The organism is Rothia sp. HMSC066H02, from assembly GCF_001814995.1.
GTDB lineage: Bacteria > Actinomycetota > Actinomycetes > Actinomycetales > Micrococcaceae > Rothia > Rothia mucilaginosa.
In genome coordinates, this window is the sequence record NZ_KV818684.1 from 313,965 (window position 1) to 366,173 (window position 52,209).

General features: G+C 60.5%; 54 protein-coding genes and 1 pseudogene. 48 read left to right on the top strand and 7 right to left on the bottom strand.

What is annotated here, in order from left to right; translation table 11 throughout:
• Positions 1-67 precede the first annotated feature (67 nt).
• Both HMPREF2999_RS09610 and HMPREF2999_RS09680 read right to left on the bottom strand, forming a co-directional pair.
• Positions 68-562 carry a DUF559 domain-containing protein gene (locus tag HMPREF2999_RS09610; protein WP_246823095.1) on the bottom strand — a complete coding sequence of 165 codons (495 nt, stop codon included), beginning with the start codon at positions 560-562 and terminating at the stop codon, positions 68-70.
• 324 nt (positions 563-886) lie between these two features.
• A pseudogene (locus HMPREF2999_RS09680) lies at positions 887-1,024 on the bottom strand (transcriptional regulator); the annotation flags it as partial.
• A 418-nt stretch (positions 1,025-1,442) separates the two neighbouring features.
• Here HMPREF2999_RS09680 and aspS point away from each other — a divergent pair.
• From aspS to rpsT, 36 genes are all read left to right on the top strand, one after another.
• Positions 1,443-3,215, top strand: a complete 1,773-nt coding sequence (gene aspS / locus HMPREF2999_RS06625; protein WP_070676516.1) for an aspartate--tRNA ligase — start codon at positions 1,443-1,445, stop codon at positions 3,213-3,215.
• 192 nt (positions 3,216-3,407) lie between these two features.
• On the top strand, positions 3,408-3,935 hold the full coding sequence (locus tag HMPREF2999_RS06630; RefSeq protein ID WP_070676514.1) for a P-loop NTPase family protein: 528 nt from the start codon (positions 3,408-3,410) through the stop codon (positions 3,933-3,935).
• Positions 3,936-4,088: 153 nt separating this feature from the next.
• The gene (dtd, locus tag HMPREF2999_RS06635) at positions 4,089-4,523 is read left to right on the top strand and encodes a D-aminoacyl-tRNA deacylase (protein WP_070629812.1); all 435 of its coding nucleotides are present in this window, start codon (positions 4,089-4,091) and stop codon (positions 4,521-4,523) included.
• A gap of 184 nt (positions 4,524-4,707) precedes the next feature.
• Positions 4,708-6,237 (top strand): replication-associated recombination protein A, encoded by a 1,530-nt coding sequence (locus HMPREF2999_RS06640; protein ID WP_070676512.1) that lies wholly within the window; start codon positions 4,708-4,710, stop codon positions 6,235-6,237.
• A 707-nt stretch (positions 6,238-6,944) separates the two neighbouring features.
• On the top strand, positions 6,945-7,577 hold the full coding sequence (gene rpsD, locus HMPREF2999_RS06645; protein ID WP_005508739.1) for a 30S ribosomal protein S4: 633 nt from the start codon (positions 6,945-6,947) through the stop codon (positions 7,575-7,577).
• Between the two features lie 305 nt (positions 7,578-7,882).
• Positions 7,883-8,329 (top strand): DUF948 domain-containing protein, encoded by a 447-nt coding sequence (locus HMPREF2999_RS06650; protein ID WP_049350083.1) that lies wholly within the window; start codon positions 7,883-7,885, stop codon positions 8,327-8,329.
• Positions 8,329-8,823, top strand: coding sequence for a hypothetical protein (locus tag HMPREF2999_RS06655; protein WP_005508736.1), 495 nt, complete (start codon positions 8,329-8,331; stop codon positions 8,821-8,823). The genes HMPREF2999_RS06650 and HMPREF2999_RS06655 overlap by 1 nt, the downstream gene beginning before the upstream one ends.
• 132 nt (positions 8,824-8,955) lie before the next feature.
• Positions 8,956-11,643: an alanine--tRNA ligase gene (alaS, locus tag HMPREF2999_RS06660; protein ID WP_070676510.1), complete on the top strand. Its 2,688-nt coding sequence runs from the start codon at positions 8,956-8,958 to the stop codon at positions 11,641-11,643.
• Positions 11,644-11,645: 2 nt separating this feature from the next.
• A complete protein-coding gene (ruvX, locus tag HMPREF2999_RS06665; protein WP_005505922.1) occupies positions 11,646-12,209 on the top strand; it encodes a Holliday junction resolvase RuvX in 564 nt (187 codons plus the stop codon).
• Positions 12,206-13,399 carry an endolytic transglycosylase MltG gene (gene mltG / locus HMPREF2999_RS06670; RefSeq protein ID WP_070676508.1) on the top strand — a complete coding sequence of 398 codons (1,194 nt, stop codon included), beginning with the start codon at positions 12,206-12,208 and terminating at the stop codon, positions 13,397-13,399. The genes ruvX and mltG overlap by 4 nt, the downstream gene beginning before the upstream one ends.
• 255 nt (positions 13,400-13,654) lie before the next feature.
• The gene (locus HMPREF2999_RS06675) at positions 13,655-14,590 is read left to right on the top strand and encodes a shikimate dehydrogenase (protein WP_070676506.1); all 936 of its coding nucleotides are present in this window, start codon (positions 13,655-13,657) and stop codon (positions 14,588-14,590) included.
• Positions 14,591-14,709: 119 nt separating this feature from the next.
• The gene (aroC, locus tag HMPREF2999_RS06680) at positions 14,710-15,927 is read left to right on the top strand and encodes a chorismate synthase (RefSeq protein WP_005508730.1); all 1,218 of its coding nucleotides are present in this window, start codon (positions 14,710-14,712) and stop codon (positions 15,925-15,927) included.
• On the top strand, positions 15,927-17,312 hold the full coding sequence (locus tag HMPREF2999_RS09615; RefSeq protein WP_246823096.1) for a shikimate kinase: 1,386 nt from the start codon (positions 15,927-15,929) through the stop codon (positions 17,310-17,312). The genes aroC and HMPREF2999_RS09615 overlap by 1 nt, the downstream gene beginning before the upstream one ends.
• Before the next feature lie 25 nt (positions 17,313-17,337).
• Complete coding sequence (aroB, locus tag HMPREF2999_RS06690) at positions 17,338-18,468, top strand: 3-dehydroquinate synthase (protein ID WP_070676504.1); 1,131 nt, start codon at positions 17,338-17,340, stop codon at positions 18,466-18,468.
• A 213-nt stretch (positions 18,469-18,681) separates the two neighbouring features.
• Positions 18,682-19,245 (top strand): elongation factor P, encoded by a 564-nt coding sequence (gene efp, locus HMPREF2999_RS06695; protein WP_005505932.1) that lies wholly within the window; start codon positions 18,682-18,684, stop codon positions 19,243-19,245.
• Entirely contained in the window at positions 19,245-19,655 is a 411-nt protein-coding gene (gene nusB, locus HMPREF2999_RS06700) for a transcription antitermination factor NusB (protein ID WP_005505934.1), read from the top strand. Before efp ends, nusB begins: the two co-directional genes overlap by 1 nt.
• 516 nt (positions 19,656-20,171) lie before the next feature.
• The gene (locus HMPREF2999_RS06705; protein ID WP_246823097.1) at positions 20,172-20,867 is read left to right on the top strand and encodes a methyl coenzyme M reductase subunit gamma; all 696 of its coding nucleotides are present in this window, start codon (positions 20,172-20,174) and stop codon (positions 20,865-20,867) included.
• A gap of 239 nt (positions 20,868-21,106) precedes the next feature.
• On the top strand, positions 21,107-21,775 hold the full coding sequence (gene pyrR, locus HMPREF2999_RS06710) for a bifunctional pyr operon transcriptional regulator/uracil phosphoribosyltransferase PyrR (RefSeq protein WP_070616378.1): 669 nt from the start codon (positions 21,107-21,109) through the stop codon (positions 21,773-21,775).
• Positions 21,772-22,773 (top strand): aspartate carbamoyltransferase catalytic subunit, encoded by a 1,002-nt coding sequence (locus tag HMPREF2999_RS06715; protein ID WP_070676501.1) that lies wholly within the window; start codon positions 21,772-21,774, stop codon positions 22,771-22,773. The genes pyrR and HMPREF2999_RS06715 overlap by 4 nt, the downstream gene beginning before the upstream one ends.
• A gap of 30 nt (positions 22,774-22,803) precedes the next feature.
• A complete protein-coding gene (locus HMPREF2999_RS06720) occupies positions 22,804-24,105 on the top strand; it encodes a dihydroorotase (RefSeq protein WP_070676499.1) in 1,302 nt (433 codons plus the stop codon).
• Between the two features lie 144 nt (positions 24,106-24,249).
• A complete protein-coding gene (locus HMPREF2999_RS06725) occupies positions 24,250-24,789 on the top strand; it encodes a PH-like domain-containing protein (protein ID WP_005508722.1) in 540 nt (179 codons plus the stop codon).
• A 151-nt stretch (positions 24,790-24,940) separates the two neighbouring features.
• The gene (gene carA, locus HMPREF2999_RS06730) at positions 24,941-26,128 is read left to right on the top strand and encodes a glutamine-hydrolyzing carbamoyl-phosphate synthase small subunit (protein WP_070676498.1); all 1,188 of its coding nucleotides are present in this window, start codon (positions 24,941-24,943) and stop codon (positions 26,126-26,128) included.
• Positions 26,129-29,449, top strand: a complete 3,321-nt coding sequence (gene carB, locus HMPREF2999_RS06735) for a carbamoyl-phosphate synthase large subunit (protein WP_070676496.1) — start codon at positions 26,129-26,131, stop codon at positions 29,447-29,449.
• Positions 29,449-30,345 carry an orotidine-5'-phosphate decarboxylase gene (gene pyrF, locus HMPREF2999_RS06740; protein WP_070676494.1) on the top strand — a complete coding sequence of 299 codons (897 nt, stop codon included), beginning with the start codon at positions 29,449-29,451 and terminating at the stop codon, positions 30,343-30,345. The genes carB and pyrF overlap by 1 nt, the downstream gene beginning before the upstream one ends.
• A 409-nt stretch (positions 30,346-30,754) precedes the next feature.
• Positions 30,755-31,135, top strand: a complete 381-nt coding sequence (gene mihF / locus HMPREF2999_RS06745) for an integration host factor, actinobacterial type (protein WP_070666537.1) — start codon at positions 30,755-30,757, stop codon at positions 31,133-31,135.
• A 41-nt stretch (positions 31,136-31,176) separates the two neighbouring features.
• A complete protein-coding gene (gene gmk, locus HMPREF2999_RS06750) occupies positions 31,177-31,734 on the top strand; it encodes a guanylate kinase (RefSeq protein ID WP_005505951.1) in 558 nt (185 codons plus the stop codon).
• Positions 31,735-32,045: 311 nt separating this feature from the next.
• Positions 32,046-32,504 carry a DNA-directed RNA polymerase subunit omega gene (rpoZ, locus tag HMPREF2999_RS06755; protein WP_049327216.1) on the top strand — a complete coding sequence of 153 codons (459 nt, stop codon included), beginning with the start codon at positions 32,046-32,048 and terminating at the stop codon, positions 32,502-32,504.
• A 31-nt stretch (positions 32,505-32,535) separates the two neighbouring features.
• Positions 32,536-33,990 (top strand): bifunctional phosphopantothenoylcysteine decarboxylase/phosphopantothenate synthase, encoded by a 1,455-nt coding sequence (locus tag HMPREF2999_RS06760; RefSeq protein WP_070676492.1) that lies wholly within the window; start codon positions 32,536-32,538, stop codon positions 33,988-33,990.
• A gap of 370 nt (positions 33,991-34,360) precedes the next feature.
• Positions 34,361-35,275: an RNase adapter RapZ gene (gene rapZ, locus HMPREF2999_RS06765; RefSeq protein ID WP_005505957.1), complete on the top strand. Its 915-nt coding sequence runs from the start codon at positions 34,361-34,363 to the stop codon at positions 35,273-35,275.
• A 108-nt stretch (positions 35,276-35,383) separates the two neighbouring features.
• A complete protein-coding gene (gene yvcK, locus HMPREF2999_RS06770; RefSeq protein ID WP_012903503.1) occupies positions 35,384-36,436 on the top strand; it encodes a gluconeogenesis factor YvcK family protein in 1,053 nt (350 codons plus the stop codon).
• Between the two features lie 82 nt (positions 36,437-36,518).
• Positions 36,519-37,484, top strand: a complete 966-nt coding sequence (whiA, locus tag HMPREF2999_RS06775; protein ID WP_005505961.1) for a DNA-binding protein WhiA — start codon at positions 36,519-36,521, stop codon at positions 37,482-37,484.
• 221 nt (positions 37,485-37,705) lie between these two features.
• Positions 37,706-38,881, top strand: coding sequence for a ComEA family DNA-binding protein (locus HMPREF2999_RS06780; RefSeq protein WP_070676490.1), 1,176 nt, complete (start codon positions 37,706-37,708; stop codon positions 38,879-38,881).
• Complete coding sequence (locus HMPREF2999_RS06785; RefSeq protein WP_070676488.1) at positions 38,881-40,908, top strand: ComEC/Rec2 family competence protein; 2,028 nt, start codon at positions 38,881-38,883, stop codon at positions 40,906-40,908. The genes HMPREF2999_RS06780 and HMPREF2999_RS06785 overlap by 1 nt, the downstream gene beginning before the upstream one ends.
• A gap of 195 nt (positions 40,909-41,103) precedes the next feature.
• Entirely contained in the window at positions 41,104-42,138 is a 1,035-nt protein-coding gene (gene holA / locus HMPREF2999_RS06790) for a DNA polymerase III subunit delta (protein ID WP_070676486.1), read from the top strand.
• 15 nt (positions 42,139-42,153) lie between these two features.
• The gene (locus HMPREF2999_RS06795) at positions 42,154-42,825 is read left to right on the top strand and encodes a type II toxin-antitoxin system PemK/MazF family toxin (RefSeq protein WP_070676484.1); all 672 of its coding nucleotides are present in this window, start codon (positions 42,154-42,156) and stop codon (positions 42,823-42,825) included.
• A 261-nt stretch (positions 42,826-43,086) separates the two neighbouring features.
• The gene (gene rpsT / locus HMPREF2999_RS06800) at positions 43,087-43,350 is read left to right on the top strand and encodes a 30S ribosomal protein S20 (RefSeq protein ID WP_005505969.1); all 264 of its coding nucleotides are present in this window, start codon (positions 43,087-43,089) and stop codon (positions 43,348-43,350) included.
• A 165-nt stretch (positions 43,351-43,515) separates the two neighbouring features.
• On the opposite strand, the gene HMPREF2999_RS06805 is transcribed toward rpsT, so the two are convergent.
• The 3 genes from HMPREF2999_RS06805 to HMPREF2999_RS06815 form a co-directional block, all read right to left on the bottom strand.
• A complete protein-coding gene (locus HMPREF2999_RS06805; protein ID WP_070697745.1) occupies positions 43,516-44,571 on the bottom strand; it encodes a tyrosine-type recombinase/integrase in 1,056 nt (351 codons plus the stop codon).
• A 402-nt stretch (positions 44,572-44,973) separates the two neighbouring features.
• Positions 44,974-45,393 carry an ImmA/IrrE family metallo-endopeptidase gene (locus HMPREF2999_RS06810; RefSeq protein WP_070697748.1) on the bottom strand — a complete coding sequence of 140 codons (420 nt, stop codon included), beginning with the start codon at positions 45,391-45,393 and terminating at the stop codon, positions 44,974-44,976.
• Between the two features lie 25 nt (positions 45,394-45,418).
• Positions 45,419-45,817, bottom strand: coding sequence for a helix-turn-helix domain-containing protein (locus HMPREF2999_RS06815; protein ID WP_070697750.1), 399 nt, complete (start codon positions 45,815-45,817; stop codon positions 45,419-45,421).
• Positions 45,818-45,919: 102 nt separating this feature from the next.
• Between HMPREF2999_RS06815 and HMPREF2999_RS06820 the strand changes: the two genes are divergently transcribed.
• Together HMPREF2999_RS06820 and HMPREF2999_RS09685 are read left to right on the top strand one after the other, a co-directional pair.
• Positions 45,920-46,150, top strand: a complete 231-nt coding sequence (locus HMPREF2999_RS06820; protein WP_070697752.1) for a helix-turn-helix transcriptional regulator — start codon at positions 45,920-45,922, stop codon at positions 46,148-46,150.
• 57 nt (positions 46,151-46,207) lie between these two features.
• Positions 46,208-46,414 (top strand): helix-turn-helix transcriptional regulator, encoded by a 207-nt coding sequence (locus HMPREF2999_RS09685; protein ID WP_083316934.1) that lies wholly within the window; start codon positions 46,208-46,210, stop codon positions 46,412-46,414.
• Between the two features lie 218 nt (positions 46,415-46,632).
• Here HMPREF2999_RS09685 and HMPREF2999_RS06825 read toward each other — a convergent pair whose 3' ends face one another.
• Positions 46,633-47,322: a hypothetical protein gene (locus HMPREF2999_RS06825; RefSeq protein ID WP_070697754.1), complete on the bottom strand. Its 690-nt coding sequence runs from the start codon at positions 47,320-47,322 to the stop codon at positions 46,633-46,635.
• 120 nt (positions 47,323-47,442) lie between these two features.
• Here HMPREF2999_RS06825 and HMPREF2999_RS06830 point away from each other — a divergent pair, with 120 nt between their 5' ends.
• Both HMPREF2999_RS06830 and HMPREF2999_RS09420 read left to right on the top strand, forming a co-directional pair.
• A complete protein-coding gene (locus tag HMPREF2999_RS06830) occupies positions 47,443-47,988 on the top strand; it encodes a hypothetical protein (protein WP_070676467.1) in 546 nt (181 codons plus the stop codon).
• Positions 47,989-48,010: 22 nt separating this feature from the next.
• On the top strand, positions 48,011-48,214 hold the full coding sequence (locus tag HMPREF2999_RS09420) for a hypothetical protein (RefSeq protein ID WP_141757052.1): 204 nt from the start codon (positions 48,011-48,013) through the stop codon (positions 48,212-48,214).
• On the opposite strand, the gene HMPREF2999_RS06835 is transcribed toward HMPREF2999_RS09420, so the two are convergent.
• Positions 48,158-48,700: a hypothetical protein gene (locus HMPREF2999_RS06835; RefSeq protein ID WP_070676465.1), complete on the bottom strand. Its 543-nt coding sequence runs from the start codon at positions 48,698-48,700 to the stop codon at positions 48,158-48,160. The genes HMPREF2999_RS09420 and HMPREF2999_RS06835 overlap by 57 nt on opposite strands.
• A 48-nt stretch (positions 48,701-48,748) precedes the next feature.
• Here HMPREF2999_RS06835 and HMPREF2999_RS06840 point away from each other — a divergent pair, with 48 nt between their 5' ends.
• The 8 genes from HMPREF2999_RS06840 to HMPREF2999_RS06875 all read left to right on the top strand — a co-directional run.
• Positions 48,749-49,264, top strand: a complete 516-nt coding sequence (locus tag HMPREF2999_RS06840; protein ID WP_070676462.1) for a hypothetical protein — start codon at positions 48,749-48,751, stop codon at positions 49,262-49,264.
• A gap of 16 nt (positions 49,265-49,280) precedes the next feature.
• The gene (locus tag HMPREF2999_RS06845) at positions 49,281-49,487 is read left to right on the top strand and encodes a hypothetical protein (RefSeq protein ID WP_070676460.1); all 207 of its coding nucleotides are present in this window, start codon (positions 49,281-49,283) and stop codon (positions 49,485-49,487) included.
• Positions 49,480-49,830, top strand: a complete 351-nt coding sequence (locus HMPREF2999_RS06850; RefSeq protein WP_070676458.1) for a hypothetical protein — start codon at positions 49,480-49,482, stop codon at positions 49,828-49,830. Before HMPREF2999_RS06845 ends, HMPREF2999_RS06850 begins: the two co-directional genes overlap by 8 nt.
• Positions 49,814-50,104 carry a hypothetical protein gene (locus HMPREF2999_RS06855; protein ID WP_070676455.1) on the top strand — a complete coding sequence of 97 codons (291 nt, stop codon included), beginning with the start codon at positions 49,814-49,816 and terminating at the stop codon, positions 50,102-50,104. Before HMPREF2999_RS06850 ends, HMPREF2999_RS06855 begins: the two co-directional genes overlap by 17 nt.
• Positions 50,105-50,201: 97 nt before the next feature.
• Positions 50,202-50,462, top strand: a complete 261-nt coding sequence (locus HMPREF2999_RS06860) for a hypothetical protein (protein WP_070676454.1) — start codon at positions 50,202-50,204, stop codon at positions 50,460-50,462.
• Positions 50,463-50,472: 10 nt separating this feature from the next.
• Entirely contained in the window at positions 50,473-50,709 is a 237-nt protein-coding gene (locus HMPREF2999_RS06865; protein ID WP_070676452.1) for a hypothetical protein, read from the top strand.
• 24 nt (positions 50,710-50,733) lie between these two features.
• A complete protein-coding gene (locus HMPREF2999_RS06870) occupies positions 50,734-51,396 on the top strand; it encodes a hypothetical protein (protein ID WP_070676450.1) in 663 nt (220 codons plus the stop codon).
• Between the two features lie 75 nt (positions 51,397-51,471).
• Positions 51,472-52,209: HNH endonuclease (locus HMPREF2999_RS06875; protein WP_371325961.1), on the top strand; the 738-nt coding region annotated here is incomplete at its 3' end.

Consider the following 52,209-nt stretch of genomic DNA (forward strand, 5'->3'; position numbering starts at 1 on the left):
TGTCTTCGCCGTGGGTCTTTAACCCGGGGTGAAGACACTAACCTATCGACTGAGGCGTTTCCTCGCTTTATCTCAAGAGTAGTTTCCGCAAGTGGGTGATGACTTCCCGTTCTTTTTGAAAGATGTCAGCCCACGTGAGGTGTACGACCGTCCACCCGGCGCGGGCTAGGGCACGGTCGCGGGCTGCCTCGTAGCGGTCCCTGCCGGGGTGGTCCACGTATTTCTGTTCACCGTCGAACTCGAGAATGACCCGCGCTTCCAGCCAGGCGAAGTCCACTCGATAGTTACGACCCTCGCACGAAATCGGGTACTGCGTTACGGGGGAGGGTAGCCTGTGCTCCATGAGTAGGCACCGGGTGAGGCTTTCACCGGCCGACTCGCTGGATGCATCCACCGCCTGCGCCAGGAAAGGCCCTGCGGAACCGCCGTACCCGGTGAGGCTCAGTAGAATCTCGGTTACCTCGTGGGGCTCCATGAGCCCTCGCCGCATGATGGAGTCAGCGAGGACCACCGCCTCCCGAAAGGGCATGCTGCGCGCACAATCCTGCAGCGTGCGAGCCACCGTCGTAACCATGATGGATGTGCCCGGCAACCTGGTGACTTCCTCGGGGCCAGTGGCGCTGTAATGTCGGGTGATTCTTCCCTTGTCAGAGGTGCTATGACTACAGCTATACACGCTTATCATTTGGGGAACAGAGAGTACATCAAGTCCCCATAGCGCCGCGGCTGATGTGTGGGAGAAGATCCCTTGAAGACCCATCATCTGAGCAGCGATGCACCGTACCGTGAGCCGCTCTTCGGGGGTGAGTGCTTGGGCATCGCGGGTGTAAATATAGGCTCCTCGCTGGATACGTTGCAGAGACCCTTCCGCCACTAGCTTGCGAATGCGTTTCGGACCGATTCCTCGCAGGTTGAGCATCTGGGAGTTCAGCACGAATGGGTGTAGTTCTGCGGTACGGGTAATTTCTGGTGTAGCCGGTAGTACGTTTGGGACGCGTTGCCACGGAATAGTTGCTGTGTTCATAGGCTTTATCCTGGCAGGCTGTGTGAGGTTGTGGGGCTTGTTCGTGAAATCTGTGGATAACTTCGCGGATTCTACCAAAAAAAGTGTTTGTCCACAGGCATGCGGAATGGATTCCCCGGTAATACTTCGATAGGTTAGCGGCTTTTCGATAGGGTAATGCCTTCACCCCGGGTTAAAGACCCACGGCGAAGACACTAACCTATCGACCGCAGACACCCACGAACCTGCCGCCCTACCCGCATCCCGCCTCCGCGCCCCATTTTCTGGCGCCTGACTTGCCCAGACTTGCCCCTACCCGCCATCGACCTGCCCGGAGGGGATACAATATATGAGGCGCACGCAGTGTGCGCATATCATCAACCGCGTGTACCCGGCTACTGTCTATAGTCGTGAGGTGCCCGCTATGAAAGGAATGTCTGTGCTTCGCACTCACACCAACGGCGAGCTGACCGCCGCAAATATTGGAGAGACTGTTACCCTGACCGGTTGGGTGGCTCGCCGCCGCGACCACGGTGGTGTCGCTTTCGTTGACCTGCGTGACCGTGAGGGTGTCACGCAGTGTGTTTTCCACAATGAGGCTGATTTTGAGCACCTGCGCAACGAGTATGTGCTGCGTGTGACCGGTCTGGTGACTAAGCGCCCGGAGGGTAACGAGAACCCGAACCTGGCGACTGGCGAGATTGAGGTTGAGGTGTCCGCCGTTGAGGTGCTGAACACTGCCGCTCCGCTGCCTTTCCAGATTGACGAGCATGTTGAGGTGGGTGAGGAGGCGCGCCTGCGCTACCGCTACCTGGATCTTCGCCGCCCGGAGCCGGCTCGCATCATGCGCCTGCGTTCGGACGCGAACCGTGCGGCACGCAACCTGCTGGCCGAAGACGGCTACATTGAGGTTGAGACCCCGACCCTGACCCGTTCCACCCCTGAGGGTGCGCGTGACTTCCTGGTGCCGGCTCGTCTGGCTCCGGGTTCTTGGTATGCTCTGCCGCAGTCCCCGCAGCTGTTCAAGCAGCTGCTGCAGGTGGGCGGTATTGAGAAGTACTACCAGATTGCTCGTTGCTACCGTGACGAGGATTTCCGTGCGGACCGTCAGCCTGAGTTCACTCAGCTGGACATTGAGGCTTCGTTCGTTGATCAGGAAGACATCATTGAGCTGGGCGAGCGTATCGTTGAGGCCGTGTGGAACCTGATTGATGTGAAGGTTCCCCGCCCGATTCAGCGCATGACCTACAAGGATGCGATGGAGAAGTACGGTTCGGACAAGCCTGACCTGCGTTTTGGTCTGGAGCTGACTGAGCTGACCGAGTACTTCAAGGACACCACTTTCCGCGTGTTCAAGGCTCCTTACGTGGGTGCTGTTGTCATGCCCGGCGGTGCTTCTCAGGCTCGCCGTACCCTGGACGCTTGGCAGGAGTGGGCGAAGCAGCGCGGCGCTAAGGGCCTGGCTTATGTCCTCATTCAGGAGGATGGCGAGCTGACCGGCCCCGTGGCTAAGAACATCACTGACGCTGAGCGTGCTGGCCTGGCTGAGGCTACCGGCGCGAAGCCCGGCGACTGCATCTTCTTCGCTGCTGGTGAGGCTAAGGCTTCCCGTGCGCTGCTGGGTGCTGCTCGTGTTGAGATTGGTCACCGTACCGGCCTGATTAAGGACGGCGAGTGGTCCTTCGTGTGGGTTGTTGATGCTCCCATGTTTGAGTCTTCTGCTGAGGCTACTGAGTCCGGTGACGTGGCTCTGGGTCACTCCGCGTGGACTGCTGTGCACCACGCGTTCACCTCCCCGAAGCCTGAGTTCATGGATACTTTCGACACTGACCCGGGTTCGGCTCTGGCGTACGCTTACGACATTGTCTGCAACGGTAACGAGATTGGTGGCGGTTCGATTCGTATTCACCGCCGTGACGTGCAGGAACGCGTGTTCGCTGTGATGGGCATTGGTGAGGAAGAGGCTCAGGAGAAGTTCGGCTTCCTGCTGGATGCATTCAAGTACGGCGCACCGCCCATGGGTGGTATTGCGTTCGGTTGGGACCGTATTGTGTCTCTGCTGGCTGGCGTTGATTCGATCCGCGAGGTTATTGCGTTCCCGAAGACCGGTAACGGCTACGATCCGCTGACTGCGGCTCCTGCACCGATTACTCCGGAGCAGCGTAAGGAAGCTGGCGTTGATTTCAAGCCGAAGAAGAAGGACGAGGAGTAATCTTCTCTAGTCTTTGGTCGTGCGCCCCGTAGGGGTGTGGGCCTGTGCGGCGTGAACCCGGCGGGCGTTGAGTTGTGCCGGGGTCGCCGTTGAGGGTGGGCTGTGTATTCTGCTGGTGCAGGGTCGCAGCCCACCTTTTGTATCAACTGGCGTGCGTGCCGATTTGTGTACTAACCAAAGGGGGAGGGGAGCATGCGTATTCTGATTGCCGGCCCGAGCGGTAGCGGTAAGACGACGTTCGCGGCGCGGTTGGGGCGCCTCCTGGACATTCCGCATACGGAGATGGACTCGTTGCATTGGGGTCCGGACTGGACTCCGCGCCCTAGTTTTGAGGCGGATGTTCAGACACTCATTGAGCGGCCTGCCTGGATTACGGAGTGGCAGTATCCGCAGGTGCGCGGCCGCCTGCTGGAGCGTGCGGATGTGGTGATTTACTTGCGCTATAGCCGTGCGGTGGTCATGTGGCGTGTGGTTCGCCGGACGGTGCGTCGCGCTGTGACGGGGCAGAAGCTGTGGGCTGATAATGTGGAGCCGCCGCTGAAGAATATTCTGCGCGACCCGGACAACATGATTCGGTACACGTGGAGGAGCTACCCGCACGTCGGGGAGTTGCTGGCGGAGGCTCGCGGGCAGCATCTACAGAAGCGTTTTATTGAGTTTCGTACCCCGCGGGCGGCGAACCAGTTTTTGCGTGCCGTGCAGCTGCGCGGCGTGCTCTGAGGCTGTTGCCTCTAGAACTGCGGCTCCCCTAAACCAGCCGCGTCTAAAACAGCCGCCTCTAAAACGGCTACCGAGTGTGGTGTCGAAAGAGATATATGAGCCCGGTGAAGGCCGGCTCCAAGTTGAAAGATGAACCCAGTTGAAAGGTGAACGATGCGAGTAGTTATTCAGCGCGTGACCCGCGCGGCGGTGCGCGTGGCGGGTGAAACGCTCGGCGCGATTGAGCAGCCCGGCTACCTGGTGCTGGTCGGCATCACGCACGGTGACGGTGCGGCACAGATTGCGAAGCTTGCCGATAAGACCGCGAACCTGCGCCTGCTGGAGGGGGAGAAGTCCCTACTCGATGAGGGCGCACCCGTGTTGGCGGTCAGCCAGTTCACCCTGTACGGGGATGCGAAGAAGGGCCGCCGCCCCTCCTGGTCGGCTGCTGCGCCCGGCGCGGTGAGCGAGCCGCTGTTCAACGACTACGTGGAGGCGCTGCGTGAGCGTGGCCTGCACGTGGAGACCGGCGTGTTCGGTGCGGACATGCAGGTGGAGCTGGTCAATGACGGCCCGGTGACCCTGATTCTCGATAGTGAGACCCTCTAGGCCGGCGCTTTCGATAGGTTAGTGGATTGTCCCGGGGTTTAAAGCCTTGCCCCGGGGTTTAAAACCCACGGCGAAGACACTAACCTATCGAAAACCCATGTGGTGTCACGCCGCGAGCTAAATCCGCAGCTGTATACCCACACCCCGTACCCGCCTCCAGATTGTGAAACGATAGAGTAAGACTATGGCTGATTCCCTCTTTGACCTTGAGTTGCCCGATGACGGGGACCGCGTGAGCCTGATTGGTGCGCCCGCGGAGCCCGCCTCCTCGCGTGCCTCTGCGTCGCGTGCATATTCTGCGCGTTCGGCGTCTCGTGCGCCGTTGGCGGTGCGTATGCGTCCGCGCACGATTGATGAGGTTCTCGGCCAGGAGCATCTGCTGACTCCGGGTGCGCCTCTGCGCGTGTTGGCGGGGGAGAATGCCGGCCCGGCTGGCCCGTCCTCGGTGATTTTGTACGGCCCTCCGGGTACGGGTAAGACCACCCTGGCGCATGTGATTGCGCGCGCGCCGGGTCGTAAGTTCGTGGAGCTTTCGGCGATTACTGCGGGCGTGAAGGATGTGCGCGCGGTCATGGATCAGGCGCTGCTCGACCGCGACATGTACGGCACGACCACCGTGCTGTTCCTGGACGAGATTCACCGTTTTACGAAGGCTCAGCAGGATGCGCTCCTGCCAGGCGTGGAGAACCGCTGGGTGATTCTGGTGGCGGCTACGACGGAAAACCCGTCGTTCAGCATTATTTCGCCGCTGCTCTCGCGCTCGCTACTGTTGCGGGTTCATTCGCTGGAGCAGTCCGATATTGAGCGTCTGATTGACCGTGCGTTGGCTGATCCGCGCGGTTTTGGTGGTGCGGCGGTCATTGATGAGGATGCGCGCGCCCACCTCGCGGCGGTTTCTGGAGGCGACGCCCGCCGCTCCCTGACCTCGCTGGAGGCGGCGGCTGCGATTGCCTTTAGCGAGGCTGAACAGGCTTCGGCAGAATTTGCCGCCTCCGCCGAGGATTTGGCAGACCCGGCGGGGGAGTCGGGGGAGAAGTCTACGAAACCTGCCGCGCCCGTGCGCATCACCCTGGCGCATGCTACGGAGGCGGTGGACCGCGCCGCGATCCGCTACGACCGTTCGGGTGATCAGCATTATGACGTGGTGAGTGCGTTCATTAAGTCCATGCGTGGCTCTGATGCGGACGCCGCTGTGCACTACCTGGCGCGCATGCTGGAGGGCGGCGAGGATCCGCGTTTTGTGGCTCGTCGCATCATGATTTTGGCGAGTGAGGATATTGGTCTGGCTGATCCGCAGGCTCTGCAGGTGGCGACGGCTGCGGCGCAGTCGGTGGCGCTGGTGGGCATGCCGGAGGCGCGTATTATCCTGTCGCAGGCGGTGATTTATTGTGCGCTCGCGCCGAAGTCGAATGCGGCGTATAACGCGATTAACCGCGCGATTGCGGATGTGCGTGCGGGTGCTTCGGGTCAGGTTCCGGTGCATTTGCGTGATGGTCATTATGCGGGGGCTAAGCAGTTTGGTCACGGTGTGGGGTATGTGTATGCGCATGATGAGCCGGGGCATGTGGCGGCGCAGCAGTACCTGCCGGATACTCTGCGCGGCACGGTGTATTACGAGCCGACGCAGCACGGTTTTGAGCGTACGTTGACGGAGCGACGTGAGCGTATCCGCCGTATTTTGGATGCGGCTCCGGTGCAGGATACGACCCGTTAGCTTACGTGGCTCCCATCGAGCCGTCTACTACTTTGAGCGCTGACCACCGGGGGAGTGACACACCCCGGCGGGCAAGCCAGCCGCGCGAGCTAGCCACATGAACCGGCCGCGCCAGATAGTGAGCAAACAGAAAGCGGTGCGTAGTACCTCGGTAGTACTGCGCACCGCGTCAGAGTTTTGAGTTGTGATAGACGTCTTGGCTGTCGGCCTTCCCGGAAGGGCGGACGCCAAGCTTGTTATGGTTTCTAGTCTAGGCGATATGGGGGTCTGATTCAAGCTAATCCCATAGATTCACAGGTTAAAAATAACGAAATGATTACAATCCAACATCTCGACCCCGCAATTTTTCGGGAAAGGCACGCCTAAATAGCCCTGACGGGTGCAAATATTTTCTGTTGGGGTCGTGTGGGTAACCATCAAAAACCCACACCCACGGTGATTTGAACCAAAGATTTCCCAAAAGGCTGGTAAAGCCCGGGTGCATCCGGTAAGCTTGACGGGTCTGGCAATTACTATGCCCGCATTCGTGCGAGCGTCAGTAATGTAGCTGCGGGGTACTCTGCCCCGAGCTCTCCGCCCCACCGCCGTACAGCAACGACCGAACCGGTCGCGTACGGATTCCGGCGGGGTCAACCGAGGAGGCCAGTATTCAACAGACCGAGGCCCCACCCGCAAGGGTGCAGGAGCCTCACATAGAAAGGTAGATTGTGGCTAAGCACAACCGCACCCGCCGTACCGTGCGTCAGTCCCGTGCCCTGGGCATTGCACTGACCCCGAAGGCAGAAAAGTACCTCGAGCGTCGTCCTTACGGCCCCGGCCAGCACGGCCGTGCCCGCAAGAAGGCTGACTCCAACTACGCTACCCAGCTGAAGGAAAAGCAGCGTCTGCGCGCTCAGTACAACATCCGCGAGGCACAGATGCGCCGCGCATACCTCGAGGCAAAGCGTACCGAGGGCCAGACCGGTAAGAACATGGTCGAGCTGCTCGAGACCCGCCTCGACGCTCTGGTTCTGCGTGCAGGCTTCGCCCGCACCATTGCACAGGCACGTCAGATGGTTGTTCACCGTCACATCATGGTTGACGGCGTTCGCGTGGACCGCCCCTCGTTCCACGTCAAGCCCGGCCAGCTGATCCACGTTCACCCCAAGGCTGAGAAGACCACCCCCTTCCAGGCTGCGGCTGCAGGTGAGAACCAGGCAGTTCTGCCCGAGGTTCCCGCATACCTGAACGTTGAGATCGAGAAGCTGCACGCAAAGCTTGAGCGTAAGCCCAAGCGCGAAGAGATCCCCGTGATCTGCGACGAGCAGCTGGTCGTTGAGTACTACTCGCGTCTGGCATAATCTCGATTTTTCGAGAAGCAACCCGTCCTGCACCGTTCGGTGGGGGCGGGTTGTTCCCGTTTAACGCGCGGGTTTTCGGGGTATATACACTACAGGGCAGTGATGCCGCTGAACCTGTGAATCTTCCGTCGCTGGGAGTTTCATGAGAGTTTAGGGGGCGCTTGAAGGATTTTTCGACTAAAATAGGGGATTGAGCTGTGTATACAGTCCTGAACTGTATGCACGATTCGGCTGCGCGCCACGGTGGCGTCCAGCCTTGTACGACTATTGATAAGCATCATGCATTGAGCGGAATGGGGTTATAGATGACCGGCGGAGATATTGCGGGCCTGATTGCAGCAGGAGTTTTTGCGATTCTGGTGGCTCTGCTTGCGCTACCCATTATTCGCCTGACCAAGGTGTTTGATGAGCTTATCGTGACGATTCGTTCGCTGAACCAGAGCACCGGCCCCCTCATTGAAGAGGTGACCCGCACTGTGGTGACCACCAATGAGCAGCTGGAGAAGGTTGACGACATCACTTCGAATGTTTCGGATGCGTCCGCGAACGTTTCTGCGCTGTCCTCGCTGGTGACCTCGACTGTGGGTCAGCCGCTGATTAAGGTTGCGTCCTTCTCGTACGGTGTGCGTCAGGCATTCCGCGGCGGTAAGTCCGGCGATGCACACGGCACCGCTGGCAACACCGGCAACACCCACACTGGCGGCCAGTACGGTTCGGCACAGTCCTCTTACTCTGCAGGCGGTGAAAACTAATGGGTCTGCTTCGTTCAGCTCTTCTGCTCGGCGCCGGCGCGGCGGTTGGTTACTTCGCTTCCAGGCGTGCCGCCTCCGAACCTGCTCAGCGTACCCCCGGCAGCGCCCTGCTCATGCGTGAGCACGGTGAGCTTGCCCTCAACCCGGAGTCTCAGATGGGAAAGTTCTTCGATTCGCCGATTGGCAAGCCCCTGCAGCCGTATGCGTTGCGTGCTGTTGAGTTCGCCGCCCGCGTGCGTGAAGGCATGCAGGAGAAGGAGATGGAGCTCAACGCTAAGGTGGAGCGCCAGAAGCAGGATCTGCGTCCTGGCTCCCTGGACACCTGGGACCGCCAGATGAGCTCGGCTGAGATTGAGTCCACGAACCGCCGCCTGGCTGAGCGTGAACTCATTGAGGTGGAGGCTGAGATTGCCTCCTTGGAAGAGGCTCAGAAGCGAGCGCGTGAGCAGCGTATTGCGCGTGACCGTCAGCTCGGCGACGGCTTCTTCAACTAGGTTTTTAAAGGTGGTGCTTTTGTCCGTTAACCACGGTACGAGGGTGGCTCGATTAGCCATTTTGCTCTCGGACAGGCACCATAGGTCAGTAGACTAATTTAGAATTTCGCACAGATTACTCTAAGGAACGAGATGCTCTCACAGGAGATTTCTAAGCGCTGGATCGATTTCTTCGCTTCCCGCGGCCATACTGTGGTGCCTTCGGCATCGCTGATTTCGAACGAGCCCGGCGCTATGTTCACCATTGCCGGTATGGTGCCGTTCATTCCCTACTTCCTGGGCCGTGAGACCCCTCCGTTCTCCCGCGCGACCAGCGTGCAGAAGTGCATCCGCACCCTGGACATTGAAGAGGTTGGTAAGACTGCGCGTCACGGTACCTTCTTCCAGATGGCTGGTAACTTCTCCTTCGGTGATTACTTCAAGGAGCAGGCGATTCCGTTTGCTTACGAGCTGCTGACCACCCCTCAGGATAAGGGCGGTTTCGGTCTGGATCCGGAGCGCCTGTGGGTCACCATTTATGAGGGTGACGATGAGGCCTTCGACATTTGGCACAACAAGGTGGGCTTCCCGGCTGAGCGTATTCAGCGTATGGGCATGAAGGAAAACTACTGGTCCACCGGTCAGCCCGGCCCCGCAGGCCCCGACTCGGAGATCTTCTACGACCGTGGCCCCGCGTACGGTAAGGAAGGCGGCCCGGCGGCTGACGACGACCGTTACATTGAGATTTGGAACCTTGTGTTCATGCAGTACCAGCGTGGCGAGGGCATCGGTAAGGATGACTTCGAGATTCTGGGTGATTTGCCGAAGAAGAACATCGATACCGGTCTGGGCGTTGAGCGTCTTGCCATGCTGCTGCAGGGTGTTGAGAACTTCTACGAGACCGACCAGGTTCGCCCCGTTCTGGACGCTGCTTCTAAGCTGTCCGGTAAGAAGTACCACGGCTCTGAGTCCGCTGAGGACGAGGGCTATGAGGACGACGTGCGTATGCGCGTGGTGGCTGACCACATCCGCTCTTCGCTGATGCTGATTGCTGACGGCGTGACCCCCTCGAACGAGGGTCGCGGCTACATTCTGCGCCGTCTGATGCGCCGTGCGATTCGTGCGATGCGTCTGCTGGGCGTGACTGAGCCCTGCCTGCCCGTGCTGTTCCCGGCTTCGCGTGATGCGATGAAGGGTGCTTTCCCGTACGTTGCTGACGACTTCGAGCGTATTTCCCGTATTGCGTACGCTGAGGAGAAGGCGTTCCTGCACACCATTGAGACCGGTACTGAGCGTCTGGAAGAGGCTGTTGCTGCGGCTAAGAAGGACGGCTCTAACGCTGTTTCTGGTGCTGAGGCGTTTGCTCTGCACGACACCTACGGCTTCCCGATTGACCTGACCCTGGAGATGGCTGCTGAGGCTGGCGTGAAGGTGGATGAGAAGTCCTTCCGCGAGCTGATGGCTGAGCAGCGTCACCGTGCGCAGGCTGACGCTAAGGCGAAGAAGGGTGCGTTTGCTGACCTGTCTGAGCTGCGTAAGCTTGTGGACGAGCGCGGCTCCATCTTCACCGGTTATACCGAGCTGCGTACTGAGACTAAGCTGCGTGCAATCCTGGTGGACGGCGTGTCTGTGCCCGCCGCTAAGGCCGGCGACAAGATTGAGGTTGTCCTGGATGAGACTCCGTTCTACGCGGAGGCTGGTGGCCAGGCAGCTGATACCGGTGTCATTACCGGCAACGGCTTCGTCATTGACGTTCAGGACGTTCAGCAGCCCGTGAAGGGTCTGAGCGTTCACCGCGCCGTTGTGCGTGAGGGTGAGGTTCACACCGGTGCCGATGTTGTGGCACAGGTTGATGTTCAGCGCCGCCGCGACGGTGAGAAGGCACACTCCGGTACCCACATCATTCACGCTGCCCTGCACCAGGTGCTCGGCAACGAGGCTACTCAGCGTGGCTCTTTCAACAAGGAAGGCTACCTGCGCTTCGACTTCGCGTGGAGCGAGGGCCTGTCCGAGTCCGCTAAGCGTGAGGTTGAAGAGGTTGCTAACCTCGCGATCCGCGATAACCACGAGGTAATTACTCGTGAGATGCCGCTGGCTGAGGCTAAGGCTCTGGGCGCGATGAGCCTCTTCGGCGAGAAGTACGGCGACGTGGTGCGTGTTGTTGAGATCGGCGGCGAGTTCTCCCGCGAGCTGTGCGGTGGTACCCACGTTGGTTCGTCCGCTGAGATTGGTTCGCTGACCCTGCTGACCGAGGGCTCTGTTGGCTCCGGTAACCGCCGTGTTGAGGCTCTGGTGGGTCTGGATTCCTTCAACCACCTGGCTGCTGAGCGTACCCTGGTGAACCAGCTGACCGGCCTGATGAAGGTTCAGTCTTCCGCGGATCTGCCGGAGAAGATTAACCAGACTCTGGCTAAGCTGAAGGCTGCTGAGAAGGAACTGGCTCAGCTGCGCCGCGAGAAGCTGCAGGCTGAGGCTGGCAAGTTGCTGGAGAACGCACAGACCATCGGTTCTGTTCGCGTTCTGGCGCATGACGCTGGCGAACTGGACGCTAACGGCGTTCGTGACCTGGCTCTGGATCTGCGTTCGCGCTTCGGTTCCGAGGCTGCTGTTGTCGCCGTGGTGGGTGTGGCTAATGGCCGCCCCGTCGTCCTGGTGGCAACCAACGAGGGTGCTCGTGAGGCTGGCGTGAAGGCTGGCGCTCTGGTCCGCGTCGCTGCCGGTGTTCTCGGCGGCGGTGGCGGCGGTAAGGACGACGTCGCTCAGGGTGGTGGCCAGGACGCATCCAAGGTTGGTGCTGCACTGGACGCTGTCCGCGACGCTATCGCACAGGCTCAGGCCTAAACATGGCAGAATTCCAGCGCGGAGTGCGGATGGGTGTCGATGTGGGTAACGCCCGCGTCGGCACCGCCCTCAGCGACCCCGACGGTATTCTCGCCACCCCGCTCAAGACGTTGCGCCGCGACGCGAAGAAGAACTCTGACCGCCGTGTTTTGCGCAAGCTGATTGAGGTGAACGAGGTGGTGGAGGTTTTCGTCGGGCTTCCGAAGACCATGCGTGGTGGGGATTCTCCTTCCACGGAAATGGCTCGGGAGTACGCTCAGGCTCTGCGCTCCGAGCTGGATGCCGAAGAGAAAACACACATTAACATTTGGCTGGTGGATGAGCGACTCACCACCGTGAGCGCTCACCGTGCACTGCACGAGGCTGGGGTTTCCAGCCGAGATTTCAAGACTATGGTTGACCAGGTGGCGGCTGTGAACATTTTGCAGTACAGCCTGGATGCCCTCAAGGCGGGGCAGTCCGTAGCCGGGTACAAGGTGAGCGATCCGGCCCACGAAGAAAACCGACCGTCCGAGTCAGAAGGGACCGCGGTTGGTGCCGTCAACGAAACGGAGAACCTTCAGTGACCGAACAGAATAAACATCCCGAAGAGAGCGGGCTCGACCTCTTTAGGCCCACGGCTGAGGACGAACGTAAGGGTATTACCGGCATTACGATGGAACAGGAAATCGTGTCGGTGGCTACGTTGCGTGCGCGTAAGCGCCGCCGCCGCGCCGTTTTGCTGAGCGCAATTTCCCTGTTTGTCGTGGCTCTGGTCATCATTTCTGGTGCCCTGATTACTCGCTACGACCCGTTCAAGAATCGTGACTACTCGGGTGGCGGTAACGGCACGACCGTGACCTTCACGATTCGTTCCGGCCAGTCCACCGCGCAGGTGGCGCAGGAGCTTGAGGCGGCGGGCATCATTGCTGATGCTGATAAGTTCGTTGAGGTGTACACCAAGGAGAGCAAGGGCAAGTACCTGCAGCCTGGCACCTACGAACTGCAGCAGCACATGAGCAGCTCGAGCGCGATTACGACCATTATCGAGGCGAACAGCAACGTACTGTACCTGGCGATTCCGCAGGGTAAGCGCGTGAGCGAGACCATCGATCTGATTGTTTCTGGCTCCGATGGCGCGTTCACCCGCAAGCAGGTTGAGGACGCGGTCAACAACTACACCCAGTACGGTGTGCCGAGCAACTTCCCCTCGATTGAGGGTTGGCTGCACCCGGGTGAGTACCGCTTCCCGAAGGGCACCGACATCAAGAAGGTCATTCAGACCATGGTTGATAAGACCAAGGCTGACCTGAAGGAAGCCGGCGTGAGCGGCGACCAGAAGACCTTCGAGGTGCTGACCATCGCCTCCATCGTGGAGCTTGAGGCTCAGCCGAAGGACTACGTGGCGGTTGCAGGCATCATTGAGAACCGCCTGAACAACCCCGACGGTGAGACCTCCGGCCTGATTCAGTCGGATGCGACCGTGACCTACGGTCTGGGCGTCCGCTCGTACCACCTGACTGAAGAGCAGAAGGCAGATAAGAGCAATAAGTACAACACTTATGCGAATAAGGGTCTTCCGAAGGGTCCGATTGGTTCCCCGCAGCTGGCTTCGATTAAGGCTGCTGCGGCTCCTGAGAAGAACCCGTACTACTACTGGGTGACTGTGGACCTGGATTCCGGTGAGACTAAGTACTCCCGCACTTACGCTGAGCACCAGCGTTACGTTGAAGAGTACAACCAGTGGTGTTCTAAGCACCCGAACCGCTGTAGCTAAGTTGTAGCTCATTGGTTTAGCTGGTAGCTACGATTTGGTAGCTTCGGCGTGAAGGTTCCTTGCTGAGGCGGGTACCGCCTCCACGAGAGTGGGGGAGGTACCCGCCTTTGCTATACCCGAATATTGGTTTGTCCCTTAAAATGGGTTAGAGTGCGCCCATGAACGCGGGTTCGTGGCGTGCGTGTCCGCAAGCCCGCAAGCCCCAAACCCCCAGCGTTGAGAACGACCCCCCGCGTTGAGAGCGAAAGAGAGCCGATGAAGACTGAACCGTACCGTGAGGCCCCGTATCTTCGCCGCGCCTACGTGCTGGGGCACCCTATTGCGCATTCGCTGTCGCCTGCGCTGCATCGTGCCGCGTACGACTTTTTGGGTGAGCAGAATTTGGGTTATGATCGCCGCGATACTCTGCCCGATGATTTGCCGGCGATTATGCACGGTGTGCGTCACCCGAAGGGTACGGAGGACGCCCCGTATATTGCGGGCCTGTCGGTGACGATGCCGTTGAAGACCGCGGTCATCAAGTATTGCGATGAGCTGAGCGAGACTGCCCGCGTGACCGGTGCGGTGAACACGGTGTATCCGCGCGGTGAGAAGGTGCTGGGCGATAACACGGACGTGATCGGCATTGTGAACGCGCTGCGCCACGCCGGTTTGGAACCGGAACCGTTTAAGGATTCTGCCGCGATTGTGGGCGGGGGAGCGACCGCTATTTCCGCCCTGACCGCACTGCATCAGCTGGGGTATTCCCGTGTGAGCGTGTACGCCCGTTCGCTGCATAAACTCGGTAGCGTGCAGGAGGCGGCGGACCGCCTGGGCGTTCAGCTGGAACAGGTTTCCCTGGCTGAGCTACCGCAGAATCTTGCTGAGCGTGGCCATCACCCGGTGGTGTCTACTCTTCCTGCCCATGCGGCGGATGAGTGGGCGAGCCAGCTGAGCGGGCTGAAGGGCGCCTCCGCGACGCACCGGCCGGTACTGCTCGATGTTGCGTATAACCCGTGGCCTTCGGTGCTGGCGAGCGCTTGGGAGGCTAGCGGCGGCACGATGGTTTCTGGCCTGGAGATGCTGCTGTATCAGGCGGTGGAGCAGGTGCTGCTGTTTACCGACCGCACCCTGTCTGAGGGTGAGCTACTGGGCTTGGTGAATGCGATGTGCGCGGCGGTTAATCTTGCGCCTCGTGCTTCCGTTTCGTGAAAAAAGCGTGCTTTCACTCGCTCAGTAAACGGGCATTTTATACACTATTTATACACGTGAAGAATTATTATTCCTTCCTCCTGCGCTGCGGTGCGGGTGCGATGAAAAGAGGTTAACCTATGGCCCTGCGTTGGCTCACTGCCGGAGAATCCCACGGCGAGGCGCTCGTCGGCATTATTGAGGGCGTACCCGCCGGTGTGGAACTCACCAGCGACATGGTGCGTGACGCCCTGGCTCGTCGCCGCCTCGGCTACGGCCGCGGTGCCCGCATGAAGTTTGAGGAGGACCGCGTGCGCATCCTGGGCGGTGTGCGTCACGGCCTGACTCAGGGCGGCCCGGTCGCGATTGAGATTGCGAACACCGAGTGGCCCAAGTGGACTGACGTGATGAGCTCCGACCCGGTGGATCCGAAGCTGATTGAGGGTCGTGCGCGTAACGCTGCGCTGACCCGTCCGCGCCCCGGTCACGCCGATTTTGCGGGTATGCAGAAGTACAACTTCTCTGAGGCTCGCCCGGTGCTGGAGCGCGCCTCCGCACGTGAGACTGCGACCCGCGTGGCTCTTGGCGTGGTTGCCGCCCAGATTTTGAAGGCTCTGGGCGTTGAGCTGGTTTCTCACACCGTGGCTGTGGGTGGCGTGCACGCTCCCGAGGGCGCCCCGGTGCCTTCGCCTCGCAACGTTGACCAGCTGGATGCTGACCCGCTGCGCTGCTTCGACAAGGCAACCTCCGACGCGATGGTTCAGCGCGTGGACGAGGCGCACAAGGACGGCGAGACTCTCGGCGGCGTGGTTGAGGTGCTCGCGTACGGTATGCCTCCCGGACTGGGTTCGTACGTGCACTGGGACCGCCGCCTGGACGCGCGCCTTGCCGCAGCGCTGATGGGTATTCAGGCGATTAAGGGCGTTGAGGTTGGCGACGGTTTCGCGACCGCTGACCGCCCGGGCACTGCCGCTCACGACGAGATTTCCATTGGTGAGCACGGCGTTACCCGCGATACCAACCGTGCCGGTGGTATTGAGGGCGGCATGAGCATTGGCGACCTGCTGCGTGTGCGCGCGGCAATGAAGCCCATTGCGACCGTGCCGAAGGCCCTGAAGACCATTGACACTTCCACCGGTGAAGAGGCTCGCGCCCACCACCAGCGTTCGGACGTGTGTGCTGTTCCCGCCGCCGGCGTGGTGGCGGAGGCTATGGTCGCCCTGGTGCTCGCTGAGGCTGCACTGGAGAAGTTTGGTGGCGACTCGATTGGTGAGACTCGCCGCAACATGGATTCCTACCTGGACGCTATCCCGGCGTCTCTGGCGTGGGAGTCTAACGTGGCTGGTTGGGACGCGTAGTGCCCCTTCCGGTTGAGCCTGCGGGCGTTCACCCCGTCGCGTCGAGCCCCCTGGCGCGTATTGCTGCGGCTGCGCAGCGTGCGCGAGGGGGCGCTTCGACGCGCCCGGAACCCGGCGCAGAATCCGGCGTGTCTGAACCCGGTGTACCTGCTGCGGCTGAGCAGAGTGTTGAGGCTGCGGGCGCTGAGCCTGTTGAGACTGCGAGCGCTGGGGCTCGTGAGGCCGTTGCGCGTGAGGCCACCGCATCGGTTTCTTCTGCATCAGTTTCTTCTGCGCGCCCGGCTTCTCGCGTGCCCACCCCCGCTGACCTGATGCGTTCTGGCGCCCGCCCCCTGCCCGCCGCCGCTGCGGCGAACACGCAGGGTGTGCGCCTGTACGCCTCCTCGGTATCTGAGGACGCCGACCCGGCGCTCGGCCTGGACGAGGACCTGCGCCTGAAGCTGCTCAGCGCCCTGCAGGGCATGGGCACCGCTGAAGAGGAACCCCGCAAGGAACCCGCACAGGCGGATGCACCCAAGCTTGCACCTGCACATCCTGTAGCTGTGCCCGCGGCTGAACCCGCCAAGCCGGTCCGTCCGACTCCGGCGCTGTTCGGCAAGGTCCAGGTTGCCGCACCCGCCGAACCTACCGCGCACCCCGCGGAAGAAGAGAACCAGGCGGGGGAGAAGCCCCTCGACGCTTCCGAGCTGCCCGCAACCCCTGCTGAGTCTGTGGCACCCGCAGAGCTCACCGCCCCCACAGAGCTTGCTGTCCCCGCAGAAGCGCTCGCAGAAGACGAGTCCGCCGGCGCTCGCATCCACCCGCAGCAGGTGCGTGAAATGCACGAGAACTTCGCGGAACGCTCCCGACCCATTGTGCTCATTGGCCCCATGGCGGCAGGTAAGACCTACATTGGTACGCACCTGGCGCGTTTCTACGGCTACGAGTTCCTCGACGCCGACCAGCTCATTGTCGAACGCTACGGCGAAGTCTCCGAAATCTTCGAGATTTTCGGTGAGGCGTACTTCCGCGAGCTCGAACGCAAAACCATCGAAGAGGTCCTCACCTCGCCCGTGTACCGCAACACGGTGTTCTCCCTGGGCGGTGGCGCGCCCATGACCGACTCGGTCGCGGAGCTGCTCAAGGACGAATGCGTGGTGTACATCCTCGTTGATGCTGACACCGTCACCCCGCGCATTACCGGCAATAAGACCCGCCCGCTGCTGCAGCCGAACCCGGTCGAGCGGTGGACCGACATTTTTGAGCGCCGCCGCAGCCGATACGAAGAGCTGGCGCACTTCACCCTGGACGCACGAGGCGGCCGCCCCATCACCGAGATGACCGCTGAAATCCAGGCGTACGTGACCGCAACCCGTGCCTCCCGCGCGCAGCGCCCCCAAGCATAACCCCTCACCTGTGAAAGGACACATGATGAGCACTCAGCCCACCCCCACTTTCGGTGCCTCCGGCGCGGAAGATATTACCCGCATCCCGGTGACCGGCAGCTCCCCGCGTGAGAACTATGAGGTTCTCATCGGCCACAACCTGCTCGGTAAAATCCCCGAAATTCTGGGCAACCGCGCCAAGAAGGTGCTCGTGATTCACCCGCGTGCCCTGCGTTCCACCGGTGAGCTGGTCATGGAAGACCTGCGTGCCATGGGCTACGAATCGTTCAGCGCCGAAATTCCGGACGCTGAGGAGGCAAAGCACTACCAGGTGGCGGCGTTCTGCTGGCAGGTGCTCGGTCAGAACGACTTCACCCGCACCGACGCGATCATCTCTGTGGGCGGCGGTGCCATTACCGACGTTGCCGGCTTCGTCGCGGCAACCTGGCTGCGCGGCGTGCGCGTTATTCACATTCCGACCACCCTGCTCGGCATGGTGGACGCTGCCGTGGGCGGTAAGACCGGCATCAACACCGCCGAAGGTAAGAACCTGGTCGGCGCGTTCTGGCCGCCCGCCGCAGTGCTCTGCGAGATTGGCACCCTGCGCACCCTGCCTGAGCATGAGCTGCTGACCGGCATGGGTGAGGTCGTCAAGTGCGGATTCATCGCAGACCCCGAAATTCTTGACCTGATCGAGGCAAACCCGCAGGCCGTGCGCGATTCGCAGTCCGCCGTGATGCGCGAGCTCATTGAGCGCAGCGTGCGCGTGAAGGCTGAGGTTGTCTCCGAGGACCTGCGCGAGTCCGGCCGCCGCGAAATCCTGAACTACGGCCACACCCTCGCCCACGCCATCGAACGTAACGAGCGCTACCAGTGGCGTCACGGCGCGGCAGTGTCCGTCGGCATGGTCTACGCCGCCGAACTGGCGCTGGCAACCGGCCACGCCGACGAAGAACTCGTGGCACGCACCCGCCGCATCCTCGAATCCCTGGGCCTGCCCACCTCCTACAAAGCAGACGCATGGCCCCAGCTGCTCGAAGCAATGCGCCGCGACAAGAAGGCACGCGGCAACCTGCTGCGCTTCATCATTCTTGACGGTTTGGCTCGCCCGCGCGTCTACGAGGTGCCGGACGACTCGATCCTGTACATGACCTACCAGGAAATCATCTCCGAGTAGGTGCGAGTCCCGTATATTCACCGGATGCACCCGGCGCGTGTTTGCTAATACGCGCCAGCCGGGCGGGGTGCCACAGAAAAACTGTGACGCCCCTGCTAGGCAAACTCGTGCGCATCCTGTAGAATGTACGGGACATATTTTTGCTCATTGAAAACTTAGCGCCTCGCCGGGTACCACTACGGCGTGAGCGTCGATGACACGAAGGAGAGCCCCATGGCATCCACTACCGATATTAAGAACGGCGCCGTCCTGAAGATTGACGGCAACCTCTGGTCCGTCGTAGAGTTCCAGCACGTTAAGCCCGGCAAGGGTGGCGCATTCGTCCGCACCAAGCTGCGCAACGTTACCTCCGGCAAGGTCGTCGACCGCACCTTCAACGCTGGCGCTAAGATCGAAACCGCAACCGTTGACCGCTCCGACTACCAGTACCTGTACCAGGACGGCGACGACTACGTCTTCATGGACATGAAGACCTACGACCAGATCAACGTTCCCGCAACCGTTGTCGGCGACGCAGCAAACTACATGCTCGAGTCCCAGACCGCAACCATCGCAATGCACGAGGGTAGCCCCCTGTACATCGAACTGCCCGCATCCGTGGTCCTCGAAATCACCTACACCGAGCCCGGCCTGCAGGGTGACCGCTCCACCGGCGGCACCAAGCCCGCAACCGTTGAGACCGGCTACGAGATCCAGGTTCCCCTGTTCCTGGAGACCGGCACCAAGGTCAAGGTTGACACCCGCACCGGTGAGTACCTTGGTCGTGTGAACGACTAATGAATTCGCGTACTAAAGCCCGATTGCGCGCCCTCGAAGTGCTCTTCGAGGCGGATCAGCGCAACGAAGATTATATTGAGGTACTCCGCCGCCGCCGACTGTACACGGTAGCGCAGATTTCTGCTTACTCTGAGGAAATCATTCGTGGCGTCCGCGACCACGACGAAGAGATCCGTGAGTTTGTGGAGACTTACGCCCGTGACTGGTCCTTCGAGCGTATGCCCGCCGTGGACCGTGCCGTGCTGCGTATTGGCACTTGGGAGCTTCTGTACAATGATGAAGTTCCGGATGCTGTCGCAATTTCTGAGGCTGTCGGTCTGGCGCGTGTGCTGTCCACGAATGAATCTCCGAAGTTCGTGAACGGTCTGCTGGATAAGCTCCGTCAGGTGAAGCCGACCCTGCTCGCGTAAGACGTCCCGCCGCGGCCTGCCCGCCAGCCTGTAGCTGGTTGGTTTGCTGCCGTTGAGGATGCGCCCGCAGGGGAGCGTACGTGAAACCCCCGCCGTACTGTAGTTCGCTACAGGACGGCGGGGGTTTTCTGTGTCTAGGTTGCGTTTGGTTGGTGCAGTTCTGCGTGGGGTTTCGTATTGGGTGCGGATGCGCTCGCAGGGTTTGTTAGCAACAGTCGAGGCTTCACCGGACAACGCGGGCGGGGGAGTGCCCCCTCTGCGGCGCTGAGCGCCTTGAGGACGGAGCCCCCGCCCTGCGTGCCCGGTATGCGCCTCTATGCATACCTCAGATATGCCCTTGTCTGCACCTATATGAACGGAACATTGCCAAAATGGACAAATAGCGAGCCGGGGTGTGTGCTCCGTGGATATATGTTAGGGTAATGGCATCAACCGATAACATTCCGCTGAATTCCACACGTTGTTGCGTGGATAATTCTGCGGTTTACACAACCACACACCAGAAAAGAACTAACAATGATGTTCAACCGTACTTCTATTGCCGCGCTCTCTGCGGCAATGATGCTGACCCTGTCTGCTTGTTCCGGCGGCGCGCAGGTCAGCGCAGAACCGAGTGCTTCCACTTCCGCGAGCACTGAGTCGGCAAGCGCTGAGGCTTCCGCAACTCCCACTCCTTCGCCCACTCCGACCGGTTCTGAGGTTGTCGAAATCCGTGCCGCCGTTGATACCACTGTTGACTCAGAAGAAGCACGAAAAGCTGCAGGAGAAGCAGCTAAGCAAGTGCTGGAACAGGACGTGCGCCTTCGGAATGCCTGGATGCAGGGGGACCTGGAACATACCAGTGAAAAGGATCTCGCTAAGTATATGGAACCGAAGGGCGTTAAAAGCACCCTGGATGGTTTTGCGGACTTACGTGAAACACTTCAGGAAGGGCCGTTCAGTGGGCAGATTGAAATCCGCGATGTAGAAGTAGTCGAAGTATCTGCCTCAACGGACCAAAACGGGCAGAGCACCCCTAACGCTGTTGTTCGTGTGCAGTATTGCGAAGACTGGGGAAGCCTTCGCTGGCCAACCGGCGAACCTATTGTTCTTGATGATTCTCTCGCAACAGAGGAAATGCGCGAGAACACTATGATTCGTCGACCTGACGGTGTGTTTGTGATTCAGAGTGGCCGCAAAGTCCAGGGTGGCTGTAAGCCCTCGCAGCACTAACGCTTTCAGAAATGGGAAGGTACTTGAAGTACATCTGAGTGTGCTTCAACTACCTTCCCACTTCTATTTTTGGCCTCATGCTATAGACATGCTTCTTCAATAGGTGCTTCTGGTATCCCCGCAGCCCTCTCACCGTGAGCGGTCTCTCGCCGAACCTGAACGTAGCCTGTGAACTGTGGTACCCTACTAGAAGCACAAAACCTTTAAATCCGTCCCGTGAGGCGGGGAAGGAGACGGCTATGCCTGGGTCAACTGTACCCACATCCGGCGCGAATCAGGGGCGAAATCTAACCGCAGCCCCCCATTCGGCAACCCCTCAAAGCACCTCCGAGGACGCGACCACCGTCGGCCGCACCATCCTCAGCGAGGACGAAATCCGCCGCGCCCTCACCCGCATCGCCTACGAAATTATTGAAACCAATAAAGGCGTAGAAAACCTCGTACTCATCGGCATCCGCTCCCGCGGCGTGCCCCTCGCCGTACGACTCGCCGCCCGCATCCAAGCCATCGAGCCGAACTTCAACGCAGAAACACGAATCGGCGCCCTGGACATCACCGCCTACCGCGACGACCAGCGAACCGGTGGCACCACCTCCCTAGAAACCGCAGGGGAAAGCATCATGCCCACCATCGGCATTGAAGGCAAAACCGTAGTCCTCGTTGACGACGTCCTCTACTCCGGCCGCACCGTACGCGCCGCCCTCGACGCACTCAACGCCCACGGACGACCCGCCCTCGTACGCCTGGCAGTCCTCGTAGACCGCGGACACCGGCAACTACCCATCCGCGCCGACCACGTGGGCAAAAACCTGCCCACCAGCGCCAGCGAAACCGTGCGCGTCGTACTAACTGAAACCGACAACGCAACAGACCGAGTTGACATTATCCAGCTGGGAGGGCTCTCATGAAGCATCTGCTCGACACCCGCGAACTAACCCGCGAAGAAGCCATCGAAATCCTTGACGTCGCCGACTACATGGCGCAGGTCAAAGCCGAAAACCGCACCCTCAACGTGCTCAACGGCAAGACCGTCGTCAACCTCTTCTTCGAGGACTCCACCCGAACCCGCCTCTCCTTCGAAGCCGCGGAGAAGCGCCTGGGCGCCGCCGTCACCAACTTCTCCGCATCTGGCTCCTCCCTGTCTAAGGGTGAGTCGCTCAAGGACACCGCGCAGACCCTCAAGGCGATTGCCGCGGATGCGTTCGTGATCCGCCACTCGGCATCCGGCGCACCGCAGCGCCTCGCCGAGGCAGGCTGGACCGACATCCCCGTGCTCAACGCGGGCGACGGCACCCACGCACACCCCACCCAGGCACTGCTCGACGCCGTATCCCTGCGCCAGTACAAGGCGGAACGCGACGGTCTCGACAGCCCCCGTGGCACCGACCTGTCCGGCATGCGCGTGCTCATCGTCGGCGACATCCTGCACTCGCGCGTGGCACGCTCCAACCTCTGGCTGCTGCACACCCTCGGCGCGCAGGTCGTCTTCGTCGCACCGCCGACCCTGCTGCCGCTGAACACCGCCTCCTGGGTTGAAGAGGCCGGCCTGGAAATCTTCCACGACTTCGACGAAGCTATCGCCACCAACCCCGACGCCGTCATGCTGCTGCGCATCCAGAAGGAACGCATGAACGCCGCGTACTTCCCCTCCGCAGAGGAATACACCGACCTGTGGGGTCTGACCGCCGAACGCTTCGCAACCCTGCAGGCACAGCCGCAGCCGGTCGCAATCCTGCACCCGGGCCCCATGAACCGCGGCCTGGAAATCTGCGCCGAAGCCGCCGACGCCACCAACTCCTGGGTCCTGCGCCAGGTCAGCAACGGCGTGGCGCTGCGCATGGCGGTGCTCTACCTGCTTCTGACCGACGGCTCCAGCGCCAAGCTCTACGCCGGCGACGAATCCTAAACGACCTTCCTAACGAGAGGAACCAACACCATGAGCAAGTACCTGATTAAGGGCGCAAGCCTCTACGGCGAAAAGGTCGCCGACATCCTCATCGAGGACGGCGTGATTAGCCGCATCGCAGAGAACATTGACGCCGCAGACGCACAGGTCGTCGAGGCGGCAGGCCAGGTGGCGCTACCCGGCCTGGTCGACATCCACACCCACCTGCGTCAGCCCGGCTACGAGGCATCCGAAACCGTGGAGACCGGCACCCGCGCAGCAGCCCTGGGCGGCTACACTGCAGTGTTCGCCATGGCAAACTCCATGCCCGTGGCAGACACCGCCGCAGTCGTTGAGCAGGTTGACCGCCTCGGCAAGGAATCCGCATGGTGCCGCGTGCAGCCCATCGGCGCAGTGACCGTGGGCCTGAAGGGCGAGCGCCTCTCCGACATCGGCGGCATGGCGAACTCCACCGCTAACGTGCGCGTGTTCTCTGACGACGGCATGTGCGTGTACGACCCCGCCGTGATGCGCCGCGCCCTCGAATACGTCAAGACCTTTGACGGCGTTATTGCGCAGCACGCGCAGGAGCCGTGCCTGACCGAGGGCGCCCAGATGAACGAAGGTAAGGTGTCCGCTGACCTGGGCCTGACCGGCTGGCCCGCCGTCGCTGAAGAGGCAATCATTGCCCGCGACGTGCTGCTGGCTGAGCACCTGGATTCCAAGCTGCACATCTGCCACCTGTCCACCAAGGGCTCCATTGAGGTTGTGCGCTGGGCTAAGTCCCGCGGCGTGAAGGTGACCGCGGAGGCAACCCCGCACCACCTGCTGCTCACCGACGAGACCGCACGCACCTACGACCCGGTGTTCAAGGTTAACCCGCCGCTGCGCACCGAAGAGGACGTCATGGCGCTGCGTCAGGCTGTTGCTGACGGCATCATCGACGTGATTGGTACCGACCACGCACCGCACCCGGCAGAGACCAAGGAATGCGAGTGGGCGTGCGCCGCGAACGGTATGACCGGCCTGGAGCAGGCACTGTCCATCATCCAGATGACCCTGGTTGACACCGGCATGATTACCTGGCGCGATGTGGCACGCATCCTCTCCGAGCAGCCCGCGAAGATCGGTCGCCTGGACCACGAGCAGGGCCGCCCGCTTGCCGAAGGCGAACCGGCGAACATTGTGCTGGTCGACCCGAAGGCAACCCGCGTGATCAAGCCGGAGGAGCAGGCAACCAAGGGTAAGAACAACCCCTACCGCGGCATGGAGGTGCCCGGCTCGATCCGTGCAACCTTCTACGCTGGCCACCCGACCGTGCTGAACGGCGAGCTGGCAACCCCGCGTCGCTAAATCCGCGAGGCGAACGTACGTGGTGACCATGCCTGGCGGTGGTAGGTTCACGCCTGCCACCGCCTCGCCGGGAGCACCGCCCCCAATCTCACCAACCCAGGCCGAGATCATCGACCGAGACCCCAACCGAAAGAGAGAACCTTCGTGGGAAAGTTCCTGACCGCCGTCATCTGCATCGCCTTGGTCGCCCTGTGCATCTACGGCATGTGGCACGGATGGCGCTCGCGCCTGGCACGCCAGGCGAACATGTTCGGATCCCTCAAGGAAGTTCCCGAACGCTACGAGGGCATGACCGCTGACGCCGCTTTCGAGGGCGAGTACGTCAGCACCACGATCTTCGGTAATTGGCTGGACCGTGTGGGTTTCGATTCGCTTGGTTTCAAGAGCAAGTCCACCCTGCTGATTTACCCGGACAGCATCATCTTCACCCGTAACGGCGCGAAGGACCTGTGGATTCCGGCGAAGAAGCTTGCGGTCATCACCACAGACCGCGGTATGGCGGGCAAGGTTGTGGAGAAGAACGGCTTGGTCGTGATTGGTTGGACCCTGGACGGTCACCGCGTGCAGACCGGCTTCCGCACCCGCTACGCCGAGGATAAGCAGGCGGTACTGCGGGAGCTGCGCCGCATCGCCCCGAATGCGGTGGATGCGCCTGAGAAGTGGGCGGCAGAACCGGAAGCCTAAATCCCGGCGCAATACCCGGTGCACCCACACCCAAGATTTTGCCCCACGGCAGGAGAACACCCCGCCGAAGGCACCATAGACTACCCCGGAACCTGCACGGTAGAGGCCGTACAGGAAGCGGGGGAGAACACCAGAGAAAAGGAAGAAGAGCATGACTGACATGACACGATCCGGCGCCCTGCGTACGGACCGCGCGCTGCTCGTCCTGGAGGACGGCACCGTCTACCGCGGCTACGGCTACGGCGCAACCGGCGCGTCCCTGGGCGAGGCGGTTTTCTCGACCGGTATGACCGGCTACCAGGAAACCCTGACCGACCCCTCCTACGCGGGTCAGATTGTGGTTCAGACCGCTCCCCATATCGGCAACACCGGCGTGAACAAGACCGACGCTGAGTCCCGCAAGATTTGGGTTGCCGGCTACGTGGTTCGCGACGCAGCACGCGTGGCATCCAACTGGCGTTCTGAGCGCACCCTCGACGAAGAGCTCATCGAGCAGGGCATCGTCGGTATTCAGGGCATTGACACTCGCGCCCTGACCCGCCGCCTGCGTTCGAGCGGTTCGATGCGTGCGGGCGTGTTCTCCGGTGAGCACGCAGAACGCCCCGAAGCTGAACTGCTGGAGGAGGTGCGCGCCTCCGAGCCGATGGCTGGCCGTAAGCTCGCTGACTCCGTTTCGGTTGACACCGCCTACACCGTTGAGCCGCACCAGTTCAACTGGTTCGCACCCCCGGTCGCAACCATTGTCGCCCTGGACCTGGGCATTAAGTCGATGACCCCGCAGCGTTTCGCTGAGCGTGGCGTGCGCGTGCACGTGCTGCCCGCAAGCGCAACCCTTGAGGACATCTACTCCCACAACCCCGACGGCGTGTTCTTCTCCAACGGCCCCGGTGACCCGGCAACCGCTGACGAGCAGGTTGAGCTGCTGCAGGGCGTGCTGCGTAAGGGCACCCCGTTCTTCGGCATCTGCTTCGGTAACCAGCTGCTTGGCCGCGCCCTGGGCTTCGGCACCTACAAGCTGCCCTTCGGCCACCGCGGCATCAACCAGCCGGTGATGGACAAGACCACCGGCAAGGTTGAAATCACCGCGCAGAACCACGGCTTCGCTGTGGACGCGCCGATTGGCGACTACGTGACCGCACCGAACGCTGAGTTCGGTCAGGTCATGGTCTCCCACGTGGGTCTGAACGACAACGTGGTTGAGGGCCTGACCTGTAAGGACATCCCCGCGTTCTCCGTGCAGTACCACCCCGAGGCTGCTGCGGGCCCGCACGATTCCGCCTACCTCTTTGACCGTTTCATCGACCTGATGGTCGCAACCAAGACTGCAAAGGAAGCATAAATGCCTCGTCGTACTGACCTTAATAGCGTCCTCGTCATCGGTTCCGGCCCCATCGTCATCGGTCAGGCAGCGGAATTTGACTACTCCGGCACTCAGGCGCTGCGCGTGCTGAAGGAGGAGGGCGTGCGCGTCATCCTCGTGAACTCGAACCCGGCAACCATCATGACCGACCCCGAGTTCGCGGACGCCACCTACATTGAACCCATCACCCCCGAGGTGATTGAGAAGATCATCGAGAAGGAAAAGCCGGACGCAATCCTGCCGACCCTGGGTGGTCAGACCGCGCTGAACGCGGCGATCTCCCTGGATGAGCGCGGCGTGCTCTCCAAGTACAATGTTGAGCTGATCGGCGCGAACATTGAGGCGATTAACCTCGGTGAGGACCGTGAAGCATTCAAGGGCGTGGTGGAGCGCGCCGGCGGCGAGTCTGCACGCTCGGTGATTGTTCACTCCATGCCGGAGGCGCTGGAAGCCGCTAAGGAGCTGGGCTACCCGATGGTGGTTCGCCCCTCCTTCACCATGGGTGGTCTCGGCTCGGGTATGGCGTACAACGAGGAAGACCTCTACCGTATTGCCGGTGCCGGTATTCAGTACTCGCCGACCAGCGAGGTCCTGCTGGAGGAGTCTATCCTCGGCTGGAAGGAATACGAGCTGGAGATGATGCGTGACACCAACGACAACGTCGTGGTCGTCTGCTCCATCGAAAACTTCGACCCCGTGGGCGTGCACACCGGTGACTCCATCACCGTGGCACCCGCACTGACCCTGACCGACCGTGAGTTCCAGAAGCTGCGCGACATCGCGATTAACGTGATTCGTGAGGTTGGCGTGGACACCGGTGGTTGTAACATCCAGTTCGCGATTGACCCGAAGACCGGCCGCATCATCGTCATTGAGATGAACCCGCGCGTGTCTCGTTCCTCGGCGCTCGCGTCGAAGGCTACCGGCTTCCCGATTGCGAAGATTGCGACCAAGCTGTCCCTGGGTTACACCCTGGATGAGATTCCGAACGATATCACCCAGAAGACCCCGGCGTCCTTCGAGCCGACCCTTGACTACGTGGTCGTGAAGGTTCCGCGCTTCGCGTTTGAGAAGTTCCCGGCTGCTGACCCGACCCTGACCACCACCATGAAGAGTGTTGGCGAGGCTATGGCTCTGGGTCGTAACTTCACTGAGGCCCTGCAGAAGGCGATGCGTTCGCTGGAGCAGAAGGGTGCGTCCTTCTCGTTCAAGCCGCTGTCCCTGTCTGAGGCTGAGCTGGCTGAGCTGGTTGAGAAGACTAAGGTTGCGACCACTCAGCGTATTTACCAGGTTCAGCAGGCTCTGCTGGCTGGCGCTACCGTGGAGCAGCTGCACGAGGCTACCAAGATTGACCCGTGGTTCCTGGATCAGCTGGTGCTGCTGAATGAGGTTGCTGGCGTGGTTCACGCTAAGCGTGACAACCTTGACCCGGAGACCCTGAAGCTGGCTAAGCGTCACGGTTTCTCGGACGCTCAGATTGCTGAGATTATCGGCTCTTCTGAGGATGTTGTGCGCGGTGTTCGCCACGCTCTGGGTATCCGCCCGGTCTTCAAGACTGTTGACACCTGTGCTGCCGAGTTTGAGGCGTTCACTCCGTACCACTACTCCTCCTACGACCTGGAGGATGAGGTTGCGCACCACGAGAAGCCCTCGATTATGATTCTGGGTTCGGGCCCGAACCGTATCGGTCAGGGTATCGAGTTCGACTACTCCTGTGTGCATGCTTCGCTGGTGCTGCGTTCGCTCGGTTACGAGACTGTCATGGTCAACTGCAACCCTGAGACTGTTTCGACTGACTACGATATTTCGACTCGCCTGTACTTCGAGCCGCTCACCCTTGAGGATGTGCTTGAGATTGTTGAGTCGGAGCGTCGTACCGGCGGTCTGATGGGCGTGTTCGTGCAGCTGGGCGGTCAGACCCCGCTGAAGCTGGCTCGTGCCCTGAAGGATGCGGGCGTGCCGATTCTGGGCACCACCCCCGAGGCTATTGACCTGGCTGAGGACCGCGGCGAGTTCTCCCGCGTGCTGGAGGAGAGCGGCCTGATTTCGCCCAAGAACGGTACCGCGTTCACTTTCGAGGGTGCTAAGCGCATCGCTGACGAGATTGGTTACCCGGTTCTGGTTCGTCCTTCGTACGTGCTGGGCGGCCGTGGCATGGAAATCGTCTACGATGAGGCGAACCTGGCACGCTACCTGGAGAACGCTACCGAGGTTTCGCCCTCGCAGCCCGCTCTGATTGATAAGTTCCTTGAGGACGCTATCGAGATTGACGTTGACGCCCTGTTCGACGGCGAGGAGCTGTACTTGGGCGGCGTCATGGAGCACATTGAGGAAGCCGGTATTCACTCGGGTGACTCCTCCTGTACTCTGCCTCCGATTACTCTCGGCCCGGACATCATCGCGAAGGTGAAGGACGCTACCGAGAAGATTGCTCGCGGCACCGGTGTGCGCGGCCTGATTAACATTCAGTTCGCGTACGTGTCTGAGAACCTGTACGTGATTGAGGCAAACCCGCGTGCATCCCGTACTGTTCCGTTCGTGTCGAAGGCTACCGGCGTGCAGATGGCTAAGGCTGCTGTGCTGATTGGTCTGGGTAAGAGCATTGCTGAGCTGAAGGCTGAGGGTTACTTGCCGTCGAACATGGATGGCGCATCCCTGCCGGAGGAGACCGCGATTGCTGTGAAGGCTGCGGTTCTGCCGTTCGCTCGTTTCCGCACCCCTGAGGGTGTTGTGGTGGATTCGCTGCTGAGCCCGGAGATGCGTTCGACCGGTGAGGTTATGGGTCTGGATAAGCACTATGACACCGCGTTCGCGAAGGCTCAGGCTGGTGCTGGTTCGCCGCTGCCCACCTCCGGTAAGGTGTTCATTTCGGTGGCTAACCACGATAAGCGTAACGTCATTATTTACGCGAAGATGCTGGAGTCGCTGGGCTTTGAGATCGTTTCGACCGGTGGTACCGCTGAGATTCTGCGCCGTAACGGCTTGAACTCGGTGATCGTGGCTTCGAAGTTCGCTGAGGCGAATGGCGACCACTCGATTGTGGACATGGTCCGCAACGGTGACATTGATCTGATTCTGAACACCCCTGCCGGTGGTGCTGCTCGTAGCGATGGTTACGAGATTCGTGCCGCTGCGGTTTCGGTGGGCTGCCCGGTCATGACCACCATTTCTGAGTTCGCTGCGGCTGTTCAGGCGATTAATGCTCTGCGTGAGCACAGCTGGGACATCATGAGCCTGCAGGAGCACGGCGTTCAGCTGGCTGCCGCTGTGGATGCTCGTTCCGAGGGTGGCGAGGCGTAATGTCCGTTGCTTTTGGTGATCGTCTGGCGAAGGCGATGGCGGAGCGCGGCCCGCTGTGTATGGGTATTGACCCGCATCCGAACCTGCTGGAGCAGTGGGGTCTTGAGGATTCTGCTGCCGGTCTGGCTGCTTTTACTGAGGCGGTCTATGAGGGTTGCGCCCCGTTTGCGGCGGCGTTGAAGCCTCAGGTGGCGCTGTTTGAGCGTCACGGTTCGGCTGGTCTTGCTGTGCTGGAGGCGCTGTTTGCCCGCGCTGCCGCTGATGGTGTGCTGATTGTTGCTGACGCTAAGCGCGGCGATATTGGTTCGACCATGAAGGCGTACGCGGATGCGTGGCTCGGCTCGTCTTCGCCGCTGGGTACCGATTCGGTGACTTTGAGCCCGTATCTGGGTTTTGAGTCGCTGCGTCCGGCGCTGGATTTGGCTGATGAGAATGACCGCGGCACGTTCGTGTTGGCGTTGACCTCGAACCCTGAGGGCAAGAGCGTTCAGCACGTGGGCGCGTCGGAGTCTGGTCATTCCGGCGAGTCTGAGGGCCATTCCGGCGAGTCTGGGGGCGCTGTGGCTAAGCGTATTATCGCTGCGGCTACCGCTGAGAATGCTTCCCGCCAGTGGGAGCAGATGGGCCCGTGCGGCCTGGTGGTTGGCGCGACTGTTGGTCAGGCGCTGGTTGATTTGGGTATTGACCTGAGCGTGTTCAACGGCCCGATTCTGTCGCCGGGTTATGGTGCGCAGGGAGCTTCGGCGGCTGATCTGTACCGCGTGTTTGCAGGCGTTGAGTCGCAGGTGCTGGTGAATTCCAGCCGTGGCGTGCTTGCTGCTGGCCCGTCGGTTGAGGGTTTGGCGCAGGCTGCGCAGGCGGCTCGTGATGACCTGTTGGCGGCTCGCGGCGCGTAGTTCGCGTGTTGTGTGAGAGGGGCGTGTGCTCCGGGTGGATTCTGTTGAGGGCCTGCTCGGGGTGCGCGCCCTTTGTGTGTACCCCCTGTGCGAGCCTGTTTTATCGCATTTTTTGGGTACATTCGCATGCATAATTTTGCCGCCGCACACTCGCGCCGATGCGAGTTTTCTCACCTCTGTAGTGGGGGAGCGTGCCCGCTCTTTGAGGCGCGTGCGTGGTTCCACTTTTGATAGGGCGAATACTCCGCTATGCTATAGGGGTACTCCCTGATATTTACGTGCTGACGTGCGTAGACGCATTGTTGGTGCGAGGGTGAGTGCTGCGGGTGGAACGAGGGTTCTCGTGCTATCCGTGTTACATTAGTTGATAAGTAAAATTCTATAACTCGCAGAAATGGGGGACCCAACCATGCCGCTGACTCCGCTAACTGAAGATGCGCGCGCCTCCGCCCGCGAGAAGGCAGTACTTGCCCGAGCACACCGCCAGGAAATTAAGCGTGCACTGAGTGACCGTGAACTTTCCGTGCGTCAGGTGCTCGATATGGTCGATTCCGACCCTGCACTGGCTAAAATGCCGGTGGGGCAGATGCTGCGCGCACTTCCGGGCATTGGTGCCGTTCGAGCTGAACGCATCATTGAAGAACTTCATATTGCACCGACTCGCCGCCTTGGCGGCCTTGGTGTACACCAGCGTCGCAAGATGGTGGAGTACTTCAACCGTAATTCGCGGTATTTGAACCGTGCACGTCGCAGGACTAATACTCTGCCTCCTGAATCTTCTCAGCCCTAATACCTCGTGCCTTCAGCCGATGAAGGCGCAGTAAGGAAGCTATGTCTCAGCCGACTCTCACCGTACTGGCTGGCCCCACTGCTGTTGGCAAGGGTACGGTGTGCCAGTACATTCGTGAGAACTACCCGAACGTGTGGTTCTCTGTTTCCGCTACCACTCGTGATCCTCGCCCCGGTGAGGTTGACGGTACTCACTACTATTTCGTTTCGATGGAAGAGTTTGACCAGATGATTGCTGACGGTCAGATGCTTGAGTACGCTGTGGTGCACGGTAAGAACAAGTACGGTACTCCGCGCGCTAAGGTCCAGGAGGCTCTAGATGCTGGCCGCCCGGTGATTCTTGAGATTGACCTGCAGGGTGCTCGCCAGATTCGCGAGACCATGCCGGATGCTCGCCTGATTTTCTTGGCTCCTCCGAGCTGGGATGAGCTGGTGTCGCGTCTGGTGGGTCGAGGTACCGAGAGTGAGCAGGAGCAGGCTCGTCGCCTTGAAACCGCGAAGGTTGAGCTGGCTGCTGAGAAGGAATTTGACGTCACGGTCGTCAACGACTCTGTTGAGCGTGCAGCGAAGGAGATTGCTGAGCTGATTGGCGCCGCCTAATCTGCATGCTTTGCGTTTGCGGTGGGGCTAGAGTTTCTTCCGACCTGTAGTTCTGCCGCGAGGAGTTGTGAAAGGTGGGGGTTTCGAAGAGTTTTCTTCGGAGCCCCCGCCTTTTGTTTGCCCTGTGCCCGCTACTCTGTGCCTGCCGGTCTGCCTTTTATCTGGGCTGGTACGTGCGTTTTAGCCGTTGAGAGGGTAGAATAGTTCTTTAGTTTTGACCGTGCCCTCAGTGTGCCCGGTTTGCGCCATAGCGCGAACGGTGTGCGGGGGCGTTCGGTACGTACATTCCATCAAGCTATTTGGAGTTTTTAGTGGCAAACGAAATCAAGGAACACGAGGACTACAACTTCGTTGACGGTGTCGCTCCCGAGGGCATCGTGAGCCCCAGCGCTGACGCGCTGATTGAGAAGGCGGAGTCCAAGTACGGCCTGGTGATTTTCGGTGCCCGCCGTGCACGCCAGATTAACGCGTACTACGCTAACCTGCAGGACAATACTGCTGCGCACGTTGGCCCGCTGGTTGACGCTGAGTCGAACGAGAAGTCTCTGTCGGTGGCAATGCGTGAAATCATTGCTGACCGTGTTGTGGCGGAGCACCACCCGGACGCTAAGTTCGATGAGGACGGCTACCCGATTCCCGAGGATCTGTCCGCTGTGATTGATTTCAGCGCGGCTGAGTTCTCTGGCGCTATCGAGGAGGAGTACATCCCCGCAGGTAGCGAAGAGGTTATTGCTATCGAAGAGGTTATCCTCGACGAGTCCGCTGAGTAATCTGCTTTTTACAAGGATTCTTTGACGTACCATGCGCATTATCGTTGGTATTGGAGGGGGCATTGCTGCGTATAAGGCGGCGATGCTCCTTCGTCTTTTTGCGAAGAATGGCGACGAGGTAATCGCCATGCCCACCCCGAACGCAACGAAGTTCGTGGGTGTTCCCACCCTGGAGGCGCTGAGCGGCAACCCCGTCTCAACGGACGTGTTTGACCGCGTGCCGGAGGTAAACCATGTGCGTCAGGCTGAGCAGGCTGATGCTGTGGTGGTTGCCCCGGCGACCGCTGATTTGCTGGCTCGTTTGGCGGCTGGTCGTGCTGATGATTTGCTGTCCTCTACGGTGTTGACGACGCACGCCCCGGTGATTTTGGCGCCGGCGATGCATACCCAGATGTGGGAGCATCCGGCGACTCAGGCGAATGTGCAGACTCTGCGTTCGTGGGGTTATCACGTGATTGAGCCTGCGATTGGGCGTTTGACGGGCCCGGATTCTGGTCCGGGTCGCATGCCTGAGCCGGAGGATATTTTCGCGGTGGCGCTGGATGTGATTGCGCGCTTCCCGAAGGGGCAGGTGCACCCGGTGTACACGCCCGGTTACGCGCCGACTGAACCCCTGTACACGGGTACGGAGCAGGAGCGTATGGCGGCGGCGCGTGCGGCGACGCTGACTTCGGCGCTGCTGGATCAGGGTGATTCGGGCAAGGCTGAGCCTGGTCAGATTGAACCCAGCCAGGGTGAACACAGCCAGGCAACTGGCGCATCCGAATCGCTGCGTGGTCCTCTGGCAGGTCGCCTCGTGGTCATTACCGCTGGCGGCACCCGTGAGGCGCTGGACCCGGTGCGCTTCCTCGGTAACCGTTCGACCGGCAAGCAGGGTGTGGCGCTCGCGGAGGCGGCACGCGACCTGGGCGCGACCGTGCACCTGATCGGTGCGAACCTTGAGGTTCCCGCGCCGGATGGTGTGCAGGTGACCCGCGTGGTGAGCGCCCTGGAGCTGCGTGAGGCGACCCTTGAGGCGAGCGCGGCGGCGGATGTGCTGATCATGTCTGCGGCGGTGGCTGATTTTAGGCCCGCCGAGTTTGCCGAGTTCAAGATTAAGAAGAGCGCCGATTCTGAGGATGCGCCGGTGATTCAGCTGGTACGCAACCCGGATATTCTGCGTGAGGTCGTGGTGCGCCGCCAGCAGGCTCGTGAGGCGGGGGAGAGCACCCTCGGTCCGAAGCTCATTGTTGGTTTTGCGGCGGAGACCGGTTCGGCGGAGAAGACTCCGTTGGAGCTGGGTCGTGAGAAGCTACAGCGTAAGGGCACGGATTTCTTGGCGGTCAATACGGTGGGTGTGAATCGTGGTTTCGGCACGGACGATAACACGATTACGCTGCTGTCGACTCTGAATGATGAGGCGCCGGTGTTCTCCGGTTCGAAGAAGGAACTGTCGGTGCGCCTGCTGGAGCATGTGGCGGCTTTCCTGCTTGAGCTTTCTGCCTAAGAATCCTCATGCATCCGCGTAGCTACTCAGCTGGTGCGCGCTTGCTTACGTATCTTCAAAGCCCGTGCGGTACTTCCTGTGGGAGGTATCGTGCGGGCTTTACTGTACCCGCGGCAGTGTTACCGCGCGAGGTTCTTAGCCGGGGGCTGTACCCTGCGGACTCCGCCGCCCGCCTCTTGCTGTAGACCCCTTGGAGAGCATTATGCGCAAGCACTTGTGACCGGGATTTCTTTCCTTCTGGGGTTCCGCCGGGGGAGTGTCTCATATTTCTGTCATACTGGTGAAATTTCTGACCGTACCCCCGAACCGTCAGATAAAGGTCTTGTATCATGGCATAGAGAGTATTTCGCGTTGAAGGGGAAGAAGCACCATGCCCGAGAATCAGAGCAAGCCCGCCACGGTACAGTCCGCCCAGAGTGAGGAGCGTCCTCAGATTCTGGTGATCACCGGTATTTCCGGTGCAGGCCGCAGCACTGTCGCAAACGTGCTGGAGGATGAGGGCTGGTACGTTATCGATAACATCCCGCCGCAGATGCTCGGTTCCCTGGCTGAGCTGGTGACCCGTGACGGTGCACGAGTACCGAAGGTGGCGCTCGGCATTGACGTTCGCGCCCGCGCACTGTTCTCCGATCTTCCCGCTGCGATTGAGACTCTGCGCAAGTCCGATATTGACTTTTCCATGCTCTTCCTTGACGCCAAGGACGAGACCATTATTGCCCGCTACGAGGCTCAGCGCCGCCCGCACCCGCTGCAGGGTGAGGGCCGCGTCCTCGACGGTATCCGCGCTGAACGCACTCTCTTTGAAGGTCTGCGCCTCGCTTCTGACCGCACCATTGACACCACCGGCATGAACGTTCACGAGCTGGCTCGTACCGTGCGTGAAATGTTCGCTGAGGGTGCGGATAAGAAGCTGAACCTGACCGTGATGAGCTTCGGCTTCAAGTACGGTGCGCCTTCGGACGCTAACTACATGGCTGATATGCGTTTCATCCCGAACCCGCACTGGGTTCCGGAGCTGCGCCCCCTGACCGGTCAGGACGCCCCGGTGCGCGATTACGTGCTGGAGCACGCCGGCACCGAGGAGTTCATCAGCAACTACCTTGCGGCTCTTCGCCCCGTGCTTGAGGGCTACCGCCGTGAGGGCAAGTACTACGCCACCATCGCAATTGGCTGCACCGGTGGTAAGCACCGTTCCGTGGCTGTGACGGAAGAACTGGCTCGTCGTCTCTCTGCTTTCGGTGAGCTGAACGTGAATGTTCAGCACCGTGACAAGGGCCGCGAGTAAGTTCCGCCCGGCGCGTCCCAACCACCGCGTCGTGTTTCATTAGCCGCCGTCCGGCCCCGCCCCCGTGGGGCCGGCATACCATTCCTTCCGGGTATGTGAGGTATTACTATGTCCACCCATTCGACCAGTTATGACACTCAGGGTATTCCGCGCCTGCCGGCTCTGCCGACTCAGGCGTTGCGCCTGTTGAAGACCACGCACCGTTCGCCGAAGGTCACGGCGATGGGCGGCGGCCACGGGCTGTACGGTTCCCTGTCTGCGCTTCGCCACGTCACGCCTGATTTGACGGCTGTTGTGACGGTTGCTGACGATGGCGGTTCGTCGGGTCGTTTGCGTGAGGAGATGGGTATTCTTCCTCCGGGTGATTTGCGTATGGCGCTTTCTGCGCTGTGTGATGACACCGATTGGGGTCGCACGTGGCGTGATGTGATGCAGCATCGTTTTAGCGCGCCCGAGGGGTACGAGGGTGAGTTCCCGCTGGATTACCATGCTCTCGGTAACCTGCTGATTGCTACTCTCTGGCAGCTGCTGGATGACCCGGTTGCCGGTCTGGACTGGGCGGGTGCCCTGCTGAATGCGCGCGGCCGCGTGCTGCCGATGGCACTGGATCCGATGGTCATTTACGGCACCGTGCTGCGTGAGCATAACGGTGGCGGTATTGAGCGTGTGAAGGTGGTCGGTCAGGTGAACCTCTCGAAGGAGGAGCGGGTTCACGATATTGGTCTGACCCCTGAGAATGCTCGCCCCTGCCCGGAGGCGCTCTCCGCTATTGAGGAATCTGACTGGATTGTTTTGGGTCCGGGTTCGTGGCGTACGTCGGTTCTGCCGCATCTGCTGTTGGACGCTCAGCGTGAGGCAATTATCCGCACGGAGGCGCGCCGCTGCGTGGTCATGAACCTCTCCGACGATAAGGAGACGGTCGGCTTTACCCCGGCAACGCACCTGGATTTGTTGCGCCAGTACGCCCCGAAGCTTCACCTTGACGCGGTGATTGCTGACGCTGACATGCAGGCTGATCACCGTTCCGAGCTGGAGCGTGAGGCTTCTGCGATGGGTGCGAAGGTTGTGTGGGCGCACCTGCGTTCGAGTTCCCAGCCGAATGTGCACGACCCGCTGAAGCTTGCGGCTGCGTACAACGAAGCGTTTGAGCTGAGCTCCTAGAATCACCGTTGCGGCTGCTATTTTGGTGTGCCCATTTCCCGAAGTTATAGACTCTTAGACACTACGCCCAGAAGGACCTTTCATGGCATTAACCACGCTCGTCAAGGACGAACTCGCCAACTACGAGGCAACGAAAGTCTCTGCTCGTAAGGCAGAAATCTCTACGATTCTGCGTTTTACCGGAGGCCTGCACATTGTCTCGGGGCGAATCGTGGTGGAGTCTGAGGTCGACCACGAGGCAACCGCCCACCGCATGCGCCGCACCATCGCGGAGATTTACGGCCACGATTCTGAGCTGACCAGCGTCAGCGGTGGTGGTCTGCGTCGAGGTGGCCGCTACATTGTGCGTGTGGATCACGGCGGTGAGGCGCTGGCTCGCCAGACCGGTCTGCTGGATTTGCGTGGCCGCCCGGTGCGTGGCCTGCCGCCAGCTGTGGTGAACGGCTCCCTGCAGGACGCCGAGGCGGTCATGCGCGGTGCGTTCCTGGCGCACGGTTCGCTGACTGAGCCGGGTCGTTCCTCCTCCCTGGAGATTACCTGCCCCGGTCCGGAGGCGGCGCTCGCGCTGGTGGGTGCAGCTCGTCGCCTGGACATTATTGCGAAGGCACGCGAGGTGCGCGGCACGGACCGTGTGGTGGTGCGTGACGGCGAGACGATTTCGCAGCTGCTGGAGCGTATGGGCGCGACCGGCACCCTGACCACGTGGCGTGAGGCGCGCACCCGCAAGGAGGTTCGTGCGACCGCGAACCGTCTGGCGAATTTTGATGATGCAAACCTGCGCCGTAGCGCTCAGGCGGCTGTTGCGGCGAGCGCCCGCGTGGAGCGTGCCCTGCAGATTCTGGGTCATGAGGCGCCGGATCACCTGCGCTATGCCGGTGAGCTGCGTGTGCTGCATAAGCATGCGTCGTTGGATGAGCTGGGTCGTCTGGCTGATCCGCCGATGACGAAAGACGCGATTGCGGGCCGTATTCGTCGCCTGCTGGTCATGGCTGATAAGCGTGCTTCGGAGCTGGGTGTTCCGGGTACTGAGTTGCCGCGCGAGGACTAAACGAAGGCTAAATTCTGCTCTTAAACGGTGCGGGTAGCTCGTGTGGCTGAGGTGTTTGTGACGGTTTTATGACAAACCAAACCCCTCCGTTTTTGAACAAAAACCGCATATTTTTCAAAAATGAGCCTGTGGATGGCCCCTTTCGCGTTGTGCGAGGGGAGTTATCCACAGGTTCTTTGCGTGTGCTCGTGCGTTCGCGCGCGTGAGCCTAGGGTAGGGGTATGACGAGCATGACCCCCAACCCCGAGCAGAACAACCTGCAGAACCCGAGTGCTGCACCGAACAACGGTGCTGTGCAAGACAACGCACCCCAGCAGGGCGGTGCGCAGCGTAGCGCCCGCTCCCTGATGAACAGCCTCTACCGCAGCCCCCGCGCCCGCAAGAACGGTGCGCCGGATGCCGAGGACACCGTGCCGCTGGCTATTGCCGCTGAGGTAACGCCCGCGGAGGCGCCTGCCGAAGAAACACCTGCCGAGTCCGCAGCATCCCACCCGGAGTCGAATGGTTGGGCTGACTGGGATCAGCAGCCCGATTGGAACGAGGTGGATGATTGGGCGGAGTGGGAGCAGGCGGATCAGCCCGGCACCACCCGCAGTACCCGTTGGGGCTTGTCGCCGTGCGTGCTGCTTCTGGTGGCGGTGTTGGCGTTGGTTGCCGTGGTGTGGGGTGTGACCCAGTTTTCGGCGGCGCCGCGTGCCGAGCAGGTCGCCTCCCCGAGTGCTTCCGCCGAGTCGGTGCAGGCGGTGGGTGCCCAGCAGAGCCCCGGTGCTCAGCCTGGCACCCAGTCCGTTGCCCAGTCCACCGCTCAGCCGGGCGCTAACCCGAGTGAATCTGCGCAGGGTGGCGCCTCCGGTGAGGCTACCGTGCGGGTGCACGTGGCGGGTGCCGTGAACAACCCCGGCGTGTACACGTTGCCCGCGCAGGGTCGTGCCGTGGATGCGATTGCCGCCGCCTCCGGTGCCGCCGCGGATGCTGATCTGGACCGCGTGAACCTTGCCGGTGCGCTCAGTGACGGGGTGCAGATTTATGTGCCGCATCGTGGTGAGACGGCTGCTCCGGCGCAGATTCAGCCTAACGGTGGTACGGCGAATGCGGGTCAGGGTAACGCGGCGAATGGCGCGGCGCAGAACGGCCCATCTCAGGGCGGTGCCCAGCCCCAGCCTGCACGCACGCTAACTCCTGCAGGCAGCGCGCAGAAGGGCTCAGCCCCGGTGAACATTAACACCGCCACCGCTGAGGAGCTGCAGACCCTGCCGCGTATTGGTCCGGCGATGGCTCAGCGCATTATTGCTTGGCGTGAGGCGCACGGCGGTTTCCGTAGCGTAGATGAGCTGGATGCGGTGCCCGGCATTGGTCCGTCGATGCTGGAGAATCTGCGTCCGCTGGTGACGGTCTAATGCCCAAACAGAATGGCCAGCAGAACCGCCAGCAGACGGGGGATCGGGAGCTCTTTCCCGGTTCCTTGCGCCTCACCCGGCACTTCACCCGTTCCGTGGCTACGGCGTATGACCGCGCCCGCTACCGCTGGAGCATCGGCGCTGAACGGTGGCGTACCCGCCGTGATGAGCAGGAGCTGCGCGCCCAGGGAAGCCTCATTCACCTGGACCTTCGCCTGAGCTTCACGGTGCTGGTGCTGTGGGCTTTTACCGCGGCGGCGCTAACCGTGGGCACGTGGCGGGTGGTGCATCCGCTGGCGTGTGTGCTCATTGCTCTGCTGGGGTGTTTGGCGATTCTGCTGTTCTTTCCGCCGCGTGCGGTGATGCCCTACAGCCTGCTCTTTCGCACGACCGGTCAGCTGGTTTTTCTGGCGTGTATTGTCACGGTTCAGGCGGTGCTTTTGTGCGCTACGGGGGTGGATGCATCCCGCGCCACGCTGCAGCAGGCGCAGGGTGCCTCGCTTCGTCTGGATGGCACGGTGGAGCAGGTTCGCCGCGTGGATCCGCGCACTACTCTGGTGGTTATTAAGCTTGAGGAAATTCAGGGGCGGAGCGTGCGTGCGCTGGTGAATGAGCGGGTGCGCGTGTACCGGCGTGACGGTTCGGCAAAGAGTACCGCGCAGCGGCTGGAGGCACGTTCGGCGGCGAGCGCGGCGGCTAAGCACCAGGGGAGCGGCACCGCGCGCTCGCAGGCAATTTATCCGGGTATGAAGGTGACCGCCCTCGGCACGGTGGAGTTCAACGGCTCCACGGCGAAGCTGAGCGGCGCAACTATTTTTCCTGCGCCCGCCTACGGTGCCGGGTCGAACGCTACCGCTCACACCGCGGAGGAGCCGTACCTGTCCACGCTCAAGGAGCAGCTGCGCACCCGCGCCCTGGACACTCTCGGCACGGAGTCGGCGGCGCTGGTTTTGGGTACCGCCTACGGGGATGATTCGCTGATGAGTTCCACCGCGCGGGAGGAGTATAAGCTCAGCGGACTCAGCCATATTACGGCGGTGTCCGGGGCGAATATTGCCATTGTGTTTTTGGGTGCGTACCGGCTGGTGTTGGCGGTTCGTCCGTACCGTTTCGCTAGCGCATACCTGCTGTTCCGCTCTTTGAAGGAACGGCTGCGGGGGAGAGGCACGGCTCGTTCTCGCCGCCCCGCCTCCGCTCAACAATCGGCCTACCCGCAACAACCTACCCCGCCAAACGCCCACGCCCTGCCGCCGCTCGTGCACCGGCTGAGCACCCTCGCCATTCCGCACCGCGTCATGGTGCTGTGCGGGGTTGCGGCGGTGCTCGCCTACGCCATGCTGCTGGACTCTGAGGGTTCCGTGATTCGTTCCCTCGCCATGGGTCTGCTCGGTGCTTACGCGATGCTGCGCGGTTCGGGTCGCCAGTCCTTGGCGGCGCTTCAAACCACGGTGCTGATGTGTCTGCTTGCCGCCCCGCACCTCGCCGTGGATATGGGGTTCGCCCTGTCGGTGACGGCAACCTCCGCGTTGATTCTGCTGGGTCCTCCGCTGATTCGTCTGCTCATGCGCGTCATGCCGGTGTTCTGCGCGGAAATGCTCGCCGCGCCGATTGTGGCGTCCCTGTGGTGCACTCCGCTGATTTTGGCGATGAGCGGTAAGGTGCCGCTCTACTCGGTTCCGGCGAATCTAGTTGCCGCTCCTTTGGCGCCGCTGAGTATGCTCGCCGGGCTGGTGGCGCTCGGATTCATGCTCCTGGGTCTGCCCACTGCGGCGGATCTGTGCCTGCGAGCCGGTGGCCTTGCCGCGCAGGGCATCGAGTGGGCGGCACACACTGCCGCGCACGCGCCAGGTAACCCGTGGGAGCCCGGTTCGAACGTGCCGGCGGTGGTGTGTAGCGCCCTCTGCGTGCTGGCGTTGAGCATTGCCCTGTGGTGGGTGGATGCGCGCCGCTACCGTGCGGTCACGCACCGGCAGTATTTGCGGGTGGTACCGCGCACCGCGCGCTCCCATCAGCCCGCCCGTTCCTAACCGACTAACCCTGGGTATCTAACCGCAAACATCTACCTCTGACCGACTGACCCTGACCGATTACCCCTAACCACCGCTAGGAGGCATCTGAGAAGAAAACGCTATGATGGATACTCGAGACTCTACCCACGCCGCAGCACCGAGCAGTGGGGCCGAGTTCAGCCCGTACCCTGCAGATAAAGGCGAGTGATAAGCGTGTCCGAGCGTAAGCGTTCAACCCAGCGTGGTGGTTCCCGAGGCTACGCCCGCCGAGGCGGCCCCGCCCTCGACACCGCGTGGCGTACCGTTACCCCGGCACCCGCCGTCATGCTCTACGGCCCGGAGGAGTACTTCGCCTCCCGCGCTGCGGCACGCCTGCGTGAGCTGTTCCGCAGCATCCACCCGGAGGTGGACCGCGTTCAGATTAACGCCGCCACCTACACGGAGGGGGAACTGATCCTGCATGCTTCGCCCTCCCTGTTCGGTTCGGCGAAGATCATTGAGGTTGAGAACGTAGCCTCCATGAGCGACGAGTTTTTGACCGATACGCTCGCCTACCTGAACGCCCCCGAGCCGGACATCATGCTCATTCTGAACCACTCGGGCGGTAACCGCGGCAAGAAGCTCATCGACCTGGTGCGCTCCCAGTTCGTGCTCATTAACTGCAAGGCGCTCAAGACCGACCGGGAAAAGAGCGAGTTCTTGGCGGGGGAGTTCGCCGCAGCTCAGCGCCCGATTACCGGTGGCGCCCTGGCGTTGCTGACGGCCGCCGCCTCCGACACTGCGGAGCTTGCCGCCGCATGCCAGCAGCTGCTCTCAGACGTGCCCGGCGAAATTACCGAGGAGGCGGTGAACCGCTACTACGGCGGCCGCACCGAAGTCACCGCGTTCCGCGTGAGTGACGCCGCGATTTCCGGTAACGCCCCGGAGGCTCTGCGTCTGCTCCGCCACTCCCTTGCCACCGGCACGGAGCCGATTCCGATGCTGGGTGCGCTCGCCATGCGTATCCGCAATATTGCGCGCGTGCACCACGTGCGTTTGAGTGCTAACGAGCTGGCGCGTGAGGTGGGTATGTCACCGTGGCAGGTGGAGCAGGCTCAGCGTGACGGCCGCCGTTTTACCGGCGCCCAGTTGGCGCATATTGTGCAGCTTTTGGCTGATGCGGACGCCCAGCTGAAGGGCGAGTCGCAGGACGCGGTGTATGCGGTGGAGCAGGCTGTTTTGGCGATTGCTCTACCTCCGCGCCTGTAGTGCATAATAGAGCCCATGCTCGAAATTCTGAAGAAAATTTTCTTTGCCCTGTTGCCCTTCCTGCAGAAGGCGGCAGAGGATGCCCTCAACGATGCTACTGCGTCTAAGGGCGGCTCCGAGTCCTCCCAGAAGAGTGAATCCCGCAAGGATGAATCTCGTCAGCGTGAGGCTCGTACCTCCGGCTCTTCGGCGCCTAAGCCGAGCGCCCCGAAGCCTTCCTCGGCAAAGTCCACGGCAAATTCCTCGGCACCTAAGCCTTCCGCACCGGCTTCGACCGTCGCATCCGACGGTTCGGATTACCCGGGCGATTACCGCGACATGATCAACTTTGAGTACTCGCCCTCCCTGGACGGCGACGCTGACCCGGGTGAAATCGTGTGGACGTGGGTTCCTTTCGAGGAGGACCACTCGCAGGGTAAGGACCGCCCGGTGCTTCTGGTGGGTCGTGACGGTGAGTACCTGCTGGCGCTGATGATGACCAGCAAGGATCACAATAACCGTGAGCACGCTGATTCGAACTACCTTGATATTGGTTCGGGTCCGTGGGATCCGCAGGGCCGCGCTTCTGAGGTGAAGCTGAACCGTGTGATTCGTGTTCGCCCGGATGCGATGCGCCGCGAGGGTGCCATTATGCCGGAGGATACGTTCCGTCTGATTGAGCGTGCGTGGACTCGCCATAACAGCTAACGCCCTGTGCCGGTAGTTTCACCGGCGACTGGTGCGGATTATCTGCGCCGGATGTGGAGGCTGTGTGTAGCGGTTTTCACAGTATTTTTCTCTCCGCGGGGGTCTGTCGTGGAGGCTGTTCATCTGGTATTATGTGTGGTTGAGTGTCCGATGGTCATCGGGCACTGCTGGCCGGTTGCCATAGGCATCCCCACGCCGCTCAGTCGATGATCGGCCAGCGTCGCCCTCACCGACCAATAAGACAAAACAGAAAGTTTAATTGTGGCTAACATTAAGTCTCAGAAGAAGCGTATCCTCACCAACGAGAAGGCTCGCCTGCGCAACAACATTGTAAAGTCCGAGCTGAAGACCGCGACCCGCAAGGTCAAGGCTGCTGTTGAGGCACAGAACCAGGAAGCTGCTGTTGAGGCTCTGCGTTTTGTGAACCGTAAGCTGGACAAGGCTGTTTCTAAGGGTGTTCTGCACAAGAAGACCGCTGCAAACAAGAAGTCCGGTCTTGCTGCGCTGGTAAACAAGGCTTTCTAAAACTTGCGGGGTACGTGAGTACCTCTCTGGTTTAGGGCAAATACCCCCGAAACCCCTTATTTATAAGGGATTTCGGGGGTATTTTTTCATGTTAAAACTGCAAATAGTGACAGTCTAATAGCAGTCTAGAGAGATTTCAAAGTGGGGAGTAAATGGGGACCAAATCTAGCCCGCCAGACCCTCCAACGCTTCCGCAAACGCCGCCTGCTTACTCCGCTGCACATAGGCAGATCTCGTCATCTCCTCCGACGCATGACCAAGCTGCAGGGACGCCTCAGCAATACCCAACTTCTCATCCAGGAACGTGGCGGTGGTCTTCCTCAGCACGTGCCAGGTCACCCACTCCAAATCCGAGCCTTTGAGAGCCCTCATAAGCAAATTCCTCGCCGAATTGTACGCCAGAGATTTGCCTCCCTGCTCAAACACAAAGACAGCCCCCTCCAAAGACTCAGCCCGCCGCCTCCGCAGCACATCAAGAACAAAGGGCGGCACCTGCAGAGTGCGTGCCTCATGTGTCTTCGTATCAGCCTGCCAGCCAGCCTTCTGGACAAGCGTGCCGCAAATGGTCACAGTCCCCGCCTCAAGGTCAACATCTTGCCAACGAATCCCGGCACCTTCACCCCAACGGCACCCAGTACCCAAAAGCACATCAACAAGATCAGGAAGATACCCGCTGTAAGTAGGCGTTGCCGGCAGAGCGGCAACGAGCCGCCGCAGCTCTTGAACCTGCTCCAAATCCAGCGCTCGCACTTCCTTCTTCTTGGTCTTCACCGGGCGAGTCGCCAGAACAGGGTTATGCGGCAAAGCCCCAAGACGCACCGCCTCATCCAACGCCATTTTGAGCGTCAATCGCTGGTTATACCGCACACTAGGCAAATCAATGCCCGCCAGGTACGCATCCAGCGCCCCGGCAGTGAGCTCTCTCAGCTGCAAAGAGCCAAGATTCTGAGAAAGACGCTCAGCCCACAGCTTGTAATTACGCAAGGTGTTCAGCGCCAACCCATCATCCAAACCAGACACCCACCGCTCCAGAGCCTCCCTCAGCGTCGTCGCAGAGGACAGCTCAGCACCAGCCACAGGCAGATTCGACAACTTCAACTTCACACGATGCTCAGCCGCCGCCTTCGTTGGCCCCTGCGCCGTCACCTCCCGCCGCACGCCAGCGCTATCACGAAAATAGACACGCGCCATCCAACGTTTCGGCTTAATCCGCCGAGCCATAATCTTTCCATGAGAACCAATCGGAAGAGGGTCCCTAACCACCCTCGCCTCCTTTCACTTGCGCTCGCCCGCAGGTGACGCTAAACTCAGTCACTCTCGTTCGAGCAGACCTTCAGCATGGACTGCACAGGAACCGCCCCGTCTACTGCCGGATACAGTAGGTGGGGCGGTTACCTTTTTTTACCCAAAAACCGCCGCACGACACGCCGACACCTTGAGACTCTTGCCGCAATCGCCACGTGACGCTACACTACTTCGGCAATAACCGATAACTACGAGGCGGAACCTGCAAGGGCGAGCTGAGTCGGCATCTTATTGTTGTGTGAGTGAACCGCATCAGACGGATCTAAGCGCTTATTTCTCCTTACATTGATTGATGATGCACAGACGGGGCGGACTGGACTAGCTATCCAGACCGCCCCGTTTGCTATGCTCCCAAAGCCAAGCAGAGAGGATACGCTCAGTCACTTCAAGCTCAGCCGCAGCAGCAGGCAAAGAATCAGGAGCCACCGCCAGAGCAGTCTTCACGGCATGTGGCTGCAGGAGCCAGCCGGCGGCTAGGATGTCGGCGCGGCGCTCGCGTTTGGTGGAGGCGACGTCGTCCATGGGGGAGTGTGAATCGCCGTTGATTGCGTGGGCGAGCTCATGGGCTATGACGCACCGTCGCTGTCGCCACAGGAGACCGGGGGCGGTGAGTATGGTCCTGGTCTGCTCATCCCAGAGGGCGAGTGTGCCCGCCGGCGGTTGGGCTTCGACGATGCGGATACCCAGGGACGCGGCGTGGCGTTCTGGGTCGTAGTCATATGGAGTTGTTGAAGTCATGAGTGAATCGGTTATCGAGCGCGGGTTATGCGCTGTGGTTGTCTTCGGTGATGATGTCGTCTGCGGGGTGCGCGGCTAGACGATAGCCAGCCTTAGTTGCCGCCTCAGCACGGGCAAGAATCTGCGCAGCCAACTGAGCATCGGTGAGAGGAGCGCCCGTTTGTTCTCGCATTGCGTTGTCTGCTGCAGAGATAATGACCGTCATGTCCACATTGAGTGCGGCACAGATAGTCTTGAGGTCACGGACGGGAAGTGAGCCTTCTGACCGATATACAGATCGGCTGAGCTTACTCTTGGAGATGCCAGTTTTTGCGGCGAGGGTCAGTAGGTCTTCACCTCGCCGAACCATCCATACCTTGATTTCGCGGTTTACCAAGTCGTTGAAAAGTTCTGCTTGGGATTGCAGTTCTTTAATGTCTGTCATGGGAACAGTCTACAAGGTTTCTAAAAAAAATTCCTGTTTCAGGTTGCATGTTCCAAAAAATAGGAATATGATAGTTGCATACCAACGAAAGGAGGCACTGAGATGCAGGAGGAAACTTTTAGCAAGAATATGCGAATGGCATTAGCCATGAAAGCGAAGACGCAGCACAGTCTAGCCGTAGCATCTGGACTTCACCCTAGTCGCATCAGTGCAATTGCCACAGGTAAGGCAGACCCCCGCATTACCGAAGCATGGAAGATTGCAGAGGCTCTGCAGGTGCCCGTCACCTGGCTTTTTGAGGACCATGCTGCAGATCTGGGTACCACTGTCTAATTTTTTTATCCATCATTCCTAAAATTAGGAGTTGTTCCTAGAAAAGGATGGGAATAAGTGCTGACTATCCCCGATAACGCGCTCACGGTCTGGAGTCCCGAAGAGCTTGCCGACAACCTCGGCCTCTCGCCACGGACTCTCGCCGCATGGCGCAAATCCAGGACAGGCCCCGCATACATCCGAAGCGGGGGACGCATCTACTACACCAGTGCAGCAGTGACGGCTTGGCTCTCAAACCTCCCCGTCACCCACACCACCAACTGAGGAAACACCAATGAACACCCCCGAAACCCAGAGGCCCACCCGCCCGCGGTTCTGCTCCGACGAAGCCATCCAGGAAATGTACAACATCATTGAGGACTTCGCCCTCTACGCAAAAGACCGTGATAGCACCACGGTACATATCACGGTCAAAGAAGCAATTGCCATCGTAGAGTCGGCGCTTGCACGACGCCGATTCCAACTCGCCGTCCGCGCGGAACCTAGAGGCCGATCGCCTTACGAGCAGCAGCCCAGGCAAGAGCCCTAGCGTTCTCGGGGACCTGCAGCCATTTCCATGCACTGCGGTAGAACGCCTTCGCTTCGGGGTCTGTGGAGCGGATAGACACCGCATCGACTAAAACAGTGAATTCCATATATGCGTTGTACAAGCTGAAGCTACCGCTCAGCTCATCGGAGAAAGCGGCCTCCACACGGCGCATAACCTCGTGGATGTACGCACGGAAAGAACTGCTCAGTCCCTGGTCGTCTGCAACGTAATCCGCGACCTCGCGAACCTTGGAAGCCATCGCCTCACGCTGGGAGCTGAGCCAATCAAGCATCCCAGGTTCAGTGGAGCTAGCGAATGCATCAAAGGTACCCGCCAAAGCAGACAGCACGTCCAGCTCGTAGCTCTCTAAGTGGAACGAAGAGTCCCACCCGTGGGGGTACTGGAAAATCGCTTGAGCCCACCGGGCGTAATACTTCGAGGCCCACGACAAATTATGTTTGGGGCGCTCAACCTCCACGACCTTCACAAGGCGCTGGATATCACGCAGCAGAAGCGCCGCATGCAAAGCCTGCGTGATTTCCTCCTCAGTATCCAAAGGGCGTGCAAAACGTGCAACAGAAGAAGAGGACTGCGACCAGCTCTCAAACACGCGAAGCAGCTCACGAGCAGGGTTAGCAAGCATGAGAAAACTCCTCACATATTGACTATCAGGTTCATCAACCCACCATACATGAGAAAGAGCTTAGAAAGATGGAACTCCGCGCACCCCGTGGAACCACCACCACCAACTAAGGAGAAAGCAATGAACGAGAAACACCTAACCCCCGCCGAAGCGCTCGCCACAGAGCACGCCCGCACCATCTGGTGGGCACGGCACATCACCGTCAACAACCGAGACCCGCGCCTCCGCGGCAAGAAGGCACCCGCACTCCACTGCGGGGCATGCCAGGAAGTCTACGCAGAGCTGGACCGCGCCAACATCGCTCACACCATGGGCACCGCCGCAGCCGAGCACATCAAGACTGCGCACCCCGACTTCTGGGTAGAACTCATTGCTCACGCGAACAAGTGCCTCGATGCCGCACGCATCTGCTGGGACCGCAGGAACATACTCCGACCTGACCTGCGACCCACCCTGCACGAAAACGAGTTGTTCAAGAACCGCGTGAACATTCACATCCCCTGTCCCGTTGATTGCGGCGTCACCTTGCATGACGCGCTCACCGCAGACCAGATCAAGGACTGGGACAAGCTCCAGTTCTCAGATGAAGCGGTCGAGCACTGCATCACCCGCCTCGCAGAGCACCTGATGCGTCACCGCCGCAGCCAAATCGCACAACTCCTCTAACCACCCCGGAAGGAAAACACTCGTGGAACCCGACCAGTTCAAACTCGTATTCAACGCCGTCTGCTTCGGCGCCAGCGTTACCGCGGCTGGCATCTCCGGGCTCTTCTGCTTCTTGGTGACTAAAGATGCCTGGGAAGAGAAGAAGGAAGAAAAGGAAAAAGAGCGCGAGCTATCGGCGAATCGGGACGGGGACGACCTCGTCGACCCCACGGATTCGAAGTTCTAGGTTCGCCGGCAACGGTTTACCGTGAGCACCCTTCATGAGGATGTGTAGCGACTCGCCGGGGCGGAATACCTGCTGAACCTGCTCGCAGCGGAAGAACTTATCAAGATTCGCCACCTCAAGAACCTCAACGGATTCACCAGTAACGTTGCACAACAGGTAGGTATCGCCGCTGTCCCAAGTCAGCTCAAATACGGGCCTCCATAGGTGAGACGCAATCTCAGCCTGAGAGTCGGACTGCTTCTGCTGTTCAGCAACGATTTGTTCCATCTGCTTGAGCGACTTCTCCGCTTGCCGGGCACGCTCCTCCGCAGCTTCAGCAGACCGGACCGCGGCATCACGCATCTCTAGTGCCGCCTGATGCGCCTCCTCAGCCTTCTTCTTCGCCTTCTTCGAGCCAAAGGCCTGGTACCAGGAAACACCCGCGAAAAAGACGGAGACGAACGCGGCAAACATTGAGCCGCCAGAAAAAAGAGTTGAGAAATCCATAGCAACAATCCTAACCACCCACCCCACACCAACTAGGAAGGACACACCATGACCGCCACCAACCCCAAGACCAAACGCGACCGCGCAGCAGGCCGCACCCACCGCCACACCGCCATCCAGACAATCATCGACAACCACAACCAAGTCCGAACCGACATCGACAGCCTCGACAACAGCGTCGCCGTTCTCCAAGACGAAGTCTGCGAGTCCCGCCGCCTCACCGACCACCTCAACGGGAGGGTCGCACAGCACACGAAGGACGTGAACGCCAACGTCGGATTCGCAATGCAATGCGTCGTCGAGAACGAACGCAAGCTCACCGAAACCGAATGCGCAGTCGGAATCCTGCAAGGCGCCAGCAAGAACCAGGGCAAGGCGCTCGCCCAGCTCGACCGCTACACCAAGCGTCTGCACGCCAAGCAGACGAACCTGAATCACGACCTCACCATCACCCGCATAGACATTGAAGACATGGAAAAGAAGTTCATCACCCTCGCCTGGATCAACCTCGGACTCTGGGTCGCCGCAGCACTCACAATCTTCATCCTCCTCCTCCTCATCTAGCCCAAGGACACTCACCATGACCACCGACCGCACTATCCGCACCGCAAAAGCCCTTGTCTGGGCTTGCGCGCTCGCCTCCGTCATCATCATTGGAATCGGCACCGCACAGCCCACAATCACCTTCCGAGCAATCATCTTCGCGATTGCGCTCGCCCCTGCTTCCGCCGCAATCCTCATTGGCAGCTTTGTCCATGACCACATCAAAGGAGGGCTCAATGGCTAAATCACCCCTCAGTGACCTGCCCACCCTCACCGAATGGTTGAAGGCGCACCCCGGTGAGCATCTGCTCCCCGCAGCAACCGTGGCGCGTGAAGCAGGGATCAAAGAAGCCACGCTACGAGGCTATGCTGGCGAATCCATCAAAGCGGCTGTAACAGCCCGCCTCCGCCCTGTAGCTAAAGGCGACTTCAATGGGCGCTACTGGTACAAGCCCTCAGATGTCGAGGCATGGCTGGAGAAAAGCGCAGCTTCCAAACAGCTCTGCCGCCGCCACATGCAAGCAATCCACTGGCGCAAGAAACGCCTACCCATCCAAGGAAACACCACCCATGACCACCAAGATTGACCTGCCCCACAAGACGATGTTCGAGGCATGCAACCCCGGCACCAAGCTTGTCTCTGAAAGCCAGGTCGCCGCAGCCGCCGGTATCAAGGTCAGTACTGTCCGCACCTACTCAGGTGCCGCTGTTCGAGCCGCCGGCATCCGTCTCCGTCCTGCAGCCAAAGACGATGACGGCCGCCTATGGTACAAGGTCTCAGACGTTGAAGTCTGGCAACGAAACCGCGCAGCAGGCAAAGCCCGCTACCGCGCAATGATGACAACCTCCATCAACATCTAAACCCCCAAGCTTCCCCCGCCGCCACACCTTTCCTACAGTAGCCACACAGGCGGCGGGGGACCCCAAACACCACACCACCACCCAAGGAAACCCCACCATGGCAAGCCACAAGATCGCAATCGAATTTGTCCACCCCACCGCCACCGGCGAAAAGGACATCATCCACACCCACGCCTACTGGGACGGCCGCCGAGGAGAAAACAGCCGCAACAAAGCAGTTATCGACGCAGTCGCCGCAGCAATCGCCCCCCGTGCCTGCAGCACCTTCGACGTACACCCCGGCGGCGACGTCTACCTCTACACCGGCGGATACCCCCGCAGCAAGATGCTCTGGGCAACCTACACCATCATCAACTAAGGAAACACCGATGCAAGAACACCAGGAACACGAAGGCTTCCCCTTCACCCTCGAAGTCCTACAGCTCACCAGAGACAGGGAAATCGTCGGCAGATGCTTCCGTATCACATGCGACACCTGCAAGCAGAGAAACACCAAAGCCGTTGAGTCACTCAACTCCCTGGTCCTCCAAGATGCATTTGAAGAGCTCTGCGAAGAAGCCAAGCTCCACGCCAGCTCCCACGACGACACCAACTACGCCGAATAAGCACCCACACCCCAAGGACACCCCATGAACCGCTACTACCCGGTTGCAGCACCAGACACCGACCTCACCATCAACGGCACCCCCATCCGCCACATCTACGACGCAGACCGCATCTGGGTCCACAACGCAGACCTCGCAGACGCAATCGGCGCGCTCGCCAAAGGCAGCCTCCTCACCGGCGTCTCCACCAAATGGAAGCGGAAGTGGCGCGAAGACCTCGGCGGCGGCAAAGCAACCCGCGCTGCAACCTACATGACCACTGAAGGGCTCCTGCAGCGCTCCATGAGCATGAAGCGAGACAGCGACAGCTACCCCCGCCTCCGCGAAGCAATCAACCAGATTCGCGAGCTTGAGGCATCCCGCCGAAGCCAACACGCAGAGGCACTCACCGCCACCGCAGATGCCTCAGCAACCAAGGAAGAACCGACGCTCCCTATGACGCTCACCGAGCCGCTGGCGCTCACCGCTGAAGCTGCTGAATCGCCGCAGGAATCCGCAGAGGTACTCGGTCGCGTCGAAGAGGCGAAGAAGAGCCTCGCCCCGTTCACCCCCGCCGCACTGCGCAACGCAAACCTCGGTAAGCGCCAGCGTCAGATACGCGAGCGCATGTCCCAAATCCAGCATCTGCTCGACCTCATGGCTGAGGATTTGGTGGATGCCGCCATTGAGAAAGACATCACTCTTTAGCAGGTTTCTGCTGATTTTGACCAAGTTGTAGAGAAAAATGTTCTACACTGCTACCACCGCAAGGAGCCCCCCCTCATGCCTTGGCTGAAAGTATCCGATACGGCCGCTCAGCATCGCATTGTGTGGCGAGCGCTGGAGATTCCTGGCGCGAGCATGCAGTCTATGTGGTCGTTGTTTGGTCAGGTGCTTGCTTTGGCTGTTGAGGCGGCGGCGTTCAAGACTGACTATGTTGTTGAGCGCGGCTCTATTCTGAAGTTCACCGGTACTCCGGATGCTGCACAGAAGTTCATCGCTGATGCGACGTTCTGTGGGTACCTTACCGGTGAGGTGCCGCTGGATGATGGGCGTATCGCCTATCGTTTGGTGGAGGATGAAGACCTGTTCCATATGCGTCTACGAGAGGAGATTGATTGGGAAAACAGGCGGCGTAATGACACCCGTAACGGTGCGTTGATTGTGCCGATTCGTGCTCGCGACGGCGATGCATGTCGTTGGTGCGGCAACGTCGTTTACTGGGGTAACCAGAAGGGCGGCCGTGGCGCGACCTATGACCATTTGAATCCTGGAGTTCCTGCAGAAACTCCGGAGGATATGGTCGTGGCGTGTCGAAGCTGCAACTCGTCCCGCAAGGACAATGCTGGTTGGGCGGTAGATCTTCTACCTGCCCCGTCGAGGCCGTATTTTAGTGCAAAGAGCGCGGCTTGGCTGACTGAGAATGGGGTGCCCACCAAGGCATCCGCTCCGTCAGATAAGCCGGTTGGTAGGTCGGTCGTGGCCACCTCGCAGGTAAGAGAGTTCTCCCGGAGTCAGATC

What these genes read in the sequence shown, in the direction of transcription:
- rapZ (WP_005505957.1), top strand. Translation starts at nt 34,361, where the DNA reads ATGCCCGAGAATCAGAGCAAGCCCGCCACGGTACAGTCCGCCCAGAGT.
- HMPREF2999_RS06705 (WP_246823097.1), top strand. Translation starts at nt 20,172, where the DNA reads ATGATGTTCAACCGTACTTCTATTGCCGCGCTCTCTGCGGCAATGATG.
- carA (WP_070676498.1), top strand. Translation starts at nt 24,941, where the DNA reads ATGACTGACATGACACGATCCGGCGCCCTGCGTACGGACCGCGCGCTG.
- HMPREF2999_RS06760 (WP_070676492.1), top strand. Translation starts at nt 32,536, where the DNA reads ATGCGCATTATCGTTGGTATTGGAGGGGGCATTGCTGCGTATAAGGCG.
- pyrR (WP_070616378.1), top strand. Translation starts at nt 21,107, where the DNA reads ATGCCTGGGTCAACTGTACCCACATCCGGCGCGAATCAGGGGCGAAAT.
- HMPREF2999_RS06855 (WP_070676455.1), top strand. Translation starts at nt 49,814, where the DNA reads ATGACCACCAAGATTGACCTGCCCCACAAGACGATGTTCGAGGCATGC.
- ruvX (WP_005505922.1), top strand. Translation starts at nt 11,646, where the DNA reads ATGGCAGAATTCCAGCGCGGAGTGCGGATGGGTGTCGATGTGGGTAAC.
- HMPREF2999_RS06795 (WP_070676484.1), top strand. Translation starts at nt 42,154, where the DNA reads ATGCTCGAAATTCTGAAGAAAATTTTCTTTGCCCTGTTGCCCTTCCTG.
- HMPREF2999_RS06630 (WP_070676514.1), top strand. Translation starts at nt 3,408, where the DNA reads ATGCGTATTCTGATTGCCGGCCCGAGCGGTAGCGGTAAGACGACGTTC.
- alaS (WP_070676510.1), top strand. Translation starts at nt 8,956, where the DNA reads ATGCTCTCACAGGAGATTTCTAAGCGCTGGATCGATTTCTTCGCTTCC.
- HMPREF2999_RS06715 (WP_070676501.1), top strand. Translation starts at nt 21,772, where the DNA reads ATGAAGCATCTGCTCGACACCCGCGAACTAACCCGCGAAGAAGCCATC.
- HMPREF2999_RS06785 (WP_070676488.1), top strand. Translation starts at nt 38,881, where the DNA reads ATGCCCAAACAGAATGGCCAGCAGAACCGCCAGCAGACGGGGGATCGG.
- HMPREF2999_RS06815 (WP_070697750.1), bottom strand. Translation starts at nt 45,817, where the DNA reads ATGACAGACATTAAAGAACTGCAATCCCAAGCAGAACTTTTCAACGAC.
- HMPREF2999_RS06640 (WP_070676512.1), top strand. Translation starts at nt 4,708, where the DNA reads ATGGCTGATTCCCTCTTTGACCTTGAGTTGCCCGATGACGGGGACCGC.
- HMPREF2999_RS06720 (WP_070676499.1), top strand. Translation starts at nt 22,804, where the DNA reads ATGAGCAAGTACCTGATTAAGGGCGCAAGCCTCTACGGCGAAAAGGTC.
- HMPREF2999_RS06675 (WP_070676506.1), top strand. Translation starts at nt 13,655, where the DNA reads ATGAAGACTGAACCGTACCGTGAGGCCCCGTATCTTCGCCGCGCCTAC.
- mihF (WP_070666537.1), top strand. Translation starts at nt 30,755, where the DNA reads ATGCCGCTGACTCCGCTAACTGAAGATGCGCGCGCCTCCGCCCGCGAG.
- HMPREF2999_RS06835 (WP_070676465.1), bottom strand. Translation starts at nt 48,700, where the DNA reads ATGGATTTCTCAACTCTTTTTTCTGGCGGCTCAATGTTTGCCGCGTTC.
- yvcK (WP_012903503.1), top strand. Translation starts at nt 35,384, where the DNA reads ATGTCCACCCATTCGACCAGTTATGACACTCAGGGTATTCCGCGCCTG.
- HMPREF2999_RS06825 (WP_070697754.1), bottom strand. Translation starts at nt 47,322, where the DNA reads ATGCTTGCTAACCCTGCTCGTGAGCTGCTTCGCGTGTTTGAGAGCTGG.
- HMPREF2999_RS06650 (WP_049350083.1), top strand. Translation starts at nt 7,883, where the DNA reads ATGACCGGCGGAGATATTGCGGGCCTGATTGCAGCAGGAGTTTTTGCG.
- pyrF (WP_070676494.1), top strand. Translation starts at nt 29,449, where the DNA reads ATGTCCGTTGCTTTTGGTGATCGTCTGGCGAAGGCGATGGCGGAGCGC.
- HMPREF2999_RS06870 (WP_070676450.1), top strand. Translation starts at nt 50,734, where the DNA reads ATGAACCGCTACTACCCGGTTGCAGCACCAGACACCGACCTCACCATC.
- HMPREF2999_RS06780 (WP_070676490.1), top strand. Translation starts at nt 37,706, where the DNA reads ATGACGAGCATGACCCCCAACCCCGAGCAGAACAACCTGCAGAACCCG.
- HMPREF2999_RS06860 (WP_070676454.1), top strand. Translation starts at nt 50,202, where the DNA reads ATGGCAAGCCACAAGATCGCAATCGAATTTGTCCACCCCACCGCCACC.
- HMPREF2999_RS06850 (WP_070676458.1), top strand. Translation starts at nt 49,480, where the DNA reads ATGGCTAAATCACCCCTCAGTGACCTGCCCACCCTCACCGAATGGTTG.
- HMPREF2999_RS06845 (WP_070676460.1), top strand. Translation starts at nt 49,281, where the DNA reads ATGACCACCGACCGCACTATCCGCACCGCAAAAGCCCTTGTCTGGGCT.
- whiA (WP_005505961.1), top strand. Translation starts at nt 36,519, where the DNA reads ATGGCATTAACCACGCTCGTCAAGGACGAACTCGCCAACTACGAGGCA.
- HMPREF2999_RS06865 (WP_070676452.1), top strand. Translation starts at nt 50,473, where the DNA reads ATGCAAGAACACCAGGAACACGAAGGCTTCCCCTTCACCCTCGAAGTC.
- aroB (WP_070676504.1), top strand. Translation starts at nt 17,338, where the DNA reads ATGAGCACTCAGCCCACCCCCACTTTCGGTGCCTCCGGCGCGGAAGAT.
- HMPREF2999_RS06805 (WP_070697745.1), bottom strand. Translation starts at nt 44,571, where the DNA reads ATGGCTCGGCGGATTAAGCCGAAACGTTGGATGGCGCGTGTCTATTTT.
- dtd (WP_070629812.1), top strand. Translation starts at nt 4,089, where the DNA reads ATGCGAGTAGTTATTCAGCGCGTGACCCGCGCGGCGGTGCGCGTGGCG.
- carB (WP_070676496.1), top strand. Translation starts at nt 26,129, where the DNA reads ATGCCTCGTCGTACTGACCTTAATAGCGTCCTCGTCATCGGTTCCGGC.
- HMPREF2999_RS06840 (WP_070676462.1), top strand. Translation starts at nt 48,749, where the DNA reads ATGACCGCCACCAACCCCAAGACCAAACGCGACCGCGCAGCAGGCCGC.
- nusB (WP_005505934.1), top strand. Translation starts at nt 19,245, where the DNA reads ATGAATTCGCGTACTAAAGCCCGATTGCGCGCCCTCGAAGTGCTCTTC.
- aroC (WP_005508730.1), top strand. Translation starts at nt 14,710, where the DNA reads ATGGCCCTGCGTTGGCTCACTGCCGGAGAATCCCACGGCGAGGCGCTC.
- efp (WP_005505932.1), top strand. Translation starts at nt 18,682, where the DNA reads ATGGCATCCACTACCGATATTAAGAACGGCGCCGTCCTGAAGATTGAC.
- HMPREF2999_RS06820 (WP_070697752.1), top strand. Translation starts at nt 45,920, where the DNA reads ATGCAGGAGGAAACTTTTAGCAAGAATATGCGAATGGCATTAGCCATG.
- gmk (WP_005505951.1), top strand. Translation starts at nt 31,177, where the DNA reads ATGTCTCAGCCGACTCTCACCGTACTGGCTGGCCCCACTGCTGTTGGC.
- HMPREF2999_RS06655 (WP_005508736.1), top strand. Translation starts at nt 8,329, where the DNA reads ATGGGTCTGCTTCGTTCAGCTCTTCTGCTCGGCGCCGGCGCGGCGGTT.
- HMPREF2999_RS06810 (WP_070697748.1), bottom strand. Translation starts at nt 45,393, where the DNA reads ATGACTTCAACAACTCCATATGACTACGACCCAGAACGCCACGCCGCG.
- HMPREF2999_RS06830 (WP_070676467.1), top strand. Translation starts at nt 47,443, where the DNA reads ATGAACGAGAAACACCTAACCCCCGCCGAAGCGCTCGCCACAGAGCAC.